Consider the following 57,671-nt stretch of genomic DNA (forward strand, 5'->3'; position numbering starts at 1 on the left):
GCGGTGGCTGCCGAAAGTTTAAGCAGCGCAGCTTCAATTTCTTCGACCTCCTTTTCGACTTCAGGATGACTTTTCAATATGGCAGAAACTTCTCTACTTTCAGTTTCAGTTAAAGCCCCGTAAACATAAAGCTCTAATATTCCAGATTCTATGTATTCTTTGATATCCATACTTATTCAGCTAAAATTTTCCGAAGGGAATTAATACACGCTCTGTTTCGGGTTTTTACCGTGCCCAGGGGCATGTCCAGCTCTTCAGCCGTTTCCTTCTGTGTAAATCCTTTAAAGAAAAGCAGGTCTATCAATTTCTTGCAAACAGGTTTCAGGACATCGATGTATTTCTGGATCCCAATGGCATCTGCCTGTACAGAAAAGTTGGACTTGCTTTCCAGAATATCTACGAAATTATCTGCCGCCAGGTTTTTCTGACTGTTTTTGTGTCGTTTAGAGCGAAGCTGATCTATAGAGGCGTTGCGGGCGATATTTAAGATCCAGGTAAAAAACCTGCCTTTGCTTGAATTGTATGATGAAGCATTATTCCAGATCTTTAAAAAGACATCCTGTAATATTTCCTCTGCAATATCCTGATCGTTCACTATACTGAATATAATACCGTAAACACTTTCAGAATATAGCTCGTAGATCCTTTCGAAAGCTCTTTGGTTACCATTCTGAAGTTCAAGGATTAAACCGTCCTGTTGCATAAATAATGTTTAGAAAAAATAAATATACTTTTTAAAACGGTATAAAAAAAGCGGCTAATTAGCCGCTTTCAAATTATATTTTATCTTTTTTACATTTCAATCACACCACAACCTACTCTGGTTCCGGCAGCTCCTGAAGGCTGAGAGGTATAATCATCTACGCCATCATGAACGATCACGGCTTTTCCAGCAAGATCCTTGTTCTTGTCACCGCAATCAAGACACCATTCATCTGTAGTTAAATTGACAGTTCCGTTTCCATTTGCATCAACTTCAAAGTTTCCTATATCTCCTTTGTGGAAACCTTCTGAATCACCCCACTTTCCATGGTCCTCTCCGGTTGGATTCCAATGTCCACCTGCAGATTTCCCATCTGCTGCAGAACAGTCTCCTTTTTCATGAATGTGAATGGCATGAGTTCCTTCAGCTAATCCGCTAATGATAGCAGTCATGGAAACTTCACCATTTTCCTGAGTGAATACCACATTCCCGCTCAGGTTGGAATTACTAACAGACTGTAATGTAACTTTTGCTTTTTTCTTTTCTTCGTTTTTCTGGCTGTCCATTTCAGAAGACATTTCAGTCTCATTCTGGTCATCCATTTCTTTCTCTTTCTTGTCGTTCTTACATCCTGTGAAAACTAGTCCGGCACAAAGAACTAGAGATAAACTAATACGTTTCATACTTTATCGATTGGTTAAAATTCAGTTTACAGGTCTAAATTAGTCCTAATGTAATGCGTTGCCAAAAGTTTAAGGAGAGCTTAACAATAGAACCATGGCACTTTAATCCCGCAATTTCGAATTAATCTTTCCGGTTGTGGATAAGGTTTTATGGACAGGGCATTTGTCTGCAATCTCCATGACCCGCTTAAGCTGTTTCTCATCCAGATCTCCCTTAATCGCAATTTCCCTTTCAAAAGTATCGATTTTGGTTCCTGGATCTTCGCAATTTTCGCAATCATCTGCATGTTTTTTGGAATAGCTCACATGAGTTTCAACATTTTGAATGCTCCAGTTTTTTCTGCGGGCATACATTTGAATGGTCATGGAAGTACATGCAGCAAGTCCTGCTGAAACCAGTTCATAAGGAGTAGGGCCCAGATCTGCACCTCCAACTTTCTTCGGCTCATCTGCTATAAAGCTATGGTTCCCGGTTCTTATCTGGGTTGTGTAACCATGTTCACCAAGGTTAGCTACTACCTCATGATCTGTGCTTAATTCTTCTTGTTCTTCGGAAGCTATATAACGTGCAGCCCAGGTGGCGATGAGATTTCCTGTATACTGGGAATCAGCTTTATCACTTAGCATATGATCTGCTCCATCTAGACTTACAAAGCTCTTCGGATGCCATGCAGAACGATAAAGGTCTTCAGCATGATTGATCGATACGATAGTATCCTGAGGAGAATGTAATATTAGCAAGGCTTTCCTGATCTCCTGAAGCGCGGTGGCATCCTCATTATCATTTAGATCTTTTACGAATTGCTGTTTAATCCTGAAATTTCTACCGCCAATATTCACTTCAGCATACCCCTGTTCTTCGATTTCTGCCATATTGGATTTAAAATGAGACTTGACATGGGTTAGATTTGAGGGTGCGTTTATGGTAACCATGCAACGAATGCTTTCCAGCTGTTTCGAGGCAAACAATGCGGCCGCCCCTCCTAAAGAATGACCAATCATGATGGTGGGTGCGTGGTAGTTTTCTTCCAGGTATTTCGCCGCCGAAATCAGGTCTTCTACATTCCCTGAAAAATTTGTGTCTTCAAAATCTCCTTCACTATCTCCCAGACCAGTAAAATCAAATCTTAGGACTCCGTAGCCATGTGAGGCCAGAGTACGGCTTATATTCGTGGGGGCATGAAAATTTTTGTTACAGGTGAAGCAATGTGCAAAAATCGCGAAGTTGGTAGGGGTTTCATTTAATGGTAATTCCAGAACCCCGCTTAATTCCTTTCCATCTGTATTTTTAAATTTTATATCCTTCTTATTCATGTATCGATTTTTATTTTTTAAGATACTTTTTTTGACCGAGTTTCGGGTATAAAAAAAGCTGCGTCAAGCAGCTTTAATCATAATTTAGCAGAATATTATAATTCCTTGATCTTTATGTTACGGTACCAAACCTTGTCATCGTGATCCTGCAAAGCGATATGGCCGCTGCGATGAGCTCCAAAACCTTCCCAATCACTAAACTTTGAGTTTTTTACCATTTCTTCCCATTTTTCTCCATGGACAGGAAACTCAGTAACACGAGTTCCATTTAGTTCCACCCAGCCTTTATTTTCTTCGTGGTTAATGTAGATCGTTTCTTTATTCCATTCTCCGGCTGGTTTGGTTGCGTCTTCACTAGGAGGAACCATATCATATAGAGCACCTGCAGTTCGGTTTAGACCATTTTTGGCATCTGGATGCTTTTGATTGTCCAGCACCTGGATTTCCGGCCCGGTTAAGTAAGGCTCGGCATATTTTTCATCTTCCTGTACCGCCCACATGACACCGCTATTTCCACCTTCGGAAATTTTCCATTCAAAACTCATCTCAAAGTTCTCAAATTCTTTCTCTGTAATAAGGTTTTCGGAAGACTCTCTATCTCCTGCTGAAGCAGCAAAAGCGATCGCGCCATCCTCTACCTTCCACTGGGAAGAAATGCTGTCCTTATTATAAGCTTTCCAACCCTGCAGATCTTCGCCATTGAATAATTCCTGCCACTCCTGTTCTTCCTCCTGCATGGCCACTGTTTCCTGAGTGTCCATATTTTCAGCTTCGGTTTCTTTATTTTCATTCTTGCACGCAGTAAGCGCTAAAATCGAACAGCTTATAATTGCTAATTTTTTCATTTTATAGTGTTTAAATTCCTAGAATATTTTTGAGTTTTTGTTCATCAATTTCTGAACCTGCGAAATCGTCAAAACGCTTTTGAGTTGCTTCAATAATGTGCTTCTCGATGAATGCTGCGCCTTCTCTGGCGCCCTGCTCAGGGCTTTTGATACAACATTCCCATTCCAGGACCGCCCACACGTCACAACCGTATTCGGTTAGTTTGGAAAAAGCATTCTTAAAATCTACCTGTCCGTCACCTGGGTGCCGGTATCTGCCCGCACGATCTTTCCAGTCTCCATAGCCACCAAACATTCCTTTTTTGCCAGTAGGCTTAAATTCAGCATCTTTTACATGGAACATCTTTATAAATTCATGATAATGATCTATATATTCCAGGTAATTCAGTTGCTGTAATACAAAATGACTCGGGTCATATAGAATATTCACCCGCTTGTGATTATTGGTAGCCTCCAGAAAGCGTTCAAAGGTAACACCATCATGCAGATCCTCTCCGGGATGTATCTCATAACACACATCGACTCCCTGTTCATCGAAAGTGTTCAGGATAGGCATCCATTTCTTTGCAAGTTCCTTAAATCCCATTTCTACAAGTCCATCGGGACGTTGGGGCCATGGATGAAACGTATGCCATAACAAAGCACCACTAAAGGTACCATGCACATCGATTCCTAAATTTCTACTGGCTTTCGCGGCATACTTTAGTTGATCTACCGCCCATTCGGTTCTTGCTTTAGGATTATTCTTGTAATCATCAGGAGCAAAATTATCGAACATCAGGTCATAGGCGGGATGTACAGCAACCAGCTGTCCCTGCAGGTGTGTGCTAAGTTCTGTGATCTCCAGTCCATAAGAGCCAACGGTTCCTGCCAGCTCCTCGCAATATGTTTTACTTTCCGCAGCCTTTTTGAGATCGATAAGCCTGGTTTCCCAGGTTGGGATCTGGATTCCCTTATATCCTAAGTCTGAAGCCCATTTGCACAAACCTTCCAGAGAATTAAAAGGTGCATGATCGTCCATGAACTGGGCCAGAAAAACTGCCGGTCCTTTTATCGTTTTCATCATATTATTCTTCTTCCATGCTTACCCAAACATTACCTTGTTTGTGGGAAGCTACTGTTTGTTCTATAAAATTCATACCTCTATAGCCATCATGTAATTTGGGATAAGCACCTTCAAATTTGCTACTGTCTTTTATGGCCTGCGCCACTCCATAATAGATATTCCCCATAGAGTCGAAAATGCCTTCCGGGTGTCCTGCTGGGAGCTTGGTGCCCTCAAGCGAGAAATCACTATTGTAAGCATGTCCTGGTTTAAGAACCTGTAATGGTTGGTCCTCCTTCAGCAAATAGAGATAATTCGGGTTTTCCTGTTCCCATTTTAAACCACCTTTATCTCCATATATTTTGACTGAAAAATTATTTTCTTCGCCTGTAGCGATCTGGCTCGCCCGTAATACTCCTTTAATCTTTTCAGAAAAACGCAATAGCACCGTTCCATCAATATCCATTGGATTGTCTTCATAAAGATAATTTAGATCTGCCAGAATATCTTTCACCTGTATTCCGGTAACATATTCGGCCATATTGAACGCATGAGTTCCAATATCCCCAATGCAACAGCTAATTCCCGACTTTTCAGGATCTAGTCTCCAGGTAGATGAACGCTTATCCTTATCGTGAATTAAAGGATTGATCCAACCCTGGTAGTATTGTACATCGACCTTTTGAATTTCACCTATTTCCCCGTTTGCGATCATCGTCTTCATTTGCCTGATCATAGGGTAACCGGTGTAGGTGTAAGTCACCGCAAAAACCTTATTGTTTTTCTTCTGAAGTTCATTTAGAATCTTTGCTTCTTCAAAAGTGGTAGTGAGTGGTTTTTCACAGATCACATGATACTTGTTTTCCAGCAACTGTTTCGCCATTGGAAAATGCAGGAAATTAGGAGTGAGGACCGAAACTACCTGCATTCTTTCTTCTTCTGAAAGCTTTGCTTCTTCTGCCACCAGGTGATCGAGGTCACGATAAACTCTATTTGGATCAAGCTGAAGTTTTCCACCAAAATCAAGACTTTTTTGATGATTGGTATCAAATACACCACCTACAATTTCAAACTGGTCGAACATATTTGCCGCGACTCTGTGCAGAATTCCTATCAGGGAATCTTCACCGCCACCTAATATTCCAAGTTTGATCTTACTCATAATTCATTATTTAAATTTCAATATCTTTTTTATCGATCTTTTCGTTCCTGAAAAATAAGGCAAAAAGCAGCAGGACTCCAAATGCAAAAGCTGCAGGATATACCCAAATCGTTTCCCATTCATGCATTTTATCACCGGTAACGTAGGCATTCGTAATTAAGCCTGCTACATAAAAACCTATCAGCATTCCCACACCATAAGTGGCGAGAGTGATCAATCCCTGTGCAGAACTCTTATATTTTGAACCGGCTTTAAAATCTGTATAGATCTGTCCTGAGACAAAGAAAAAATCATAGCAAATCCCATGTAGCGCTATTCCAGTAATAAGCATAAAGATAAGTTCGCCGGAATTGCCGTAGGCGAAAAGCAGATATCTCAAGGTCCAGGCCAGCATTCCCGCAATGATCGTTAACTTAAAGCCAAATCTTTTAAAGAAGAAGGGTAGAAGCAGCAGAAATAATACTTCAGAAGCCTGGCCGATGGTCATTAAACCGGTTGGGTTTTCCACGCCAACTTCAGAAAGGAATGGATTTGTATTCTGGTAATAAAAGGCAAGAGGGATGCATATAAGTACAGATGCCAGAAAGAACATCAGGAAATTTCTGTCCTTCAGTAATCCTAGTGCATCCAGTCCTAATGTTTCCACCACACTTACTTTTTTTGATTTGTCTGCAGATGGTGGGGTTTTAGGTAATGTAAAACTGAATACCCCGAGAAATGCTGAAGCTATACTTACCATTAAAAAGGTATTTTTCAGCATTCCTTCCTGTCTGGATTCGGGAGAATCCCAGAAAAATATATAGCTAATTACCAGGCCTGCGATGATCCATCCAATAGTTCCAAACACACGAATAAAGGAAAATTCTTTTGCCGGATCTTTCATCTGGGCAAAGCTTACTGAATTTACCAGCGCCAGCGTGGGCATGTAGGCGATCATATAAGCGAGTACAAGCGGATAAAATTCAGCAAAATCTGTGCTTTGATACATGAAGTACATCAACACCGCTCCGGTAAGATGAAGGATTCCAAGGATTTTTTCAGCATTAAAGAACCTGTCGGCAATCATTCCCACAATAAACGGGGCGATGATAGCTCCCCAGGATTGGGTCGAGAACGCGGTGGAGATCTGAACATCTGTTGCATCTAAATTATAACCGAGATAGGTTCCCAGTGTAACGAACCAGCCACCCCAAATGAAAAATTCTAAAAACATCATCAGGGATAATTGGAAGCGGACTAATTTGCTCATAAAAAGGATTTGTGGAGTTGGTTTAAATTTGCTTTCCTGCTTTGATTAGAAGATCTCGGGTGGCTTTGATCCCTTTTTCAGGATCCATGTCTGTACCTTCATATTCGATACCTATAAAACCAGAATAACCACCATCTTTTACGATCTGAAGCATTTTTTTATAATCAATGACTTCTTCATTTCCTTCGGTGTCGAAAGTATAAGACTTGGCGCTTACCGCCATTGCGTGTTTCATCATTTTCTCCACGCCTTCATATTTTGGAAATTCCTCGATACATGCGGCCTGCCATCTGGCTCCACCTTCACGTTTCAAACAGAAATTTCCGAAATCTGGCAGAGTTCCGCAGTTTTCCATATTTACAGCGTCCATTACACTAACCAGAAGATCTGCATCTGAGGATAAATAGCCGTGATTTTCAACCAAAACATTAATGTCTTTGGTAGCTGCGTATTTAGAAAGCTTTTTAAGAGCATCAATAGAATTGTTTTTCCAGTTCTCTCTGTCCTCGTCACCAAAAAGATTCACTCTTATGGAATGACATCCAAGGAACTGAGCGGCATCTACCCATTTTTTATGATTTTCTACTGCCTGGTTTCTGGCTATAGAATCGTTGGTGGCAAGATCTCCTTCACCATCGATCATAAGTAGTAAGTTTTGAACTCCAAATTCTTCACTTCTGTTTTTAAGCGTGTCCAGTACTTTTTGCAGGTCGTCTTCAGGAGTTTTGGAATCCTTTACTTTTTCAGCGTAAAAACTTGTAACATATTCTATTCCTTCAAAACCCATTTCACTGGATTTTTCAGCAAAATCCATCGGGTCCAGAGTGCCTTCAAAAATCGGGCGGTGCAGGGACCATTGTGCTAAAGAAATCTTGAAAAATAGGGAGTCATTTGTTTTTTCTGCGACTGTCTGTGTGTCATTCTCCTTACTGGTTTCAGCATGATCTTTACAGGAAATTATGGATAATGAAAGGCTAATGGCAAAAAAGAGACAGCAGGCTCTAAGTAATTTATAATTCATTTTTGGTGCGCTTAGGTTGTATGGTTAATACCATTGAATGATTGAAAATTAAATGTAGTCTTTTTTTTAAAGATGTAAAATTATAGGCATTAATTTATATATTTGGTAGACTTCGAACTATTTTTTCAACGATAAATCAATGAATTGTGAGTAACTATTATGAAAATGACAGCTATGACGCTATAGTTGTTGGAACAGGTATTAGTGGTGGCTGGGCAGCCAAAGAACTTACCGAAAAGGGCTTCAAAACCCTTGTGCTGGAACGTGGTCGCATGGTCGAACACGTAAAGGACTATCCTACGATGAACGATGATCCCTGGGACTATAAGTTTAAAGGCCAGGTTCCAAGAGAAGAGAAAAAGCGACAGTTAAAACAGGCAAGAACCGGTTATACGGTGGCTGAGCCTAGCAAGCATTGGTTTGTAGATGATATCAAACATCCTTATAACGAAACTAAAAGATTCGACTGGATGCGTGGTTACCATGTAGGAGGCAGGTCGATCATGTGGGGAAGGCATAGTTACAGATTAAGCGATCTTGATTTTGAGGCGAATAAGAAAGATGGAATGGGTGTGGACTGGCCTATTCGATATAAAGATATTGCTCCGTGGTATGATTATGTTGAATCATATATTGGTGTTTGCGGTGAAAAATTAGGATTGAGTCAATTGCCAGATGGACAGTTCCTTCCTCCAATGGATTTAAATTGCGTGGAAGATCATCTTAGACAAAGCATTTCTGAAAATTTTGACGGTCGTGTGATGACCTCCGGTCGTGTAGCTCATATTACCGGAGACAAGAAGTTCGAAGGCCGTTCAAAATGTCAGTTTAGAAACCGATGTATTCGCGGATGTCCTTACGGAGGCTACTTCAGCAGTAATTCATCTACATTACCGGCGGCGGAAAGAACCGGAAATATGACCCTTAGACCAAACTCCATTGTGAGCGAGGTTATCTATGATGCAGATACCAAACTTGCTACTGGTGTAAAAGTGGTGGATACCGAGAGCGGAGAAACCATGGAATTCAAAGCGAACGTAGTTTTCCTTTGTGCTTCAGCAGTTGCATCCACCAGTGTCCTGATGCAATCAAAATCTGATCGTTTTCCAGATGGAATGGGCAACGACTCTGGAGAACTGGGACATAATGTGATGGATCATCACTTTAAAGCCGGTGCTTCCGGAAATTTTGATGGTTTCCAGGATATGTATTATAAGGGAAGAAAACCAAACGGAATCTACCTTCCAAGGTTTAGAAACCTGGATGGAAGTAGTGAGGTTGATTTCCTAAGAGGTTATGGATACCAGGGTGGAGCCAGCCGTACGAACTGGACAGATGCCGTTGCAGAAGCTGGGTATGGTGAAGATCTTAAAAAAGCGGTGACCTCTCCAGGAGGCTGGAATATGGGACTAATGGGCTTTGGAGAAACACTTCCTTATCATGAAAACAAAATGAGTCTCGACTACAACAAACTGGATGAATGGGGGCTGCCTACGGTAACCTTTGATGCCGAGTTTAAAGAGAATGAACTGAAAATGCGTAAGGATATGGTGGACCAGGCCGTACAAATGCTGGAAAAAGCCGGATTCAAAGATGTTAGTGGTTATGATGATATTGGTGCTCCCGGTCTTGGTATCCACGAGATGGGAATGGCCAGAATGGGTAGAGATCCAAAAACATCTGTTCTTAATGGTAATAACCAGGTTCACGAAGCTAAGAATGTATATGTGACAGACGGTGCATTTATGACCTCTGCCGGATGCCAGAACCCGTCCTTAACTTATATGGCCATGACTGCTAGAGCGGCAGATCATGCTTCAAAAAACTTTAAAAAGTCTAATGCATAAAAGTTTTAAATTATGAATAGAAGACAATTAATAAAAAATCTGGGATTGGGTGCAGGAGTTTTTGTAGTAGGACCTTCAGCATTGAGTCTGTTACAAAGTTGCAAGAATGAGCCGGAATATGACTGGCAGCCAGTATACCTTAGCGCTTCAAACGGTAACGCGTTAAAGCAGGTACTAGATACTATCTTACCCGCGACAGATACGCCAGGGGCATCAGATCTCAATATCGCACAGTTTATAGATTCTTATATGGATACTGTAGCTGAGCCAGAGAGAGCGAAAGAATTTAACAGGTCTGCAGATGCATTTGCCAGGGCTTTTGAAAGAGATTTCGAAAAATCTCAGGATGACGGAGGGAAAGATGATTACAATGCTATCGTTAAAAAATACCTGAAAGCGACTCCGGCAGATAAGGAAAAATATATGAAACGTAATACAGAAACTCAGGATGCTCAAAATCAAGAACCTGAAGTGGAGATGGATTCTGATGCCGGAGCATATGCCTATCTAAATAATGTTAGAGATATGGCGATTTGGGCCTGGAAGAATAGTGAGGAAGTTGGAGAAAATGTAATGTGGTACGATCCGGTTCCAGGTGAGTATATTCCATGTGGACCCGTAAGTGAACTTGGAGGTGGCAAAGCCATGTCTTTATAGATTCTCAGTCTTATTCCTAAAAATTTGAGATTTATCAACAGTTGTTGGTAAAAAAAATCAAATTATGAATTTTTTAATATTGTGGCGATAATGCTCTTTTCTTTGCATTATCGCCATCTTTTTGTGGAATTCATAAAAATAGCTTTAATAATTTGAGGTTTAAAAATTTCAAACGTTTGCGAAATACCATGAATTAAGAATATCAATTGTTTTGTTAACTATAAATTATATAAATTTAACGGACTCAACCTGTGTTTGAGCGATTCCAACTAAAACTTTAACTTATGAGAAAATTGATTTTCAGGAGCCTTTTGTTTATCGGAGCACTTATTACCTTCGGTATGGCAAATGCGCAAACTGTAACCGGAACAGTGACAGATGAGAGTGGTCCGCTGCCCGGTGCAACTGTTTCTATCAAAGGAACATCGACGGGTACCACTACAGATTTTGATGGTAATTACACTATCAACAACGTTCCGGCAGATGCTACACTTATGTATAGCTTTGTTGGGTATGTTACACAGGAGATCAAGGTGAGTGGGCGTCAAACGATCGATGTCAACCTTGAAACCGATGCATCTGAACTGGAAGAAGTAGTTTTAATTGGTTATGGAACCACGACCGTTAGGGATGCAACGGGTGCTGTTGCGTCGGTAACTTCCGAAGAATTTAATAAAGGTAACATTTCTTCTCCTGAAGAATTAATACAGGGTAAAACTGCTGGTGTGCAGATCACTCAGGCCAGTGGGGAACCAGGAGCTGGAATAGCGCTTCGTATTCGAGGAACAACTTCTGTAAGATCCAACAACAACCCATTGTTCGTTGTAGATGGTGTGCCGCTGGCCGGTGACGCTACTGCAGCAGGTGGTGGTGACCTTGGGATTGGTTCCAGCTCTTCCAGAAACCCATTGAACTTCTTAAACCCGAGTGATATTGAGAGCATCAGTGTTCTGAAAGATGCTTCGGCAACCGCTATCTATGGTTCCAGGGGTGCGAATGGTGTTGTGATTATACAAACCAAGTCTGGTAGAGGAGTGCAGGGTGGTTCTTTTACTTATGATGGTTCTGTAAGTATTGCGAACGCTGCCAATGAATTTGACCTTCTAAACGCTGAGCAATTTCTTGACGCCGTAGAGCAATATGGTGGAGATAGAGAAGCTCAGGACTTCGGTGCAGATACAGACTGGCAGGATCAGATCCTTAGAACGGCGATCTCTCAAAATCATGCATTGTCTTATATGAATAGCTACAGTTCTGGTAACCTTCGTTTATCTTTAGGATATAATGACATTGAAGGGGTTGTGGAGAACTCGAATATGGAAAGACTTACGGGTCGTTTAAATGCGAATCAGAGATTTTTTGATGACAGATTAAACCTTGGACTACAGTTAACGCTTTCTAATGTAAAAGATGAAGCTGCACCTATTGGTAACGATGGTCCTTCTACAGGAGATTTACTTGGAGCAGCATACTACGCCAATCCAACCTGGCCAGCCGAGGTAAGTTTCGATCCGGTTGGAAATAGCAGAAATCCACTTGAGATTCTTGAGTACGTTAAGAATGAAACAGAAACCGACAGAATTCTTGTAAACCTTTCTGCAGATTATGATATCCTGGAAAACCTGAATGCTAAAATCACCTTAGGTTATGACCGTGCAGAATCTGAGCAGAACGCTTCAGTTTCAGGAAATGTTATAAACTTTGACAATGGATCACCAGGAAACGGTCGTGCTCAGTTAAACGATCTTGAAGCTACCAATAGATTAATGGAATTTGTAGTAAACTACGACAAGCAGTTTGACAATTCTACTTTTTCTGCCTTATTAGGTTATTCTTTCCAGGATTTCCAGAGAGAAGGACGCTATGCCAATGGTTTTGGATTTGTATCTACAGATAATGGTGCCATGTCTTCTGAATTAAGAGGAGATATCGACGCACTATACGGAGCAGTAAATGGTGGTTTTAACCAGTTGCGATACAATGCAGATGGTCTTTTGGTAGACAGACTGTTTACAGATAATGGACCTGTACTAGGGGAATCTGTAAATGCGCCGGGAGGAATCAATACCAGAGTACTTACAAGTGGTACTTATGACAATACAGATGAAATCCAGTCTTTCTTTACAAGATTGAACTATTCCCTGGCAGATAAATACTTATTCACTTTTACCATGAGAGCTGATGGTTCTTCAAGATTTGGTCCAGATAATCGATATGGTTACTTCCCTTCAGGAGCATTTGCCTGGAAGATCGACCAGGAAGATTTCTCTCCAGATGCCCTATCCACTTTAAAGCTTAGACTTGGATATGGTATTACAGGTAACCAGGAAGGTCTTGGATATGGAAACTTTACTATTCGTCGTGTGCTTAATGGCTATGGTATTGACAATGGTGGAAACATAAATGGTGGAGGACTTGGAACTGCAGGATTTGCTAACCCAGGATTGAAATGGGAAGAAACTGCTCAGGCTAACGTCGGGATCGATTATGGATTCATGAATGATAGATTATCTGGTAGTCTTGATTTTTACTATAAGGATACACAGGATCTTCTTCTTGTGGCAGAACAGGCTCAGCCTTCACCGGTACCATTTACATTCCAGAATCTAGATGCCAGCGTGATCAACAAAGGTGTTGAATTTGCGATTGATTATGATATCATTGATAATGAAAACTTCTTCTGGAACTTTGGATTCAACGTTGCTTACAATGACAACGAACTTCAGGATTTCGATGGTTTAATTCAAACCGCTCAGATTTCTGGACAGGGACTTACCGGAGCTTTTGCCCAGTTATTGGCAGAAGGCCGTCCATTGTTTTCTTACTACTTGAGAGAATTTGGTGGATTTGATGAAAATGGTCTTTCTATCTATCCTAATGGAGATGAGCAGCAGTTCGTTGATAAGAGTGCACTTCCAACTACAAACCTTGGTATTAATACCAGAGCTGAATTTGGAAACTTTGATGCCTCAATTTTCTTTGCAGGACAGTTTGGTCACTATATCTATAACAATACTGCCAATGCATTCTTTACTGCTGGTAGTATAAACAGTGGTAGAAACGTAACTACAGATGTACTTACAAACGGAGAACTTCCAGCGAATGCTCCAGATGTATCTACAAGATTTCTTGAAAAAGGTGATTTCTTAAGATTACAAAATGCAAGTCTTGGTTATACTATTCCTCTTGCTGAAGACTCTTTCGTAGAAAATCTAAGAGTTTATGTAAACGGTCAAAACCTTTTCGTGATCACAGACTATTCAGGTCTTGATCCGGAAGTTAGTGTAGATAAGTCACTAAATGGTTTACCAACAGCTGGTATCGATTATACAGCATTCCCTAGACCTAGAACGGTAACATTTGGATTAAATGCTAAATTTTAAAAAAAAATTAATGATGAAAAATAGAAAGTATTTTACTTTAATTCCAGCCTGCGCACTGTTCGTCTTTAGTGCATGTACAGACCTGGAAATTGAGGAAACAGATTCGATCATCGTCAACCAGACCGGAGAATTTACCGGAGTTGGTGACGTAGATGCGACCTTGAGCGGTATCTATGATGCTGTACGGGGACAATTAGAAAATCAGGCTAACCTTTACGCTCTTAACGAGGTAAGTACAGATGAATTCCTTGTGCCAACCAGAGGAACAGACTGGGGTGATAATGGTGTTTGGAGAACATTACATCAGCACAGCTGGTCTCCAATTCATCAGCACGTGAGAGATACCTGGAACGAACAGAACTCTATCATTTTCAGAACTACTGAAATCATTGACGAGAGGAGTAATGCTACTCCACAACAGGAAGCAGAAGCAAGGTTTTTAAGAGCTTTCGCTACATTCTGGGTGATGGATCTTTATGGCCAGGTGCCATTTAGAGGACCAGATGAAGGGATCGAAGTAGATCCATCGGTAATGTCCAGAGCTGAAGCTTTTGATTTCATCATGGAAGATCTTAACACAGCTGCAGCGAATATCGCTACTGCTGCTCCCGGAAGTGAAGCTACCAACCGTGCAACAAAAGCAGCTGTTCATTTCATGCTGGCAAAGATGTATTTGAATAAGCATATCTATACAGGAACTGGATCACCAGATGCAGGAGACATGCAACAGGTAATTAGTAATGTAGATGCTATTAGCAGTATGGGCTTTGGGCTGGAAGAAGGATATTTTGGTATCTTCTCTCCTAAGCTGGATAACGAAACTATCTGGTATACCAACTCCGGAGTAGGAAACGTGATGTGGCATACATTACACTACAACCAGAATACCCCTGCCAATGGTGGAGGTGGTTGGAATGGATTTACCACATTGGCTGAGTTCTACGATCTTTTTGAAGGTGATCCAAATTCAAACATGATAGGCGATGGCCAGGAAGAACGTAGAGGATTTGTACCAACTGAAGGTTCTCCTGTAGGAGTTGACTTTGATGGTGATGGCGAGTCAGATGATCTTGACGAGGATGGAGATGGAATGTTAGATGGTTCTCAAATAGGATTTGGGATGTTAATAGGACAGCAATACGGGATCGATGGTTCTAAACTACAGGCTGAAGCTGGTAAAGATCTTAGTTTTACAAAAGAACTTCCTGGACTTTTAGGTAATGGTCAGTCTACCGGGGTTCGTGTGATCAAGTACCACCCAACGAATGGTTCTTTCACCGGGCACAAGATCGTTTTCAGATATGCAGATGCTCATCTCATGAAAGCTGAAGCTGCACTTAACGGCGGTGGTGGAGACGCTACAGAATTGGTGAATGAACTTAGAACGATACGTAGGGCTTCTCCTCTTAGTTCAGTTACTTCTGAAGATATTATCGATGAACGTGGTAGAGAACTTTACTCTGAATTCTGGAGAAGAAATGACCTGATCCGTTTTGGTAAGTTTACTGAAGCATGGGGTTATAAAGATGCTTCTGAAGATTACAGAACATTATACCCAATCCCGGCATCGGCGATTATATCTAATCCGAATTTAACTCAGAACGAGGGTTACTAAACTTTTAAAAATTGAATGAAAAGAGGGCTATTTTAGCCCTCTTTTTTTGTTATACATGTGTTAAAATTATTTACCTTTCAACCTCCTCCTCAAAGCGATTTATTATGGCAAAAGCCATTCGGCTTACATATTTCATTTTTATCTTTATCCTGTTCTCAGCCTGTGAGAAAAAGCAAACTCTTTTTCTTAAAAAAAGCAGTGAATCAACCGGAATTGATTTCAGTAATCAGCTTGATCCGGACTCTAACCTAAACATCCTTAATTATTTATATTACTATAATGGCGCTGGAGTGGCTACTGCAGATTATAATAATGATGGACTTCCAGATCTATATTTCACCTCTAATGAAGCATCAGATAAATTATATGTAAATCTTGGGAATTTCAAATTCAAGGACGTCACCTCACAAAGCAATATTGAGAACTCTACCGGCTGGACCACGGGAGTTTCCAATATTGATATTAACAATGATGGACTCATGGACCTCTATATTTCGAAAGTTGCAGGAATCGAAGATCTGGAAGGTCATAATTTGTTATATATCAATAATGGTATTGATTCAGATGGAAATTTGAAATTCAAGGAAAGTTCCAGGGAATATGGTCTGGACTTCAGTGGCTATTCTACGCAATCGGTTTTTCTGGATTATGATCTGGATGGAGATCTGGACCTGTTCCTCCTAAATCACTCCATTCACCCAAATCGGAATTATGGTCGTGGGAGCAAACGTTCTTCTTTCGATGCGAAAGCAGGAGACCGAATCTTCAGGAATGACGGAAGCTCTTTTGTAGATGTTTCCGCAGAAACCGGAATATTCCAGGGTCCTACGGGCTACGGTCTGGGCGTCGCAGTGGGAGATCTTAATAACGACGGTTATTCCGACATATATGTGGGAAATGATTTTTTTGAAAATGACTATGTATACATTAATCAGCAGGATGGTACTTTTCAGGAACTCATGACCGGTAGTCCGCAAAACCTGGGACATACTTCGCATTATTCCATGGGGAACGATATTGCAGATATGAATAATGATGGTCTGGCTGATATTATTTCCCTGGATATGCTACCCGAAAATCTGGAAACCTATAAAACTTCGGGACTGGAATTTCCTTTTCAGACCTACGCGAATTACTTGAGAAATGGATTCGCGCCGCAGTATATGCAAAATACCCTGCATATCAATCTTGGGGATCTTAATTTTTCTGAGGTAGCCAATCTGAGTGGTGTCGCTGCGACCGAGTGGTCCTGGAGCGCATTATTTGCCGATTTTGATAATGATACGAACCAGGATTTGTTCATTACCAATGGAATCAAAGGTGCTACCAATGACATGGATTATATCAAATTCATTTCTACGGAAGAGATTCAGCAACAATTATCCAGTGGGGAGAAAATTGACCTCGAAAATCTTACAAAGCGATTACCTGAAAAAAAGCTTGAAAATTATATTTTCAGGAATGATGGTACGCACAGCTTTACAAATGCATCTGAAGCCTGGCTTCCTGCTCAGGAAAGCTTTAGCCACGGGAGTGTTTATGTGGATCTGGATGATGATGGCGATTTGGATTTGGTGACCAACAACACCGATGACGCGGCTTTTGTCTATGAAAATACCACAGCAAAAAATAAGTTTTTAAAGGTTCAGCTGCAGGGGCCAGAAAACAATCGATTCGGCATTGGAGCCAAGGTAAGTGTTTATACAAAGTATGGAATGCAAATGAAAGAGCAATACCTAAGTCGCGGCTATCTTTCTTCGCTCGCACCGGGATTGCATTTTGGTTTGGGTTCCAGCAAAATGGTAGATTCTGTCATCGTAAAATGGTTTGATGGCAGCCAGACAATTTTAAAAGATTTGAAGGCAGATCAAAAAGTTGTTGCCAAATATTCTGCTTCTGAAAAATTTGTAACTCAAACGAAAGACGATCAGAAAGCTTATGATGCGACCGATTCTATCCTAAATTACCGACATACTGAACAGCCAAGTCTTGACTTTAACCGGCAACCGCTAGCGCTGTTTGCATATTCAAACCCTGGACCTACCATGGCGAATGGTGATCTAAATGGAGATGGATTGGAGGATCTTGTTCTTGGAGGAGGAAAGTCGCAGCCATTACAGATCTTTTTTCAGGATAATGCTGCTTTTAGCAAATTTGAAACTACAGCTTTTGAGGCTGATGCCATTTCAGAAAATACCGGAATCGCTTTGCTGGACTACGATAGGGATAGCGATCTGGACATACTGGTGGTAAGCGGTGGCAATGAATTTAAATCTGGAAAAGCGATCCAGCCCAAGCTTTATCGGAATGAAAACGGGCAGTTTATAAAAGATGAACGCGGTTTTAAAGGGGTGTCCCTAAATGCTTCAGGTGTAAGTGTGAAAGATTTCAATAAGGATGGCTATCCCGATGTTTTCATTTCGTCCAATCTTAAACCCCACGAGTTTGGTTCTAGCACACAGCAATTTCTGTTTATTAATCAAAAAGGCAGGTTTGCGAATGTAACTCCCAAATATTTCAAGGAGCTGCCCGGTAGCGTACAAACTTCAGAATGGATTGATTTCAACAGGGACGGCTTTCCAGACCTGGTGCTGGCGGGACATTGGAATGCGCCAGAGATCTACCTCAATAATGGCGGCAAGTCCTTCTCGAAAATGAATAGTAATTTGTCAGATTTCAAAGGCTGGTGGAATGATCTAAAGATTGCCGACTTTGATAATGACGGTGACCATGATCTTGTAGTGGCGAACTGGGGTCTTAATTCCAGACTTACGGCCTCTCGGGATGAGCCTGTAAATCTTTACCTGAACGATTTTGATGAGAATGGAACTTCAGATCCTGTGCTTACTTATTTTCATAAGGGTGAAGAAACCGTATTTGCTTCTAAAGATGAACTGGACCAGCAATTGCCATATTTAAAGAAAAAATTCACCACTTATAAAGATTTTGCTCATGCAGAGCTTTCAGAAATTTTTCCGAAGGAAAAATTAGCAGAAGCGCAACAGCAAAACGTTACAGAACTAGCATCCTGTTATTTCGAAAATCTTGGAAATGGAAAATTTAAAAAACATCTATTGCCTTTTGAAGCTCAGGTTTCACCAATGATGTCTATAGAAGTTTCAGACTATAATGCTGATGGTTTTCAGGATATTCTTTTGGCAGGAAATCACTATGAAATAAGCACTCAATTAGGTAGATTAGATGCTTCACATGCTGTTTTGCTATTAAATGATGGAAGTGCAAATTTTAAAGTTTCGAAACAGTTTCCAGCGATTTCCGGGGCAGCACGTGACATCGGGAAAATATGTGTGGGAAACCAGGAATATGTGATCATCACCAGGAATGACGACACTCCTGTAATATTAAAATCAACGATCAAAAATGAATAGAACCAGTTACATTCAGGTTTTAGCTATTTGCTTTGTAATATTACTTAGCGCTTGCGATTCAGATAAAAAAAGGGAAGAGGATAATCCTGCAGAAAATAATCGCTCTCAGAATACTCTTTTTACTGAAATGCTTCCGGAAGAAACAGGGATCGATTTTATAAACGAAGTTAAGAATCAGCCAGACTTCAATATTTTCAAATACCGGAACTTTTATAATGGTGGTGGTGTTGCCATTGGAGATATCAATAATGATGGACTCCCAGACATTTACCTAACCGCTAATATGAAACCGAATAAATTGTATCTCAACAAGGGGAACTTCGAGTTTGAAGATATTAGCGAATCTGCTGGCGTGGAAGGAAACAAACCCTGGTCTACCGGGGTCAATATGGTTGATATCAATAATGATGGTCTTCTGGATATTTACGTGAGCAATGCCGGCAATATGGAAGGTGACAATCATGACAATGATTTATATATCAACAATGGTGATCTAACTTTTACTCAAAGAGCTAAGGAGTTTAACCTGGCAGAAACCGGATTTAGTACGCATGCGTCCTTCTTTGATTACGACAAGGATGGTGACCTTGATGCCTATATCCTGAATAATTCCAATATTCCAGTGAGTACACTTGGTTTTGCCGAGCAACGTAACATTCGCGCGCAGGATTGGGAAGGGGTCCCTAAGATCTTTAGGGGAGTGGGAGATATGCTGCTAAGAAATGATGATGGCGTATTTACCGATGTAAGTGAGGACGCTGGTATCTTCGGAAGTTTGATTGGTTTTGGACTAGGAGTAATGGTGAGTGATTTTAATAATGACCTGTATCCAGATATTTATGTGTCTAATGATTTCTACGAGCGTGATTATTTATACATCAATAACCAGGATGGCACTTTTACTGAAGAGATTGAAAACTGGACTCAGCACTTATGTCTTTCGGCAATGGGAGTGGATATGGCAGATATCAACAATGATGGTTTCGCTGATATTTTTATCACCGATATGCTTCCCGATTCTGAAGAAAGGGTCAAATCTGTCATGGAATTTGAAGGTTATAACGTCTTTAAACTGAAGCAAAGCAAAGATTTTTTCCAGCAATACATTCATAATACGCTGCAGTTGAACAACGGCAACGAGTCATTTTCAGAGATCGCTCATTTTAGCGGAGTTGAAAGTACCGACTGGAGCTGGGCAGGCTTGATCTTTGACATGGACAATGACGGGAACCGCGATATCTATGTGACCAATGGAATTAATCATGACCTAACCGATCTTGATTTTGTTGAATTTTTTGCCAATGAGATCATTCAGAAAATGGCCCTGACCGGAAAAAAAGAAGCGATTGATTCTATTATCAATAAAATGCCGGTTACAAAACTGCCTAATTATGCGTTTCAGAATCAGGGTAATCTGAAGTTCAAGAACAAAGCTGAAGAATGGGGATTAGGTTTGCCCAGTCTCAGCAATGGTTGTGCTTACGGGGATCTTGATAATGATGGAGACCTTGACCTGGTCGTAAACAATGTAAATATGAACTCCTTTATTTACAGAAACAATTCTGAGAAAATGGTTGACCATAATTACCTTAGAATTAAACTGGAAGGTGCAGATAAGAACAGGTTTGCTATTGGAGCAGTGGTAAGGATGTATGCAGGTGAAGATATCATTTTGCAGGATGAAAATCCATCTCGCGGTTTTCAGTCCTCCATGGATTATGTGCTGAATATAGGCTTAGGTAAGAAGAAGAATTTAGATTCCTTAAGAGTGATATGGCCAGACAATGCGACCCAGTTGCTTCAAAATGTGAAAGCAAATCAAACGCTGGTATTGAATCATTCCGAAGCTAAAGATCAATTCAAGATCGGGAAGCAGGCAACATCAAAAACACTGCTTACCGAAGTTTCCAACGATAACCTGGAAAGTCATACTGAAAATCAGTACACCGATTTCGATTTTGAAGGGATGATCTATAAGAAATTAAGTCAGGAAGGACCAGCGATGGCAGTGGGTGATATCAACAATGATGGTAATGAAGATGTATTTATAGGCGGTGCTAAAAAACAAACCGGAGCAATCTACCTTAACCGTGGAAACGGAAATTTGCAGAAGATGAATCAGCCTGCTTTGACCGCAGATGCCATGTTCGAGGATACCGCCGCTTCGTTCTTTGATGCAAATGGAGACGGAAAACTAGATCTTATGATTGGTTCCGGCGGAAACGAGATTGGCGAATCCAGGAATTACCGTCCAAGACTTTATATCAACGATGGTCGTGGAAATTTTAAACCAACCGAAGCTAAGATCCCTTCCGTAGAACAGAATGTAGCGACGATCGCGCCATATGACTTTGACGATGATGGAGACGTGGATATTTTTATAGGATCCAGAAGTGTGGCAGTAAACTATGGAATTGACCCACAGCATTTGTTTCTTGAAAACCAGGGAAATGGTGAATTTGTAAACGCTACAGAAAGGGTTGCCTACGATGTAAAATATGCTGGGATGATTACAGACGCTACCTGGGAAGATATGGATGGTGATGGAAAGAAAGATCTCATCACTGTTTCAGACTGGGGTGCACCTCATGTTTATACCAATTCAGGGAAAAGACTGAACCTGCTTAAAAATGAACTGGAAAAGTATTCTGGATGGTGGAATACGGTGGAAACTGCAGATCTGGACAATGATGGTGACATGGATCTGGTTTTAGGAAATAAGGGAGCTAATCTGGCCTATGAGACAAGTTTTGAAAATCCTATGAAGTTATGGGTAAACGATTACGATGATAATGGAACTATCGAGCAGATCGTCACCCTGCATAGTGATGGTAAGGACTATCCACTGCACATGAAGAAAGAGATGATTTCCCAGCTGGTTTTTCTGAAAAAGGAAAATTTAAAAGCTTCAGAATATGCGAAGAAAACCGTACAGGAGTTGATCCCGGATCAAAAAATCCAGAATTCTATAGTTAAGGAAGCGAATATTTCAGAAACCATTATTGCTATCAATGATGGGAAAGGTCAGTTTAAAATCAAAAAACTTCCGGGAAGAGTCCAGTTTTCTTGTGTTTGCGGAATTTCCTGTGTTGATGTTAATAACGACGGTAATCTTGACCTGGTAATGGCAGGTAATGATTTTGAATTTAAACCACAGTTTAGCCGACTCGATGCAGGCTATGGAAATGTACTGCTAGGCGATGGTAAGATGAATTTTGAATGGAAAGATTTTAAAGAAAGCGGTTTCCATATTCGGGATGAAGTGAAATTTCTGAAACGCATTCAGGATAAAGACGGTAAGACTTTTATAATCGCTGCTATTAACGACCAAAAACCTCGAATTTTTGAAATCAGCAATCTGTAGATATTTACTTTTCTTACTGGTAATCTTACTTTCCTCGTGTACCAAAGACTATAAAAAGGAAGAGGAGTGCCTCTTTTTTAGTAACCCAAAAGAGAAAGTAACCGGGATCGATTTTGTCAATGAACTTAAGGAAACCCGGGACCAGAACATTCTGGATTATCTCTATTTCTACAATGGAGGAGGCGTAAGTATTGGAGATATCAATAACGACGGACTCCCGGATATCTATTTCACCGGAAACCAGGTTAAAAACAGGCTCTACCTCAATAAGGGTTCATTGCAATTTGAAGACATTACGCTAAAGGCGGGTGTTGGCGGCCAAAGCACCTGGAATACAGGGACGACCATGGCAGATGTTAACGGCGATGGATTGTTGGATATTTATGTTTCTGCGGTCGTTGGCGTAAATGGTTTTCAAGGTCACAACGAATTATTTATTAATAATGGAGATCTAAGCTTTACTGAAAGCGCTGCTGAATATGGTCTTGACCTGGATACTTACAGTTCGCAGGCTGCATTTTTCGATCTCGAAAATGATGGGGATCTTGATGTATTTATTCTGAATCATGCGGTGCATACCAGCGAATCATTTGGCCCTGCAGAGATCCGGAATAACCGGGTGTACGAGAGTGGTGATAAATTGATGCTGAATGAGAATGGAAAATTTAGAGATATAAGTGAACAGGCAGGAATCTATGCCGGAGCGAATTCTTACGGTTTAGGCATCACCACTGCCGATTTCAATAATGATGGCTTTACAGATGTATATATTGGGAATGATTTTCACGAAGATGATTACTATTACGTGAACAACGGCGACGGTACCTTCAGCGAGCAGTTGAAGAGCAGGTTTGGGCATACGTCCAGGTTTTCCATGGGAAATGACGCCGCAGATATTAATAATGATGGATTTGTGGACCTGATCACGCTGGATATGCTGCCCGAAGATGAAACTGTTTTAAAATCTTCCGCAGGAGATGATAATGTGAATCTGGACCGTTTTCGTATCGAAAAATTGGGGTATCATCCACAGTACACCCGCAACATGCTTCAGATCAATAAAGGTGGGGAATACTTTGCTGAAACGGCACTCATGAGCGGCGTAGCGGCTACAGACTGGAGCTGGGGACCGGTATTTGCAGATTTTGATCAGGATGGCTCTCAGGATCTGTTTATTAGCAACGGCATTCCCAGACGCCCAAATGATCTGGATTATGTGAAATATACTTCTAATGAGCAAATTCAGAAAAAACTGGATAAAACCACCATCGTGGATAATGAAGTGCTCGATAAAATGCCTTCTGGCGCTGTCACTAATTATATCTTTCGGGGTTCTGGAAATGGGCAGTTCGAAAATGTGACGAAGCGATGGATCTCGAATGATAGCATTATTTCAACCGGAGTGGCCTATGGCGACCTGGATAATGATGGTGACCTGGATATCGTTACCAACAACATCAACCAGCCGGTAAGTGTTTATATCAATGATTTCGCGGAAGGAAATTATTTAAAAATCAAGCTTGAAGGGCCAGATAAGAATACCTTCGGAATAGGAGCAAATGCGATACTTTATACCTCTGAAGGCATACAATCCCGACAACTTTACAGTACAAAAGCTTTTCAGTCTTCCTCGGATCCGTTAATGCATTTCGGTTTAAAACAAGATGAAATTGCAGATAGTCTAAGGGTTATATGGCCAGGTGATCGTTCACAGCTTATACGCTCACCCAAACTAAACTCTAATTTTTTGCTGAAGTTTTCCAATGCAAAGGATAGTTTTAAAACTTCTGAAATACTTAAATCCCGAAGCAAACTTCCATTTAAAAGAACTGAAGACTTTGGGATTGATTATAAGCATGAAGAGAATATTTATAATGATTTTGATATACAGAAATTGATACCACATCAAACTTCAGATCTTGGACCTGCGGTTCAGGTTGCAGATCTCAATAATGATGGGCTGGATGATATTATTTTTGGAGCTTCCAGGTTTAAACCAGCAGCGATATTTTATCAGAAAAATGGTGAATTTGTAAAACAGGAAATAGGCGCAATCACCAAGGATTCTCTGGCTGAAGATGCCGCGATCACTATTGCAGACCTTGATAATGACGGATTACAAGACATTCTTATCGCCTCCGGTGGCGGAGAATCTGTCGGGAAAAATAAGCATCTGCTGGATAGGCTCTATTACAACTCAAAATCAGGTGAGTTCAGGAAGTCAGTTGATTTTCCAGAGTTGTACCTCAATTCCTCGGTCATTAAAACTGCCGACTATGATAATGACGGTGATTTGGATATTTTTATAGGCAGTAATGCACAGAATTACCAGTATGGTGCGATCCCGGAATCGGTATTATTACATAATGACGATGGAAAATTTCAGAAAGTACAATCGAAGACCTTTCAGAATATTGGTATGATCACCGATATGATCTGGACAGACATTGATGCAGATAATGATTTGGATATGATCATGGTAGGGGAGTGGATGCCTCCTGTGATCCTTGAAAATAACCAGGGAACTTTTGAAAAATCCACGAAGCTAGATAACAGGTCGTTAAACGGACTATGGCAAACTTTGATCGCTGCAGATATCGATCACGATGGTGATATGGATTATCTTCTGGGCAATTGGGGTCTGAACACAAAATTGAAAGCTTCAGCTGAACATCCTCTTAAATTATATTACAAAGATTTTGACCAAAACGGTTTAACCGAAACCATTCTTGCCATGGAAAAAGATGGCAAATATTATATGCCTTATGGCCTGGATGAGTTAAGTTCCCAGTTAAACCAGATGCGCAAGAAGTTCACTCAGTATAAGGATTTTGCTGGTAAAAGCATCGATGAAATATTTTCTAAAGACGAATTGAATAGCGCAGATTTGCTGGAAGTACATACACTTTCATCTGGTTATCTGGATAATGATAAAGGTACTTTTAAGTTTAAAGCTTTTAAGAATGAGTTACAAACAGCCCCAATTAAAGCAATATTTAGTTACGATTTTAACGAGGATGGTAAAGAGGAGGTTCTGGTAGGAGGCAATTATTTTGGAGTGACCCCATACCATGGAAGATTTGATGCTATGGGTGGCGTGCTGATGTTAAATCAGGATAAAATTCTTGATTCTTATGAAATTGGTTTAAATTTATCACAAAAATCTGTTAAAGATTTCTCGATAATTAAAATTGCCAATAGGCCCTATCTTATAGTGACCATCAATAATTCAGAAATTGAAATCTATGAATTCAGTTTTTAAAACTTACATACTCCTTGCATGCAGTCTGGTTCTATTCGTTTCCTGTGATCAGGAAGAGAAAGAAATCGTAGTTACACCAGATGATTTTCATGCAGCGAACGAGCACATTAGTAAAACAATGGTGCACGATATATTTTCTCCTCCTGTGGCAAGCAGAGTATATGCTTACTCAAATATTGCCGCTTACGAAGTAATGGCTCAGTTTGATGAAAATTATCAGAGCCTGGCAGGTCAACTAACCAACCTGGAAGAAGTACCAGCTCCAGAGTCTGATCTTACCAATCCTGAAGTTGCAGCCATCGTCGCTTTTTATGATATCGCAACCAGCCTGGTATTTTCAGAAGAAAGAGTGAAGATGAAAAGTGACAGCCTTTATAACAAGTGGAAAAATACCAATGAGAGGTCCTTCAAAGTTTCTGAAACGTACGGGAAAAGAGTAGCCGCTCATATAAAGGACTGGTTAAAGCAGGACAATTATTCTGAGACTCGAACCATGCCTAAATTTTCAATTCTTACAGATGATGAGAGTAGATGGCAGCCAACACCTCCTTCCTATATGGATGGTATCGAACCACACTGGATGAAAATCAGGCCATTTGTGATCAATAATGCAAACCAGTTCAAACCGGTACCGCCACCAGAATTTTCTATGGAAGAAGGCTCAAGATTTCATACTGAGCTTATGGAGGTCTATAACATCAGGGAAAAGATCGCTCAGGATGAAGAGAACAGTGAAGAAATGGCTATCGCCAAATTCTGGGATTGTAATCCTTATGTTTCCATACTTAGAGGCCATTTGATGTTTGCCACTAAAAAGATCACTCCGGGTGGTCACTGGATGGGTATTGTGAAAATTGCCTGCCAGAAGGACGAAGCGAACTTCAGCAAATCTGTTTACGCCTATTCTAAGACCGCTATTGCTATTGCAGATGGTTTTATTAGTTGCTGGGATGAAAAATACCGTAGCAACCTTGTAAGACCTGAAACGGTGATCAATAAATATATTGATGAGAACTGGACATCTGTTTTGCAAACACCACCATTTCCGGAATATACAAGTGGTCATTCTGTAATTTCTGCAGCTGCTGCCACAGCATTGACAGATATTTTTGGTGATAACTTCGCCTTTGATGATGATACTGAAGTAGATTATGGACTACCGGTTAGAAGTTTTGAATCATTTAATAAGGCTTCAGAAGAGGCAGCAAACAGCAGATTATATGGTGGTATTCATTACCGCGCGGCAATCGAAGTGGGATTAAGCCAGGGCCAGGATCTTGGGAAATATGTGATCGATAATCTTCACATGACAAAATCTTCTAATAAAACCGAATTAGCTTCCAACTAACATGATCAAGAAGTTCGTAACAATCCTGCTGGGTGTTCTACACCTCAGCCTGGGTTGGTTTTTATTTGTGAAAAAGTACGATTACCAGTTCAGGTTTCAGGCAAAGCATTCTCCTGCTCTGGTTCAGCAGGAAATCAAAGACATCGAAGCTTACAGTATTTTTAAGAGTCAGCCGAAAGTTGTATTTCAGCAAAACGAAGGTTACCAGGAAATTCTACAAACCCTGCAGTTTGGAGACGAAGAACTTCAGCTATTGTGGGAATTGGAAAATCATGCAGACAGCCTTACTAACATTTCCGTGAATGTTGCATCCAATAAATCAATTGGTAATAGACTTGCTCTGCTGAATGTATTTGCTTATAGTGACTATATTGACAGTCTTGAAAACTCTTTTCTGAAATTTGGTAAGGAGTTGCTGAAAAGACAGTCGGCTTATAGGGTGCAGGTGATCGATAGTATCGTGTATTCTCCCGCGCTCGATTGCATTTGCAAACCTGCTGAAGGTATTAAGGTTGAAAACAAAGCCATGCAAATGGTTAGAGATATTGGTTACCTGGAAGACTTCCAGATCGCCCATAAACTAAAACTGACGGCTTATCCATTCGTAAAGATCAAGGCCTGGGATGAACAGAACGGTACTATAGACTATGACTTTTGCTTCCCGGTAAATCTTGCCCAGGATATAAGGCCCAATACGTTTATTGAATTTCAGCAATTTCCGGCAACGACTTCTTTGAAAGCGATTTACAATGGAAATTACAGGAGTTCAGATCTTGCCTGGCATCAATTGCTTTCTGAAGCAAGTGAACGTAGTCTGAAAACCAGTAAATTGCCTCTTGAAATCTTCTGGAATAACCCTAAAACCGGAGGAGATGCTTTGAGTTGGAAAGCCGAAATCTTTATGCCGGTAGAGCCTCGGAAGTAAAATCTGCAGGCACGAGAATCTTTAGTTTTTCATCCATGATACTAATTTTCACTTCAGAATTTTCACCTTTAAATTCTCCATCTATCTGAAATGCCACAGGTTTTTTACAGGTGATCCTGGCCTCTTTAACCTGAAAAGTTTCAACAACATCTGAATGAATATCGGTTTCATTGCGAATAGTCTTGATGATCTCTTTTATATCCAGTTTCTTATAGATAATAATCTCGAACAACCCATCATTCATTTTTCCTGCAGGGTTGATGTTAGCACCGGTACCATACTTGTTTGCATTGGCTATGGCGAGTAAAGCGCCGCTGGTTTCGCGCTTCTTGAAATTGGTTTCCACTTCAAATTCAAAAGGGTATTCACTTTTAAGCAAAGTTGGAAGTGATTGTAGCAAATAACCAATTTTTCCTCGAAACCTGGATTCTTCATAATTCTGAATCAATTCAGCATTTAAACCAAGATCGCTTAGATGCAAACAAATATCATCATTGATCTTGAGGAGGTCCATTTCAAAGATTGTACTGCCAAAGGCTATTTCCACCTGTTGATCCAGCGATTCCGGGATATTGAAATTTGTAGCTAGTCCATTGGCAGATCCAGCCGGGATAATTCCTAATGGGATATCATAGTTTTTGATCGCATTGGCTACCAGGTTGATCGTACCGTCACCACCAATCGCCACAATCCTTTCAATTTTATGTGATTCTATACGCTGCTGAATTTTTTCGGTATCTTTCTTACCCGTTGTGGCAAACAAATGGAGAGTCAGGTCGTAAGTTTTAGCGTAGTTTCTAACCCTTTGTATTAGTTGCTTTTTATCCAGATCACCAGATATTGGATTCACTATCAATAAAACTTGGTTAAAATTCATATAGATTTAGTTGAATTACCTCTAAAATTAACTATTTTGGAACGGAGTGATTTTAAAAAAAGGCCAAATTTTGAAGCTGGATCTAAAACTTTATCGAGGATATGTAAATGAAGAGGAACTGGTGGTTTTTGGACATCTTTTCCAGTCCTGGGCACCAGATAAGTATAGCATTGACAGGAAGGGAGTAAAGCATGCATATAGCCTGCTCCACAAATTTCGTATCGAACCCTTGCCAAATTATGAAGTTAAATTAAAGTTTCAGGACCTAGAGGTTACAACCAAAACACAGGATGATGGTTATTTTAGATTTACGGTTCCCTATAATTCTAAACTAGAACCAGGATGGCACGAATATGAGGTGATTTGTAATACTGGTGAAATTGGAATGGTAGAAAAGGGAGAGCTACTTAAACCACACCCAGGGAAGCTCGCTATCATCTCAGATATTGATGATACGTTTCTGGTATCTCATAGCAGTAAGTTCTTTAAAAAGATTTACGTGATGCTTTCAAAGAACATCAACAACCGTAAAATTTTTGAGGAAGTTAAAGAACATTATCAAAGACTTAGTAAAGCGGGTAGAGATGAGGATGAATCTTTTAATTCTTTCTTTTATGTTTCTTCCAGCGAATGGAATCTGTACGATTTTATTGATGAATTCGCTCGCTTGCACGATCTTCCAAAAGCTGTTATCAAATTAAAGCAGATCAAGACAGGCTTAATGGACTTTATCAAAACCGGAAGGGGAGATCATGATCATAAATTTGTAAAGATCAAGGATATAATTTCGTTTTATCCACATTTGCAATATGTTCTTTTAGGTGATGATTCTCAGCACGACCCTTACCTATATGAACGAATCTGTAAAACATTTCCCAGGAATATCCGGGCGATCTATATACGCCAGACTTCCAGTTCACCTAAAACCAAGATACAGGAGGTTCTGGATAATATCGAGAGTATGGAGGTGAAAACCTGCTATTTCAAGGATAGTAAGCGGGCTATTGAACATTCAGAAGCCATCGGAATCCTGTAGAATTAAGATTGAAAAAATTGAGATAGAAAAAGCCCTTCTTTAGAAGGGCTTCTTTCATTCTAATCTAATTCGAATAATTCTGTTTCTCTAAAAGGTGACATCTCAATTTGTTTGATTTCGGTCATAAATGCCGGCCATTCATTTTTGTAAAAATCATTCGTTTTTTTCAAGGCATTCTCCAGTTCCTCACGAGCCTGCTCCATTAGCATTTCTTCAGTTCTGGTAATTCCATTTTGCCTGGAGCTCACGTAGCTCGATGCTGTTCCCAGCCTGGTCATTACCGTATTTTCTCTGTTCCTGGTAATTCCCTGCCTGTCATCCAGCTTACCTAAAAATAGTGCAATGTGTTCCTCCAGTTTCTTAGTAATAGAATCTACACTTTTCAAAGCCGACTTTCTCTCTTCAGTATCTTCCAGATTTTTCTTTAGATCATCCGCAATTTGTTCTGCAGTATTTTTGCTCTTTACAAGTTGCTCTGTAGCATCGGCAGCGGTTTGTTGCCATTTCTCTAATTTTTTGCTCGCATTGTAGATTGCTGAAATACTTTCTTCTGAAATTTCAAGACGAGGATCTGTTTTGACTTCGATCATTTCTTCTGAAGTCTCTCCATCAAAACTGAGTTCAAGTTTGTAAGTTCCTGGCTTTACGGCTACACCGCCTGGTTCTCTTTTGGACTCCCTGATAGATCTTGAAGGCCTGTCAGCGCCTTTTTCATCCAGATTCCATCTAATTTTGTACAATCCAGTGCTGTCTGGAGCTTTTTCCTTCAAAGTCCTGATCAAACGCTCTGCATCATAGATTTTAAGGCTAATACTGTCCTTATCAGTTTTTTTATCCTTGTCCTCACTACCAGATGGTTCTTCTGTATCATTTGCTGGTTCCGCCTTGTCTGGCGAAGAGTCTATTTTAATAAAGTACGAAATGTGTGCTCCCTGGTCTCGATTTTCCCCCTGGTAGACCGCATCTCCACCAAATCTGCTACCCGTAGGCTGCTGTGTAGCGTTATGATAAGCAACCGGAGGTTCGAATAAGGTTAATTTATTCTCTGTAATATTAGGCGATCCGGCAAGTTTTCTAAAAGGTCTTATATCATCCAGTACCCAGGCTGCTCTACCAAATGTACCAATAACCAGATCATGTTCTCGTGGGTGGATTACCAGATCCTTTACAGATACTGTAGGGAACCCATGCGTGTATTTCTCCCAGTTGTTTCCGGCATCCAGCGAAATATATAAACCGTCATCTGTCCCCAGGAACATCAGGTTTTCTTCTTCAGGATCTTCTATGATGCTTAGGGCATAACTTTCTGTATCCTCCTCATCAACGATACGCTCCCAACTTTTACCATAATTGCTGGTTCTGTAAGCATAAGGCTTATAATTAAATCGTCTGTAATCATTGGCAACCAGCAGGGCTTCGCCTTTTCGCTTATTACTGGCTTTGATCTGTACGATCCAGCTGCCTTCCGGTAATTTTGGTAAGTTACTGGAGACATCGGTCCAGTTTTTTCCTCCATCTCGGGTGTATTGGACTTTACCATCATCTGTTCCTACCCAAAGCATATTCTCTTCTAAAGGTGAAGGCTCGATGACTAGGATCGTTGTAAAATTTTCTGCTCCGGTGGCATCCATGGTAAGTCCGCCACTTTCAGTTTGTTTCTGTTTTTCAGGATCATTGGTGGTTAGATCTGGTGATATGATCTCCCAGGTTAAACCCTTATCTGTGCTTTTATGTACAAACTGACTTCCGAAGTAAATCGTACTGGTACTGAATGGGTCAATATTGATTGCTGAATTCCAGTTGAACCTTAGTTCTACATCTGGATCTGGATGCGTAGGTCTAACTGAATAATTATTTCCAGTGATATGATCATATCTGCTCACATAGCCTTGCTGACTCATACTCCAGCCGAATCTGCTGTCGTCCTGATCTGGAACGACGTCGAAGCCATCTCCAAAACTTATTTCCTGCCAGTAGGAATTGCGGATTCCCTGGGCCTTCCAGACGTAAGCAGGACCTCTCCAGCTACCATTATCCTGCATTCCACCATAAACATTATATGGGAATTCATTATCCACCGCGATATGATAAAATTGTGCAACTGGAAGATTGGCTACGAATCTCCAGCTTTTCCCACGATCCTTAGAAATATTGAGTCCGCCATCGTTACCATCCATCAAAAAACTTCCATCTTCAGGGTGGATCCAGAATGCATGATGATCTGGATGTATGCCATTATCCACCCCATAGGCTGGCATGAGCTCATTAAAACTCTTTCCTCCATCTTCAGAAACATTCACATAGGTAAAAACAGAATATAGGCGATTCTCATTTTGAGGATCTACAAAAAGATCTGAATAATAAAATGGTCGGTTTCCAATTTCATCTTTATCATTCACCATGTTCCAGCTAAACCCGCCATCAAAAGATTTATACAGGGCGTTCTTTTTGGATTCCACCAGCGCATATATAATATCAGGATCTGATGGGGCAATGGCCAATCCAATTCTTCCCAGATCTCCTTTGGGCAGGCCATCTTTTTCGGTTTTTTTCTTCCAGGTCTTTCCTCCATCAAAAGTAATATATAGACCAGAACCTTCACCACCAGATTTGAAAAACCAGGGATCTCTTTTATGTTCCCACATGGCAGCGACAAGCTTGTTAGGATTTTTTGGATCCATCACCAGATCTGCGGCACCCGAAAGTTCGTTGGTAAAAAGAATTTTATTCCAGGTCTCTCCGCCATCAGTCGTTTTATAAACGCCTCTTTCTTGGTGTGCACCCCAGGGTGAACCTATTGCTGCTGCATATACAATATCAGGATTATCAGGGTGTATGATTACACGGTGAATATGCCTGGTCTTCTCCAGGCCCATACTGTTCCAGGTCCTTCCACCATCCAGGCTTTTGTAAATTCCATAACCGCCATTCAGGCTATTTCTGGGATTACCTTCCCCGGTTCCTACCCAGATCACAGAAGGGTTGGATTGCTGTACTGCAACCGCTCCAATAGAAGCAGTGACTTCGTTATCAAATATTGGTTCCCACTTGATACCGGCACTTGAAGATTTCCATAAACCACCGGAAGCAGTACCGGCATACATAATATTAGGATCACTCTCCACGACATCGATTGAAGTAACTCGACCGCTCATCCCGGCGGGACCTATATTTCGTGGCGTTTTATTTTTAAAAAGTTCAAGATCGAAGTTCTGTGCAGTAAGATTGGTGGTAATTATTAAAGCAAAAAGCCTTAACAGATAAGAATATCTCATGAAAATGTTGAAATTTAAAATATGATTTCAAGTTAGTAATTTTCTCTGAATCAAATTTTATCCCCAAAATAAAGCAAGGGACCGTTTAAAGTCCCTTTTGTCTATTTCCTTCTATTGAATTCTCTGCGATTATAGAAATCATCGTTGTCGTCAAAATTACGATCATCATGTTGCCAGTGTCGATCTTCGTCTATCGACTTTTCTGGTTTAAATCCAGTATTGCGGTCATGGAAATCCTGAGATCTATGGTGATCATCTACGGGACGTCTGGAGTCTTTGTGAGAGGACCCAATTCGATCGGGATCGCTAAAAGTTCCTTGTCCCGAAGAATCATATTTTTCACTCGCCCTACGATCTAAGTTTTCAGTATCGAAATGGCTGGTAGTACGACGCTCATCTATCGCAGCTTTACGGTCATTGGACGAATATTTTAAATTCTGCCTTTCCTGTTCCAGTCTTCTTTCTTCTGCTGAAAGTCTTTCGTAACCATAGTCCCGTTCCTCATCTAAGCTGGTTTCATCTCTATAGGCACTTTCAGTTCTATGCAATTTTTCCTGGTTATTGTAATTCTTGTCTCTGTTATAAGAACCCAGAACATGATGTTCATAGTTTCTGCTAATGTCTGTACCGGAGCGATAGCGTTTGGTTTCAGCAAAAGTTTGATAATTTATGCCATCTGTATATACATATTTTTCAGAAGCATTAATGTCTATAAGTCCAATGGGGATAATGATATGATTCTCTCCTTCCTTATTGATAAATTCTTTGAATTTACTTTGATGCTCAATGGAATATGGATCATGGTTTTTGTCAATGATGTCCTGTTCTACCTGAACATCCACATATACAACCTTTCCCAGCTCTTTGTTCACCAGAAGATTGTCTACTTTTCCTATTGTTTTTTTATCTCGATCCAATAGCTTCCAGCCGCGAATATCATGATCATGGCTATCTACTTTATATCCTTTTAGCTGGCTTAAATGCACCAGGTGTTTATCTTTCGTACTCATAATCGGTTCTTTAAATATGGAGTTTATTTTCTTCATTAGAGTGTGGATGTATCCATGTGATATCATCGGTCTCATCAATTTCATCGTTCTCATCCATGCTTCCATAGAAGTATAAGAACGCAACGATCGCAAGGATTATCACTAAGAGAATCCATGGCCATACAGGTTTTTTCTTTCTGATTTTGATTTCTGCCATATTGTTGATTTTTTGGTTATTCTAAAGTACTATAGAGGAGTGCCAAAAAGATTTAAGTATTGTGTAAAGTATTGTTAATTAGAAACAAAGCATAAAAAAAGCCAGGACTAATGCCTGGCTGTTCAAATATGAAGCGATAAACTAGTAATTATCTAAAGGTACCACTTGGAAAAACCACAAGACTTTCATGTCCATTCTTACCTACTGCAGCAACTCCAAACAGGTAATTATCTATAACTATACCATCGAGGGTAAACTCGGTGACGTCTCCAACAAATCTTGAGTATTGCCATTGGGGAGAAGTAGTATCTCTCCAATAGATCTTGTAGCCAGCGATCTCACCATCCACCGCTTCCCATCTCAACCTGGTATTTGGTTCAACGATTCCACCAATTTCAACCTTTGCAGGAGATGGTGGTGCCCAGGCCAGGGCGGCGAGATTAATAGCGTTTACTGCGGTCAACTTTTCAGCATAGTCAAAATTTACTCCATCAACAACATCACCGTACTCAATTCCATTTTCAGTTCTAATATCCTGGTGCTGCCTGTTATAATTTTCATGAGCCTCCATGATACGCACTCCGGCAAAGCCCAGGTCATTAAATGGTCTATGATGACCTCCACGTCCAAATCTATCCAGCCTGTAGATCATCATTGGATTCATTTCCGGCATATAGCTTTTTACATTAGAATGAATGTACCGGGCGAGTTGTCTGGAGATGCCATCAACTTCTCCGCCATAAAATCTTCTCATTCTTCTTTCGTTTTCAGTTTCGGTAGGGGGAACGGGTTCAGAAAAAATTCTGAAACTGCGGTTATCGATTACCCCATCCACTCCTTCAATGTTTCCAATCATATCATTGTTCAGAATTCCAATGATATCCCAGCCTTCCTTTTTGGCATATTCAGCCAGACCTTTACCGCCAAATAAGCCCTGTTCCTCTCCAGAAAGTCCTATATAAATGATACTGCTTTCAAAGTCATATTTGGATAATACCCTGGCAGCTTCTATGGTTCCAGCCATTCCGCTGGCATTGTCATTTGCTCCGGGAGCATCGGTCGTAAAATCCATAGTGTCACTGTTCCTTGAATCTATATCACCACTCATGATGACATAGCGATTTGGATACTTGCTGCCTTTCTGAATGGCAACTACATTAACTATCCATGCTTCTTTTGGAATTCTCTGGCCGTCCTCCGGGGTCACATAATCCTTTTGATAAAACACATCGAGGCATTTATTGCAATTTGCGGATATGCTATCGAATTCAGATTTGATCCAGCGCCTGGCAGCACCAATTCCGCGTGTATTCGATACAGTGTCGCTAAAAGTATTTCTTGTACCAAATCCTGCAAGTTTTCTAATATCACTTTCTATTCGATCTGCACTTACGTCGTCAATAATCTCATAGATCTTTTGATCTGTATCTTGAGCTTCAGAAGTCATAGAGAGTGTACTTAGACCAAAGCAGAGAATAGCGGTTTTTAGAGTAGTTTTTATCATAAATGAGAATTTCTTTTAAAAATAGGGAAGTTATTTAATTCTATAAAATAAGAAAGCTCCGGGAGTACCGGAGCTTCAATTTTTTGATCTTTAAGACCTCACTAAATTAAGCCTGCATTTCGTGCATTTCTGCTTTAGCCTGGTTGATCTTTTCTTCAGATTTGTTGCTAGCGAAACCAGCTTTAGTCTTAGATTTAAGCGCTTCCATTTTGTGGTTCAAAGAATCTGTAAAATCGTTGATTCCTCTGTTCGCGTCTTTGATATAACTGTTGCTGGTATCAGCAATAGTTTTTCTTGTTTCTGTTCCTTTTTTCGGTGCGTATAGTAAGCCAAGTACTGCTCCAGCAGCTGCTCCTGATACTAGTCCTAACAATAATTTACCTGATTTCATAGAATTTGGTTTTAAATTGGTTCGATTTAAATTCAGCTGCTAAATTACAGAGATTTTGAACCTACGGCGACTTCTGCTAGTTAATGTATATTTAAACTTTAAATATTATTCACAAATTATTTAACACCTAAATCTAATCAGCTGTTAGACCTGAATTTTTCAAGTAAAGTTCTAACTTTTGGAGTGCCTTCCACATAGTATCTAGCACTCGTTTTCTTGATACCCACTTTTACGGTTACACTATCTTCCGGAAGATCTTCGAACATATATTCATCTGTCCAGTCATCACCGATGGCAAATATGAAATCGTAGTCATTTCCAACCAGTTTCTTTGTCGATGCCTTTCCTTTATTCACGCCACTACTTTTTATCTCAAGAACCTTATTACCTTCCAGAACACTTAGACCACGATTGGAAATAAGCTCTTTCAAAGTTGTACTTAACTCATTGGCACGAATCTCTCCTAGTTCAGGATCTGCTTTTCGATAGTGCCAGGCCAGCGAATAATTTTTCTCTTCAATGAAAGTTCCTGGAGTTCTGTCAACAAAATTTTCTATCACCGGTCTTACGGCATCCATCCATTCACTTTTCACGTTTTCAGATAATTCCCATTCACCGTCAATCTGTCTCATCCACACACCATGCTCAGAAATCAATTCAACAGGTACGTCTTTCCACCAGGTTCCTAAAGTATCCTTATCCCGGCCGCTTATGAGAATAACATCTGTTCTCTCATCTGCATTTAGCTCACGGATAAGTTCCTTAAGATCAGCATCAGGACGGGCATTTTCCGGCTTGTCTGTAAAGTTTACCAGCGTACCATCATAATCGATAAACAGGATTCTTCTCTTAGCATTGCTGAACCTTTTCATGATATCTTCTGAAATTTCAGAATTGATCTTGATGGACTGAAAAGAATCTCTGTTCTCCTGTGTAGAAGTCAAGGATTTCATAAAATCACCAGCCCATTTTTCTACACTATATCGTCTTAAACGCTTCTGAAGCATTTTGTTTCTCTCGATCTGCTCTTCTTTAGGCATCTCAAAAGCGGTTTTCAGAGCTTCTGCAACCTGTTCAAAATTGTTAGGATTAATGATCAGCGCTTCGTTCATCTCATGTGCTGCACCCGCCATTTCACTCAAAATCAAGACGCCTGTATGATCTGTTCGTGTTGCAATATACTCCTTGGCTACCAGGTTCATACCGTCACGTATTGGTGTTAGCAGCGCTATTTCACAGGTAGTATATAGGTCGATCAAATTTTCAAAAGGCATGGAACGATAAAAATACCAGATAGGCGTCCAGCTCACCGTAGAGAATTTACCGTTAATACGGCCAACCAGTTCATCGATCTCCCTTTTCAGTCTTCGGTATTGAGGTACATTGGATCTTGATGGCACGGCGAGCATCACCAGCCGTACTTTCTCGATATATTCAGGGTTCTTATCCAGAAAATATTCGTAAGCTCTTATACGGTGTGCAATTCCTTTCGTATAATCAAGCCGGTCTATGCTAAGGATCAACTTGGCATCTGGAGTGGATTCCAAATGATGATCCAGTCTTTTCTGTAATTCAGACTGGTCTGCGGAAGTGCTCTCGAAATGGTCCATCGCAGCCTGCTCGAACTTCCTGTAATCGATACCCATGGGGAACGAATCTACTTTTACGATCCTGTCTGGAAGAGTGATCTGGTTAAAATCTACCTGGTGTCGTAAAATACGGCTTACAGAACTTAAGAAATGTCTTTCATAATCATAGGTGTGGAATCCTATAAGATCTGCTCCCAGCATGCCTTTTAAAACTTCATCTCTCCAGGGTAATGTTCTAAAGACTTCATAAGACGGGAAAGGAATATGATTGAAGAATCCAATGATAGCATCTGGTGCCTGTTCCCTTACCATATTTGGAACCAGTAACAGCTGGTAATCGTGCACCCAAATGACGTCACCTTCTTTATAATGTCTTAAAATCTCGTCTGCGTACTTTTGATTTACTTCCTTATAAGTATGCCAGTAGTTATCGTCAGATTCGGTGTATTCCATAAAGTAATGGAAGAGTGGCCAGATCGTACGATTGCTAAAGCCATAATAAAAGCCGTCGATCTCTTTGGCATTTAGATGGACGGCTACACAATTTTCTTCCCTGGCCTTTTGTTGCACTTTATCCTTCAGATTTTCGGGGATTTCTTCTTCGGTCATCCCGGGCCATCCTATCCATATACTGTCGCCATCCTTGTGAAATGATTTGAGGCCTGTGGCCAGTCCTCCTACGCTGGGCGTCACTTCGAGATGATCTTCAGAAATGGAAATTTGCAATGGTAAGCGGTTGGAAATAATGATTGTTTTGCTCATAATTAATTATAAATGCCGTGGTCGCGAAATTGATTTTTATTAAATTTCCGAAAATCATTTAAGACAGCCATTGATTTATAAGATTTTTAAGATATATGGATAATCTCGACTACGGAATAATAAGCAATTGTAAAAGCGCGGCATTGATCTCAAAAACAGGTTCTCTGGATTGGTGTTGTATGCCCAATTTTAACTCCTCAGCAGTTTTCGCGAAATTACTTGACGATGAAATTGGAGGAAGTTTTGAAATACAGATAGGTGATGACTATAAGATTACACAGGAATACCTTTGGGAAACCAATATTTTAAGTACGGTATTTGACAATGGCACCGATGCCTTTCAGCTCATAGACTTTATGCCAAGGTATCCCCGTGAAGATGGTTCTTACTATGCTCCGCCGGATGTTATCAGGTTTTTCAGATTGATAAAAGGCACGCCAAAATTCAGCATTAAATATGATCCAAAACTGGACTTTGCCAGGGAAAAGACTTATAATGAAAACAAAGGTGATTATATAAAGAGTTTTACAAAAGAAGGTAAATATGACTCTGCCTATTTGTATTCAAGCTTCAGCCTAAATGATATTTTGGAGCAGAGGGAGATTACATTGACCGGAAACGCATATTGCCTGGTAGGTTATCATGAAAAACTGGTAGAACAAACGCTGGACAGGTCCTATCTTAAATTCCAGAGAACAAAGGTTTATTGGATGAACTGGGCAGACAACACCACCAGGTATACACATTACGGTAATGAGATCATGAGAAGTGCCCTGGTCCTTAAAGCATTGAGTTATAAAAAATCTGGAGCGGTGCTCGCCGCAGCCACTACTAGTTTACCGGAGACTATAGGAGAAGAGCGAAACTGGGATTATCGCTTCTGCTGGATTCGTGATGCTTCTATGGTAATCAAAGTGATGGCCGGTCTTGGACATATTAAATCTGCAAAGGATTTCCTTCAGTTCATCATTGACATCATTCCACATAAGGATGAAAAGATCCAGATCATGTACGGCATCAATGGTGAAAAAGAACTAACAGAACATATTCTAAGCCATTTAAAAGGCTATTCGGGATCCAGTCCTGTACGTACAGGAAATGCTGCATATATTCAGAAGCAGAACGATATCTACGGAATATTAATGGAAGTGATCTACCAGCAATTCCTAATGTTTGAGACTTCGCTTGAAAATTCTGAAGCGCTTTGGACCGTAGTTCGGGGTATTGTCATGATCGTTGAAGAGAACTGGAAAAAACCAGATAAAGGGATCTGGGAACTTAGAACAGAAGACCGACATTTCGTATTTTCGAAATTACTTTGCTGGGTAGCAGTAGACAGGGCTATAAAGATTGGTGAGGTCTTAAGAATGGGAATTAACGATACCAAATGGATCGCCCTTAGAGAAGAGATTTACCAGGACATTTACGAGAATGGCTGGAATGAAGAAAAGCAGGCCTATACCCAATCTTATGGTTCAGCAGACCTGGACGCATCTACTTTGTTAATGCAACCTTATGGTTTTATTGAAGCAGATGATCCAAGATTTGTGAGTACAGTTCAGGCTACTGAAAGAGAATTGTGTGAAGATGGTCTTATGTACAGATACAAAAATAACGATGACTTTGGAAAACCAACCTCTTCATTTACAATCTGTACCTTCTGGTTGATCGATAGCCTTTATAAAATAGGGGAGAAGAAGAAGGCTAAGGATATGTTTGATCAATTATTGTCTTATAGTAATCACCTGGGATTATTTAGTGAGGATATTGATTTTAAAACAAAACGTTTGCTGGGAAATTTCCCGCAGGCCTATTCACATCTTGCCCTCATAGAAACTGCAGCTAATTTCTCCAAGGGAATTTCAGCTGAAAATGCTTTATTTCATGATTAAGTTAGTTCCTGATCTTTTTCTATACTTACCCGGGCCTTCGGAAGATGTCCCGGGTAATTTTTTTGAATGAAATCCAGTAATTTTTCTCTTAAATATACCCGAAGGTCCCAGGCTGTTGGAGAGTTTCTGGCACTTACCAGTATTCTTAGCTCCACGGTTTTTTCCGAAGCATTTGTTACCTGGAGAACATTCACGTTCCCATCCCAGAGCGGGGTTCCGTTCAATAATCTGGTGAGTTCCTCCCGGAGAGGTTCTAAAGGCAATCCATAATCAGCATAAATAAATACAGTTCCCAAGATATCTGCAGAACTTCTCGTCCAGTTCTGAAAGGTTTTCTCGATAAAATAGGTGGTAGGCACTACCAGTCTTCTTTTGTCCCAAACCCGAACCACCACGTAGGTAAGATTGATCTCTTCAATCCAGCCCCATTCACCCTCGACGATCACCACGTCATCCAGGCGTATGGGTTGTGTAATAGCGATCTGTATCCCTGCCAGCAGGGTAGCAATGGCTTTCTGGGCAGCAAGCCCTATGATAATCCCCGCAATACCGGCTGAGGTTAGTACACTTATTCCCACAGAACGTATACTTTCAAAACTCATCAGGGCAATTCCAACGGCAAGGATGATGATGATAAAGATGACAATGTTCTCCAGGATCATATACTGCGTATAGACTTTCCTGGCCTTGAGATTATCGTCACTAGCCATATCATACTTCTTGAGCATTCTCTTCTTAACTACTCTGAACAGAAGTATAAGAAACCAGGCAACACTCAGGATGATGCCCACCGTACTCAAATGACCTACGATTTCATAAGTAGCTTCAAACCTAAAGATCTTGCTGATAATCGCAATTCTGGCGATGATCGAGGAGAGGAAGATCAATAATGGCAACCTTATCCTATAGGCAAAATCAACCGGCAGAATATTCCTGGGATTTTTACCGAGCTTCCTGATTATATAAAACGCCAGACCAAAACTCAGCATTAATATGATAAGTCCAGACACGAGATATAGGAGTCCGCTTTTTTCCAGTTCGAGCATATTCCACAGTTTAAGATATTCTAAATTAAAATTTTAAGAAAGGAGTCTCCTTGGGTTCACAGAAGATTAACCTACAACGTTTTAGCTCTTTTCGTCCTCTTTTGCTTCTTCTGAATGCTTATGATCCATTGCGATACGTTCCTTTTTAAGGTAGATTCCGTCTTCCAGTTCACTAATGTAACGCATGATATTTTCCCTAAGCTCGCAGTGAAGTGTCCAGGCGGTTGGAAAGTCTTTTGCACTTACCAGGCATCTTAATTTAAGGTAATTATGATCCATTCCAGATGCTTCTACCAGCGGCGACCTGTCTTCATCTCCATCCCAGTTGTCTGACGCTTTTAATAATTCGGAAAATTTCTCACGCACCTTCTGAACATCCACCCGGTGATCTACAAACAATTCAATCTCCATGATGTTCTGTGGATTAGACATGGACAGGTTTTCAAAACTTTCAGTAATCACATCAGATAAAGGAATCACCAGTCTTCTCAATTTAAAGGTATTAACAACCATATAGGTAAAGGTAATATCTTCCACAAATCCATATTCCCCTTCCATAATAACAGCATCACCAATCTTGGCAGGACGGGTTAAAGCAATTTGGATACCAGCTATAATATTACCCAAAGTACTTTGCGCAGCAATACCCACTACCACGGTGGCGATTCCTGCGGAAGCCATCAAAGAAATTCCCAACTTCTCAAGAGAAGGAAACTGGGAAAAGATGACCGACGCTCCAATGATCACTACAATGAAAATAAATATTCTTCTACCCACAGAAATGTAGGTCATCAAACTTTTCGCCTGATTATCCTCTTCCGTTCTTACATCTCCCACTTTATGGACGGCAAAGAAATCCATCACATAATCAATTACCCGCATAATCAACCAGGTAAATATTGATATGAGAACGATCAGGATGAAAGTATAAATGCCTTTAGCCAGCGATCCAGTAAAAGATATAAGATTATTAAGCAATAAATAGAATGCCAGGATTCCAACTGCTGCTCCGGCCGGAGAGGCGAGTCTGTAAGCGATATTTCTTATCCAGTAACGATCTACACCAGCAAAAGCTTTTCTTATTAATGCACTGATGACTTTCGCTATTAGATAGCAGATCAGGATTAGTAACAAAGTACCAATAACCTTCCAGATTGGAATTCCCAGAAACTCGAAGCTTATCCAGTCTGGGATCATTCTATCCAGTCTTCTTGGACCATAAGCGGTATAAAGAGGTTCTGTGTTCTCCACCGTTTGAGATGAAATTAACCATATTGGATGTTCATCTTTATATTTTACTCGTTGTACCCTGAAAGCGATATCCCTGTTGTCCAGGGTAGTGGTTCCAAACAGAATACTTCGCCTGGGTTTTCCTGCCACAGCTTTGTTTGTTGAGGTACTAACATCAATCTGCCCATCTGGACGATCTGGCAATCCATCCCAGCCAATTGAAATTCGTTGCTCGAGAACGAAATGTAGTTTTTCAGCAAGAATTGCTGCGTCTGCTTTAGAGATATTATCAGGCAATAAATTGAAGTTCATGGCATATAAAGCCTCTTCGTAATTGCCATTTCTGGACTGCACTATAAATTGCTCAAGGGCTGCCTGTGGAGATTGAAGATTGATCGTATTAGGAGGAAATCCAATTCCATCATTCCATTGCTGCGTTTTGTAATAGGCGTCTGCATATTTACCAATATCATTCGTAGCGACAGCTGCAGAGTCGCTAAGAACCGTTTCCTTGCTAGGTAGTTCCTGATCTTCGGATTTACGAATCTCTTGATTCTGCTGTAAAGCAAAAGCCGATTGGTTTAAAAAAAATAAAATAGAAAGACACAGCCATAGCCGTGTGAAGGAGCGGTTCATGAGTTCTTTTTTGGTCGGTCCACTAAGATACAGAATTTTAAATTTCAAATACAATCCTGATATCTCCAAACGAAAAAAGCCACCTTTATGGTGGCTTTCATTGTGGTTATAATTATAGCTAATTAGTTCACGAAACCAGTTCTTGGTCCGCCACTGGCAAAAACTGTTCTCATTCGAGCTTTCTGACCTTCAGAGAACATGTACATACATGCATCATTCGTGTAATCCATGTAGTTCATTGTCATATCTGTAGATCTACAGTTAACAGTTGGGTAAGAAGGACAGCTGTAGTTTGGTCCATCAGAAGATGGAGTGTCGGCTACAAAGTCATCTTGTCTACATCTTCCATCACCCCAGATATGACGCAGGTTTAAGTAGTGTCCCACTTCGTGAGTCGCTGTTCTACCTTTATTGAATGGAGCCGCTACATAACCAGTTGTTCCAAAATACTGTGGAGAAATTACAACACCATCAGTTGATGCCGGTCCACCAGGGAATTGAGCATATCCAAGGATTCCACCACCAATATTACAAACCCAGATATTTAATGTATTAGATGGAGATGTTGGAGGATACGCATATTTCATATCGTCTCTTGTTCCCCATTCTGCTCTTGAATTGCTGTATCTATTCACTCCAGCCAAAGAGAAGGAAATTTCAGAATCTGCTACAAGACCTGCGAATTCGCTAGGGACGTTGCTTACATCACCATTAGAAGCTCTGAAATCGTCATTTAATACAGCGATTTGAGAGTTGATCTGAGCATCTGAAATGTTTTGTTGCGAATTGCTGTAAATTACATGAACCACAACTGGAATATTTACTACTCCAAGATTATCACCAGCTGGCGGCTCGGTAGTTCCGCCACCACCAGATCCTGGTTTGCCCTTGCCATTAGTACTTTTCGCCAGGATAGATCGTGTGTTTTGTTCCACGTCATACATTTTCTTGTGCAATCCAGGGTTCTCGTTTAGTAAGCGATTAAGGTTCCTCATAGAGTAACACTTCGTTTTGTCATCTTCCGTCTTTTTGCCGTCTGCCTCGGCATCTGTGTAAAGATAAAAATCACTCATGTCCACCTGAGCTACTTCCTGGTCAACATTGTTTTCTGTAGGGTCTTGCTCACAAGAAGCAAATAGGAAGGCCATAGCTGCCATTCCAAGAAAAACTTTTTTCATAATGTTAAGTTATTGTTTGATTTATGGCCAATATATCTAAATATTTAGAAACAATTAACTATAAAGACATCAAATTATAACATTATTGAAACAAATATTGTAAAAATAAAAAAGCCACCCGATCAGGTGGCTTTTTCTCAGTTTAAAAGAATGTTTCTAAAAACAGTATTTGTTCTCAGAAGTTAATTTCTCAGCAATCGTATTACGAAGTGCTACAATATTTGGCAAATTCGTATACTTTGTATATCTCTTAAGACCCATAAGCATCATACGCTGTTCATCCCCTTCAGCAAAAGAAGCGATTCCTTCCTTCGCCTTTGTGTTCACAGTATCTACTGCATGGTAAAGATAAAGTTTCGCCATGGCGATCTGCTCTTTTTGAGAATCTGCACCAAATCTTTTAGCATTCTTTTCAGCTCTAAGAATTCCAGATTCAGCCATATAAACTTCAATTAGAATATCTGCTGCAGCCAATAATAATTGTTGGTGTTCTTCTAATTGCGGACCGAATTTCTGTACGGCACTACCGGCAACCATCAAGAAAACCTTCTTCAGTTTACCGATCATTTCTTTCTCTTCAGCGAACAATTCAGAATAATCTGGTTTGTCCATGGAAGGAATTCCAGTAAGCTCATCTGCTACGGCCGTTGCCGGACCAAGAAGGTCTACATGACCTTTCATAGCTTTCTTTACCAGCATACCTACAGACAACATTCTGTTGATCTCGTTGGTACCCTCATAGATACGAGCAATTCTGGCATCTCTCCAGGCAGATTCCATTGGAGTGTCTGCAGAGAATCCCATTCCACCAAACACCTGGATACCTTCATCTGCACAATTCTGTACATCTTCTGAACAGGCTACCTTCAGAATAGAACATTCGATCGCATATTCCTCAACACCTTTTAATTCAGCTTCAGCATGAGAACTACCTTCAGAAAGCCTGATATTGATACGATCCTCGATATTCTTAGCCGCACGATAGGAAGCAGCTTCCCCTACGTAGGCTGAAGTTGCCATTTCAGCAAGCTTAGATTTTATCGCTCCAAATTTTGCAATAGGAGTATTAAACTGTACTCTGTCATTCGCATATTTAACAGAAAGATCTGTTACACGACGCTGTGCATCTAAAGAAGCTGCGGCAAGTTTTATACGTCCTACGTTCAAAGCGTTCATTGCGATCTTGAAGCCGTTTCCACGATCTGAAAGCATGTTTTCAACCGGAACCTTGGTTTCATTAAAGAATACCTGGCGGGTCGAGGAGGAGTGAATCCCCAGTTTCTTTTCTTCTTCTCCAAAGCTAATACCGTTGCCTTCCTCGTTCTCTACGATAAAACCGGTAATATTCTTATCATCTTCAATTCTGGTAAAAACGATAAACACATCTGCAAAACCAGCATTGGAAATCCACATTTTCTGTCCGCTAATGCTATAATATTTTCCATCTTCTGAAAGTACCGCCTTTGTTTTTCCAGAGTTGGCATCAGATCCAGCACCTGGTTCTGTAAGACAGTAAGCCCCGAACCATTCGCCTGTCGCTAATTTTGGTACATATTTTTTCTTCTGCTCTTCGTTACCGTATAGAGTAATAGGCATGGTTCCAATTCCCGTATGCGCACCAAAAGCGGTTGCCACAGATCCCGTTGCTCCAGAAATATAATCACAAACAAGCATGGTGGAAACAAAGCCCATTCCTAAGCCATCGTACTCCTCAGGTACAGCAACACCCAGGAAACCTAATTCTCCGGCTTTGCGCATTACCTCTTCAGTTAGAGCATAATTTTTCTTTTCAAATTCTTCTTTATGAGGCCAGATCTCGCGCTCTACAAATTCCTGAACGGAATCACGCATCATTTTCTGCTCCTCGTTGAAATCTTCCGGCGTGAAAACGTCTTCACTTTTAGTTTCCTTTACAAGAAACTGACCACCGCGAAGAAGATCTTTTTTTGTTGTATCTGTACTCATTATAATTTTAATATTGACAGTTAACCTGCCTGTTAGTTAATTTACTAGTTTAAAAATTCGAAAACTCCGGCAGCGCCCTGTCCAGTTCCAACACACATGGTCACCATACAATGTTTGTTTTTCAGGTCACGCTTACGCATTTCATCGAAAATCTGCACTGAAAGTTTTGCTCCGGTACAACCAAGAGGGTGTCCCATGGAGATTGCACCACCATTTACATTCAATTTGTCCTTGTCCAGTCCAAGTTCGCGAATAACTGCCAGTGATTGCGAAGCGAAAGCTTCGTTCAATTCGATAAGCTCGAGGTCATCCTGTTTCAGGCCTGCCTGTTTTAAGGCCTTCGGAATTGCATGAACCGGTCCAATACCCATAATTCTAGGTTCAACACCCACGGCTGAATAACTAACCATTCTCGCAATTGGCTCAAGATTTAATTCCTTAACCATGTCTTCACTCATAACCATTACAAAAGCAGCACCATCACTCATTTGTGATGAGTTACCTGCAGTGACACTTCCGCCTTCTGCAAAAACAGGTCTCAATTTATTCAGAACTTCTACTGAAGTATCTTTTCTTGGACCTTCATCTTTATTTACGGTATAAGATCTTGTTTTCTTCTTACCATCTTCCACATAAGTCTCATCGATGGTTATGGGAACGATCTGGTCTTGAAAACGATCTTCCTGCTGAGCTCTGATCGCTTTCTGGTGAGAATCATAAGCGAACTGATCCTGATCTTCTCTGGATACATTGTACTTATTCGCTACCGCTTCCGCAGTAAGACCCATTCCCCAGTAATAATCTTCATTGCCATTTTTGGCAACTTCATAATTAGGAACTGGCTTATAGCCTCCCATAGGAATATAACTCATACTTTCTGCACCACCTGCGATCACACAGTCTGCCATGCCCATCTGGATTTTAGCGGTTGCGATGGAAATTGTCTCGAGACCTGAAGCACAATACCTGTTTACGGTCATACCTGGAACATCTTCGATCTTCAATCCCATTAATGAGATCAATCTACCTACGTTCAATCCCTGTTCTGCTTCTGGCATCGCATTACCTACCATGACATCGTCAATACGAGTCTTATCAAAATCTGGTAGTTTGTCCATCATGTACTGGATGGTTTCTGCAGCAAGTTCATCAGGTCTTTTGAATCTAAAAACACCTCGGGGAGCTTTCCCAACTGCTGTTCTATATGCTTTAACTATATATGCTGTTTTCATTTTTTACTTTTTAATTGTTAGAACTTGACTTTCTGCTTAGTTTCTTAAAGGTTTTCCTTTTTTCAACATATGCTGAAGACGTTCCAGCGTTTTTCTCTCTCCGGTTAAGGACAGGAATGCTTCTCTTTCAAGATCAAGTAAATATTGCTCACTTACCAGCTGGCTGGATGATAAATCCCCACCGGCCATCACATATGCCAGTTTATTAGCGATCTTGTGATCATGTTCACTTATGTATTTACCTGCAGCCATCTGGTCTGTTCCTACCATAAATGCTCCAAGAGCCTGTTTTCCTAATACCTTGATATCTGAACGTTTGATTGGCATGGTATACCCATTTTCTGCCATTAGCAAGGCGTGTTTTTTGGCAATGGCCAATTGCCTGTCTGGATTGATCACTACGATGTCTTTTCCCTTCTGAAGAATATTAAGGTCGAATGCTTCATAAGCTGAAGTAGATACCTTTGCCATTCCAATTGCCAGGAAATGTTCTCTTAATCGGTTCAATTCCACATCGTCCTTCTCAAATGTATTGGAAGCTCGAAGTGTCATCTCCTTGGTTCCACCACCGCCAGGTATGACTCCAACACCAAATTCAACAAGTCCGGTATAAGTTTCTGCAGCGGCGACAACCTTGTCTGCATGCAGAGAAAGTTCACAACCTCCTCCTAAAGTCATTCCGTGTGGAGCGGCTACCGTTGGAATAGAGGAGTAGCGCATTCTCATCATGGTATCCTGGAAGTATTTGATAGCCATGTTCAATTCTTCATATTCCTGCTCTACCGCCATCATAAAGATCATCCCAATATTCGCTCCTACAGAAAAGTTCTTCCCATTATTTGCCACTACCAGACCCTGATAATCTTTTTCAGCCATATCAATGGCTTTGTTGAGCCCGTCAAGAACGTCACCACCAATAGAATTCATTTTACTTCTGAATTCTACGTTAAGGATCCCGTCGCCAAGATCTTCTACCACGACTCCGCTATTCTTGAATACCTGCTTGGATTCCCTGATATTGTCCAGGATGATAAAACTGTCCTGACCAGGAATTTTCACCTGATTCTTGTCTCCTATATTGTAGTAGTACGTATTGCCTTCTTTTACACTATAAAAACTTTTACTACCATTCTCCAGCATTTCATTGACCCAGGCCGCAGGTTCATAACCTTCAGCTTTCATCATTTCAATACCCTTTTCCACACCAATGGCGTCCCAGATCTGGAATGGTCCATGTTCCCATCCAAAACCAGCTTTCATCGCATCATCGATCTTATATAGTTCGTCTGATATTTCAGGAATACGATTGGATACATATGCGAACAAAGCAGAGAAATTCTTTCTATAAAATTCGCCGGCTTTGTCTTTACCTTTTATAAGTACCTTAAAACGATCTGCAACATTATCTATCGTTTTGGTCATTTCCAGAGTAGCGAAAGATGCACTCTTTCGGTCGCGATACTCCATGGTATCAAGATCGAGAGATTTGATCTCACTGGAACCGTCTTTATTCTTTACTTTTTTATAGAATCCCTGACCAGTTTTACTTCCAAGCCATTTGTTCTCCATCATAGTGTCGATAAAGTTAGGCAGGGCAAATAGGTCATGCTGCTCATCGTTTGGAACATTTTCGTGAAGTCCGTTAGCAACATGAACTAAAGTATCCAAACCAACAACATCTACAGTTCTAAAGGTTGCCGACTTCTGGCGTCCTATCACAGGACCGGTTAATTTATCAACTTCCTCGATGGTCATTCCCATATCCTTAACGGTATGGAACAAACTCATAATCGAGAAGATACCAATTCTATTACCAATAAAAGCAGGGGTGTCCTTTGCTAAAACAGCATTTTTTCCAAGGAATTTCTCTCCATACATCTTCAGAAACTCCAAAACTTCAGAAGAAGTTTCTTTACCTGGGATGATCTCAAATAACCTTAAATATCTTGGTGGATTAAAGAAGTGAGTTCCGCAGAAATGCTTTTTAAAATCATCAGATCTTCCCTCGGTCATAAAGTTGATAGGAATACCAGATGTATTGGTAGTAATCAGCGTTCCAGGCTTTCTGTGTTTTTCAAGATTTTCGAACACTTGCTTTTTGATGTCAAGACGTTCAACAACCACCTCAATGATCCAGTCTACTTCTGAAACTTTTGAAATATCATCTTCCAAATTACCTGTAGTAATGCGGTTTACAAAGTCTTTGTGATAGATTGGAGATGGTTTGGATTTTACTGAAGCTGTTAAGGCATCATTTACGATCCTGTTTCTAACAACCTTGTCATCCAGGCTTAGCCCTTTTTTCTGTTCTTTTTCATTGAGCTCACGGGGAACGATATCAAGTAGAAGTACTTCCACTCCAATATTGGCAAAGTGACAAGCAATACCACTTCCCATAATACCGGACCCAATAACTGCAACTTTATTAATCCTTCTTTTCATTATTTGATTTTTATGGTTCAAAAAAACCAAACCTTTAAGGCCTGGCTTATGATTGTTTTACACTAATTTCTTCTGTATAAATTTTTTTCTCACTAATTAGACCGGTGATCGTATTCGCAACCTGAATGAAAGTTCTTAAGTCTTTATCTGAAACATTTTCTTTTACACATTCATCAAATCTTAAAACCACTCTCTTGGAATAATCGCGCATTTCTTTTCCAAAATCTGTTAGATAGATGAGTACGCTACGTCCATCGTGCGGGTTACGTTTTCTTTCTATTAAACCTTTTTCTTCCATTGTTTTCAATATGCGAGAAAGACTTGTAGCCTCCATGCCCATCTTGGGACCTAACGAAGTGGAGGGAGTTCCTTCTTCCGGATCTATACTTAATAAGGCAAAACCAGTTGCCATCGTACTCCCGGCTTTGCCTGCTTCCTCATTATACATTTTAGAAACAGCCATCCAGGTGGCACGCAACACATAGTCTATGGTTTTCTCCTTCATGAGGGAATTTTGGATTGATCCCAAAGTTAGGAAAAAATATTATGCATGCATAATAAAATGTGTTTAAAAATATTAATATGTTGTTTTAATGCTATTTAAATTCCTAAAACAAAAAAACTCCCCGGTAAATGGGGAGTTTTTATTAGCATATTCTTAATGGCAGTTTAGAATCTACCATATAATTTTTCATATAGATCCTGGTAACGATCTCGAATATTTCGACGCTTTAGCTTCATCGTAGGAGTGAGGTGTTCATCTTCGATCGTCCAGGGTTCAGGGGTGAGCTCAAAAGTTTTTACTCTTTCCCATTTTCCAAATTTCTGATTATAAAAATCCACTTCTTCCTGGATACGTTCACGCACCATTTTATTCCTGGAAATATCTTCAGGTTTTCCATTCCCTATATCAATGTTCTTTCGCTGAGCCCAGTCTGTAATGAACTCGTAGTTTGGCTGAATCAAAGCTGCCGGCATTTTCTCACCATCTCCAACAACCATGATTTGCTCAATAAACCTGGATTGTTTCATGGTATTTTCGATTAGCTGTGGAGCCACATATTTTCCACCAGAAGTTTTGAACATTTCCTTTTTACGGTCGGTAATTCTTAAGAATCCATCTTTATCGATCTCGCCAATATCACCTGTATGAAAATATCCTTCAGCATTGATCACTTCCCTGGTCTTTTCTTCGTCCTTATAGTATCCCTTCATAACGTTAGGACCTTTCGTAAGGATTTCTCCATCTTCAGCAATTTTCACTTCCACGTTGTCCAGCACTTTTCCAACGGTCCCAATTCTAAAGCCACCGTTGCGTTCGTCATTCACGGCGATTACGGGAGATGTCTCTGTAAGGCCATAACCTTCCATCACTGGAATTTCAGCAGCAGCGAACACTCTTGCAAGTCTTGGTTGCAATGCAGCACTCCCGGAAACAATAAGTTCAATATTACCACCCAGACCTTCTTTCCATTTTGAAAAGATCAGCTTGCGGGCAAGTTTTAATTTGGTTTCATACCACCAGCCGTTCTGGCCGTATGGCTCATATTCCAGACCCAGCTCTACCGCCCAGTAGAATAATTTCTGTTTTACTCCACCAAGTGCAGTTCCTTTGGCGATGATCTTATCATATACTTTTTCCAGCAATCTTGGAACGGCAGTGATTACATGTGGTTTTACCTCTTTCAGGTTGTCGCTTATCTTTTCGATAGACTCGGCAAAGTATACCGAAACAGAATAGTACTGGTACAGGTAAAGAATCATTCGCTCGAATATATGACATACAGGTAGAAAGCTCAGGCCTACATAAGTTCCTATATCAAAGGGTACTCGTGGTGCACTTCCTAATACATCACTTACAATATTCTTATGCGTTAGCATAACACCTTTAGGTCTGCCGGTTGTACCAGAGGTATATATTAAGGTAGCAAGATCATCTTCTGTAACCGCTTTCTTAAGTTTTTCTACTTCGTCCTGGTTGGCTTTGTCTTCTCCAGAGCTTAATATTTCCTTCCAGTTCTTGCATCCTGGGATCTCATCAAAACTATATACTTCCAGCAGGCTGGTTGTCGCTTTGATACTGTTTAGTTTTTCAAGAATCTCTTTATCTGAAACGAAGCAATAAGTTGCTCCGCTGTGATTTAGAACATATTCGTAATCTTCTTCTGAAATGGTTGGATAAATTGGAACATTTTGAGCTCCAATCTGAAGTATTCCAATATCCATTATATTCCACTCGGTTCTATTGTTCGTGGAGATCACCGCAATTTTATCGTTTGGTTTTACGCCCAGTCGAAGAAGACCCCGACTAATTGCATTTGCCTTATCAATATATTGCTGAGTAGATACAGTTTCCCATTTTCCATCATATTTTGTTGCAAAAGCAACATCCAGTGGATGATTCGCTAATTGATAGTAAGGAAAGTCAAATAGACGTTTAATGTCGTTCATGAAAAGGAAAGATTTTAGATATACCTTGCAAAATAGCAATTTTACAAGCTCATTCAAATCAAATTTGATAAAAAAAATTCTGATTGATTGAGTATTACCTAAATGGAGCTACAACAAGGGTTGCTTTCAAAAACTGTTAATAATTCCTTAAACTATTCAGTATCAGCTAAAATTCCTCATCACTTTTCCATCAAATCTGGTATTCTTACCCTTAATCTATGAGATGATTTTTTCTGATTAAACCTCAAAACTTTTCGTTTTTAGACAGCAGTTCTGGATTGAGCTAGCTGTATAATGAAAATACACTAATTAGAATATACATTTTCACACTCAAAAAACGAATTATAAACGTTCACATTCCTAAGCGGAACAAAAAAAGGAACCAGTCGGTTCCTTTTATCTTTTTTATTTCTCCAGCCATTTCCTGGCATTTACAAATCCTTCCAGCCATGGTGACACTTCATCCTTGCGTCCATCCGGATAATGAGCCCAGTTCCACTGGAAAGTAGATCGCTCCATGTGAGGCATCATAACCAGGTGCCTGCCGCTGGCATCTGTAAGTGCTGCTGCGTTATAATGTGAACCGTTTGGATTCGCCGGGTAGCCTTCGTAAGCATACTTTCCTACAATATGATACCTGTCTTCTTCGTAAGGGAAACTGAATTTTCCCTCACCGTGCGCAGCCCAGATTCCAAGCTTACTACCTGCGAGAGTTGATAACATCACAGAGTTGTTTTCTGGAATTTCTACGGAAGTAAAATTGCACTCGAACTTATGCGACTCATTATGCAACATTTTGGGTTTTTGCTCGTGCTCAGCATTGATAAGACCAAGTTCGATGAATAACTGGCATCCATTGCAAACCCCAAGACTGAGAGTATCTTCTCTTTTAAAGAAATTTTCCAGGGCCGCCTTTGCTTTTTCATTATACAGGAATGCTCCTGCCCAACCTTTTGCACTTCCAAGAACGTCTGAATTGGAGAATCCTCCAACTGCCGCAATAAATTGAATATCTTCCAGGTTTTCTCTTCCAGAGATCAGGTCGGTCATATGCACGTCTTTCACATCAAAACCTGCGAGGTACATAGCCCTTGCCATTTCTCTTTCAGAATTGGAACCTTTCTCACGAATGATCGCTGCCTTTACACGCGATACACCGGCGTCCAGCACAGGTAATTTTCCAGTAAAATGTTCCGGAAACTTAAATTCCAGCGGTTGATTTTTATAATTATTGAATCGTTCAGTGGCTTTGTCGATCCCGCTTTGACGTTCATCCAGCAGGAAGCTGGTTTTGTACCAGGAATCCCTTAATTTAGCAATATGAAAATGGAACTCATCTGCACCTACCTTTATATTGAGTGCGGACCCTTCAGTCACAGTTCCAATTCGATGGTATTCAATTCCAAGCTCCTTCATAAAAGCTTCCGCAGTATCATCTTTCGCCTGGAATACAATTCCGCAGTTTTCATTAAAGAACAGTTTGATAATATCCTGTTCGCCCAGATGGCTCAGGTCAAGATTTGCACCTAAATTGACATCTGCAAAACACATTTCCAGCAACGTAGTGATCAATCCGCCAGATGCCACATCATGACCAGCTGCAATCATATCGCTCTTGATCATGGACTGCACGGCGTTAAAGATCTTACTGAAGCGTTCCTCATCCTTAACCGTAGGAGCCTCATCACCAATTCTGTTCAAAATCTGGGCAAAAGTAGAGCCTCCCAGTTTATAATCATCTCCGGAAAGGTTGATATAATAGATACTTCCGGCATTCTTCTTAAGTACCGGTTCCACGACAGATTTGATATCATCACAGTGTCCAGCCGCTGATATGATAACTGTTCCCGGAGATAGAACATCACCATCTTTATACTTCTGTTTCATGGAAAGCGAATCTTTTCCAGTAGGTACATTAATTCCCAGTGAGATTGCGAAATCTGAAATACCTTTTACCGCTTCGTAGAGCCTAGCGTCTTCACCTTCATTGTTGCAAGGCCACATCCAGTTCGCTGAAAGTGATATGGATTTAAGCCCTTTCTCTAAAGGAGCCCAGATGATATTAGACAATGCCTCTGCAATAGAATTACGCGAGCCAGCTACAGGATCTATTAGTGCAGAAACAGGGGAGTGCCCAATAGAGGTGGCAACCCCTTCCTTACCGTTGTAATCAAGCGCCATAACCCCGCAATTATTCAAAGGCAATTGCAATGGTCCTACCGTTTGCTGTTTCGCGACACGTCCTGAAACGCAACGATCTACTTTGTTGGTAAGCCAGTCTTTGCAGGCAACCGCTTCCAGTTGAAGGACCTGTTGTAAATATTCATGAACTTTCTCCTGCTGGTAATCCAGCTTCATATATTGGCGATTCACGGTGCTGTCTTCCATGATCGTTTTGGGGGAGCTCCCGAACATGTCTGCCAGTGCAAGATCCATTGGCTTGTCACCAGACTTCATACCCTCGAACGTGAACCTGTAATCACCGGTTACCTTTCCAACCTCAAAGATAGGAGAACGCTCGCGGTCTGCCACCCTCTTTAAAGTATCCAGGTCTTTCTGCCCAATAACCAGCCCCATTCTTTCCTGGGATTCATTTCCTATGATCTCCTTGGCTGAAAGAGTAGGATCACCAACAGGTAAACTATCGAGATCAATCTTTCCTCCTTTTTCTTCGACCAGTTCACTCAAACAGTTCAAGTGACCGCCTGCACCATGATCGTGAATGGAAACTATAGGGTTATGCTCGCTTTCAACCATACCTCGAACAGCATTTGCTGCTCTTTTCTGCATTTCGGGATTGGAGCGCTGTATGGCATTTAGTTCTATACCGCTGCTAAATGCTCCAGTATCTGCGGAAGAAACGGCTGCACCGCCCATTCCAATTCTATAATTTTCTCCTCCAAGAACAACGATACTGTCATTTTCTTCGGGAATGTCTTTTAAAGCCTGGTCTTTTTTTCCGTAGCCAATACCACCAGCAAGCATGATCACCTTGTCATAACCCAATGAGCGGTCATGTTCGGTGTGTTCGAAAGTAAGTACAGACCCAGAAATTAATGGCTGACCAAATTTATTTCCGAAATCTGAAGCTCCGTTCGATGCCTTGATCAATATATCCATGGGTGTCTGGTATAACCACTCACGTTCCTTCATCGCTTTTTCCCACGGCCTGTCATTTTCAAGCCTTGAATAAGAAGTCATGTATACAGAAGTTCCTGCCAGAGGAAGTGAGCCCTTACCACCAGCCAGCCTGTCTCTAATTTCTCCACCACTACCAGTGGCAGCTCCATTAAAAGGTTCTACCGTGGTTGGGAAGTTATGAGTTTCAGCTTTGAGGGAAATAACAGATTCAAAATCCTTAATTTCATAGTATTCCGGTACGTCGGGCGCTTTTGGGGCAAACTGTTCAACGACAGGTCCGTTTATAAAAGCGACATTATCCTTGTATGCTGAAACGATCTCGTTAGGATGCTCTTCAGAAGTTTTCCTGATTAGTTTAAAAAGGGATACCGGTTTTTCTTCGCCATCGATAACGAAAGTCCCGTTAAAGATCTTGTGCCTGCAATGTTCTGAATTCACCTGGGAAAAACCAAAAACTTCAGAATCTGTAAGTTTTCGACCTAATTTTTCTGAAAGTAGCTCCAGATATTGAACTTCTTCAGTATTTAATGCTAAACCTTCCTGTTTATTATAGGCTGCGATATCATCGATTTCCAGGATAGGTTTTGGCTCCACATGAATGTCAAAAATTTCCTGATCCAGTTGCTTGTATTTTTGTGAAAGCATTGGATCAAAATCTGAGAAATTTTCGTCTACTCTAAGAAATTCCTCAATTCTTACGATCCCGGTAATGCCCATATTCTGGGTGATCTCTACCGCATTCGTACTCCACGGAGTGATCATTGCGGCACGTGGGCCAACAAAAAAATCTGCAAAAGCAGATTTATTTATTTGAAGGGTGTTTCCAAAAAGCCAGTTTAATTTCGAAATAGACTGGGCAGAAAGGTTAGAATGCGTTTCAACCGCAAAAACCTTGGTAGTTTGATTTCCGAAGAAAAGGATCATGTAAGTTGTGTTAGTGTTGTTTTGAACAGGACACAAATTTACTTTTTTGCCTTCAATCCATGAAATTAAAATCTGTCAATATCGAATCTGTACATTGACAAATTTTATGTACTAATTGAATGCTGGATTTTTAGGCCTGTTTTTCCAATAGCGCCATATAGAATCCATCATAGCCGCTTTCGCTGGACAGTATTTTCTTTTCCCTTAGTAGACGGAATTCTTTCCCTTCTTCCGTTTTAAGAAACTTCTGAACCTGTCTGTCATTTTCTGAAGGTAGAATGGAACAGGTGGCATACACCATTTTTCCACCTTTTTTCAGGATTCTGGAGTATTGCTGAAGGATCTCTGCCTGAGTATCATTGATTCTGGCAAGAAATTCTGGCTGAAGTTTCCATTTCGCATCTGGATTTCTGCTAAGAACTCCAAGTCCGCTACAAGGTGCGTCAATAAGAACCCTGTCTGCTGAATTGTAAAGTTTCTTAATCACTTTCGTAGTGTCGATACTCCTGGTCTCTACATTATGAGCTCCAGCTCGCTTTGCGCGTCTCTTTAGTTCCTTTAATTTATTTCCGTAGATATCAAGGGCAATGATCTGACCTTTATTTTCCATGAGTGCTGCCAAATGAAGGGTCTTTCCACCTGCGCCTGCGCAAGTATCTACAACTCTCATTCCTGGTTGTACATCGAGAAATTCTGCCACTCTTTGAGAACTGGCGTCCTGAACTTCAAAAAGACCATCCTGGAAAGCTTTAGTTCTAAAAATATTAGAACGCACCTTGAGCTCCAGCGCTTCGGGGTAATTTCTAACTTTGTTGGTTTCGATACCTTCTTCCAGTAAAATAGCCGCAAGCTTATCTGGAGTTGTTTTTAAACTATTTGCCCGTAAGACTACCGGTGCCTGTGAATTCAGGGCGCTTAATTCCTGAGTCCATATTTTTTCACCTAACTCTTTTACACCAAGTTCGTCCAGCCAGTCTGGTACAGATTCCCTGAACTTGCGGGTTCTGCTAAGCTCATCAAATTTTCCTTTGATCCTTCTTACCGGGGTACCTTCCAGCTGTGGCCAGTCTGGAATTTTGACG

At 40.6% G+C, this 57,671-nt stretch carries 37 protein-coding genes (2 of these 37 running past the window's edge); 11 read left to right on the plus strand and 26 right to left on the minus strand.

The features are described from left to right. The 9 genes from G529_RS0113235 to G529_RS0113275 all read right to left on the minus strand — a co-directional run. Positions 1 to 170: the 5' portion of an anti-sigma factor gene (locus tag G529_RS0113235; protein ID WP_026915980.1), read on the minus strand. 634 nt of this gene lie to the left of the window's left edge; the window shows 170 of its 804 coding nt (coding positions 1-170); its start codon is at positions 168 to 170; its stop codon lies beyond the left edge, outside the window. Between the two features lie 2 nt (positions 171 to 172). After that, positions 173 to 703: an RNA polymerase sigma factor gene (locus G529_RS0113240; RefSeq protein WP_026915981.1), complete on the minus strand. Its 531-nt coding sequence runs from the start codon at positions 701 to 703 to the stop codon at positions 173 to 175. Positions 704 to 792: 89 nt separating this feature from the next. After that, positions 793 to 1,386 carry a superoxide dismutase family protein gene (locus G529_RS0113245; protein ID WP_026915982.1) on the minus strand — a complete coding sequence of 198 codons (594 nt, stop codon included), beginning with the start codon at positions 1,384 to 1,386 and terminating at the stop codon, positions 793 to 795. Between the two features lie 102 nt (positions 1,387 to 1,488). Next, positions 1,489 to 2,700 (minus strand): bifunctional alpha/beta hydrolase/OsmC family protein, encoded by a 1,212-nt coding sequence (locus tag G529_RS0113250; protein WP_026915983.1) that lies wholly within the window; start codon positions 2,698 to 2,700, stop codon positions 1,489 to 1,491. A gap of 95 nt (positions 2,701 to 2,795) precedes the next feature. After that, positions 2,796 to 3,545 carry a 3-keto-disaccharide hydrolase gene (locus G529_RS0113255; RefSeq protein WP_026915984.1) on the minus strand — a complete coding sequence of 250 codons (750 nt, stop codon included), beginning with the start codon at positions 3,543 to 3,545 and terminating at the stop codon, positions 2,796 to 2,798. A 10-nt stretch (positions 3,546 to 3,555) separates the two neighbouring features. After that, entirely contained in the window at positions 3,556 to 4,608 is a 1,053-nt protein-coding gene (locus G529_RS0113260; protein ID WP_026915985.1) for a sugar phosphate isomerase/epimerase family protein, read from the minus strand. A 4-nt stretch (positions 4,609 to 4,612) separates the two neighbouring features. Beyond that, positions 4,613 to 5,755, minus strand: a complete 1,143-nt coding sequence (locus G529_RS0113265) for a Gfo/Idh/MocA family protein (RefSeq protein ID WP_026915986.1) — start codon at positions 5,753 to 5,755, stop codon at positions 4,613 to 4,615. Between the two features lie 7 nt (positions 5,756 to 5,762). Next, a complete protein-coding gene (locus G529_RS0113270; protein ID WP_026915987.1) occupies positions 5,763 to 7,001 on the minus strand; it encodes a nucleoside permease in 1,239 nt (412 codons plus the stop codon). Positions 7,002 to 7,023: 22 nt separating this feature from the next. Continuing rightward, a complete protein-coding gene (locus G529_RS0113275; RefSeq protein WP_026915988.1) occupies positions 7,024 to 8,022 on the minus strand; it encodes a sugar phosphate isomerase/epimerase family protein in 999 nt (332 codons plus the stop codon). 146 nt (positions 8,023 to 8,168) lie between these two features. Between G529_RS0113275 and G529_RS0113280 the strand changes: the two genes are divergently transcribed. The 9 genes from G529_RS0113280 to G529_RS0113320 all read left to right on the plus strand — a co-directional run bounded on the left by G529_RS0113280 (position 8,169) and on the right by G529_RS0113320 (position 27,812). After that, positions 8,169 to 9,869: a GMC oxidoreductase gene (locus tag G529_RS0113280; protein WP_026915989.1), complete on the plus strand. Its 1,701-nt coding sequence runs from the start codon at positions 8,169 to 8,171 to the stop codon at positions 9,867 to 9,869. Positions 9,870 to 9,881: 12 nt separating this feature from the next. Beyond that, positions 9,882 to 10,526 (plus strand): gluconate 2-dehydrogenase subunit 3 family protein, encoded by a 645-nt coding sequence (locus tag G529_RS0113285; protein ID WP_026915990.1) that lies wholly within the window; start codon positions 9,882 to 9,884, stop codon positions 10,524 to 10,526. Positions 10,527 to 10,810: 284 nt separating this feature from the next. Beyond that, positions 10,811 to 13,909, plus strand: coding sequence for a SusC/RagA family TonB-linked outer membrane protein (locus tag G529_RS0113290; RefSeq protein ID WP_026915991.1), 3,099 nt, complete (start codon positions 10,811 to 10,813; stop codon positions 13,907 to 13,909). A 13-nt stretch (positions 13,910 to 13,922) separates the two neighbouring features. Next, positions 13,923 to 15,524: a RagB/SusD family nutrient uptake outer membrane protein gene (locus G529_RS0113295; RefSeq protein WP_026915992.1), complete on the plus strand. Its 1,602-nt coding sequence runs from the start codon at positions 13,923 to 13,925 to the stop codon at positions 15,522 to 15,524. A 104-nt stretch (positions 15,525 to 15,628) separates the two neighbouring features. After that, entirely contained in the window at positions 15,629 to 18,913 is a 3,285-nt protein-coding gene (locus G529_RS0113300; RefSeq protein WP_026915993.1) for a VCBS repeat-containing protein, read from the plus strand. Continuing rightward, positions 18,906 to 22,277, plus strand: a complete 3,372-nt coding sequence (locus tag G529_RS0113305; protein ID WP_026915994.1) for a VCBS repeat-containing protein — start codon at positions 18,906 to 18,908, stop codon at positions 22,275 to 22,277. The genes G529_RS0113300 and G529_RS0113305 overlap by 8 nt, the downstream gene beginning before the upstream one ends. Beyond that, the gene (locus tag G529_RS0113310) at positions 22,258 to 25,539 is read left to right on the plus strand and encodes a VCBS repeat-containing protein (protein ID WP_245566932.1); all 3,282 of its coding nucleotides are present in this window, start codon (positions 22,258 to 22,260) and stop codon (positions 25,537 to 25,539) included. Before G529_RS0113305 ends, G529_RS0113310 begins: the two co-directional genes overlap by 20 nt. Next, on the plus strand, positions 25,523 to 26,887 hold the full coding sequence (locus tag G529_RS0113315; protein WP_035696133.1) for a vanadium-dependent haloperoxidase: 1,365 nt from the start codon (positions 25,523 to 25,525) through the stop codon (positions 26,885 to 26,887). Before G529_RS0113310 ends, G529_RS0113315 begins: the two co-directional genes overlap by 17 nt. Position 26,888: 1 nt before the next feature. Further along, positions 26,889 to 27,812, plus strand: coding sequence for a GyrI-like domain-containing protein (locus tag G529_RS0113320; RefSeq protein WP_026915997.1), 924 nt, complete (start codon positions 26,889 to 26,891; stop codon positions 27,810 to 27,812). Here G529_RS0113320 and G529_RS0113325 read toward each other — a convergent pair. Continuing rightward, positions 27,787 to 28,689 carry a diacylglycerol/lipid kinase family protein gene (locus G529_RS0113325; RefSeq protein ID WP_026915998.1) on the minus strand — a complete coding sequence of 301 codons (903 nt, stop codon included), beginning with the start codon at positions 28,687 to 28,689 and terminating at the stop codon, positions 27,787 to 27,789. The genes G529_RS0113320 and G529_RS0113325 overlap by 26 nt on opposite strands. A 70-nt stretch (positions 28,690 to 28,759) precedes the next feature. On the opposite strand from G529_RS0113325, the gene G529_RS0113330 reads away from it, so the two are divergent. Continuing rightward, positions 28,760 to 29,725 (plus strand): App1 family protein, encoded by a 966-nt coding sequence (locus G529_RS0113330; RefSeq protein WP_026915999.1) that lies wholly within the window; start codon positions 28,760 to 28,762, stop codon positions 29,723 to 29,725. A gap of 59 nt (positions 29,726 to 29,784) precedes the next feature. Here G529_RS0113330 and G529_RS0113335 read toward each other — a convergent pair whose 3' ends face one another. From G529_RS0113335 to G529_RS0113360, 6 genes are all read right to left on the minus strand, one after another. Next, entirely contained in the window at positions 29,785 to 33,000 is a 3,216-nt protein-coding gene (locus G529_RS0113335) for a VPS10 domain-containing protein (protein ID WP_035696135.1), read from the minus strand. A gap of 101 nt (positions 33,001 to 33,101) precedes the next feature. Then, a complete protein-coding gene (locus G529_RS16290) occupies positions 33,102 to 34,010 on the minus strand; it encodes a PRC-barrel domain-containing protein (protein ID WP_051201459.1) in 909 nt (302 codons plus the stop codon). A 10-nt stretch (positions 34,011 to 34,020) separates the two neighbouring features. After that, the gene (locus G529_RS0113345) at positions 34,021 to 34,206 is read right to left on the minus strand and encodes a hypothetical protein (protein ID WP_026916001.1); all 186 of its coding nucleotides are present in this window, start codon (positions 34,204 to 34,206) and stop codon (positions 34,021 to 34,023) included. A 148-nt stretch (positions 34,207 to 34,354) separates the two neighbouring features. Continuing rightward, positions 34,355 to 35,653, minus strand: a complete 1,299-nt coding sequence (locus G529_RS0113350; RefSeq protein WP_051201460.1) for a M28 family metallopeptidase — start codon at positions 35,651 to 35,653, stop codon at positions 34,355 to 34,357. A 163-nt stretch (positions 35,654 to 35,816) separates the two neighbouring features. Next, on the minus strand, positions 35,817 to 36,101 hold the full coding sequence (locus G529_RS0113355) for a YtxH domain-containing protein (RefSeq protein ID WP_026916003.1): 285 nt from the start codon (positions 36,099 to 36,101) through the stop codon (positions 35,817 to 35,819). Between the two features lie 137 nt (positions 36,102 to 36,238). Then, positions 36,239 to 38,452 (minus strand): bifunctional alpha,alpha-trehalose-phosphate synthase (UDP-forming)/trehalose-phosphatase, encoded by a 2,214-nt coding sequence (locus tag G529_RS0113360; protein ID WP_026916004.1) that lies wholly within the window; start codon positions 38,450 to 38,452, stop codon positions 36,239 to 36,241. A 95-nt stretch (positions 38,453 to 38,547) separates the two neighbouring features. Between G529_RS0113360 and G529_RS0113365 the strand changes: the two genes are divergently transcribed. Next, positions 38,548 to 40,344 carry a glycoside hydrolase family 15 protein gene (locus G529_RS0113365; protein WP_026916005.1) on the plus strand — a complete coding sequence of 599 codons (1,797 nt, stop codon included), beginning with the start codon at positions 38,548 to 38,550 and terminating at the stop codon, positions 40,342 to 40,344. Here the strand turns inward: G529_RS0113365 and G529_RS0113370 are convergent. From G529_RS0113370 to G529_RS0113415, 10 genes are all read right to left on the minus strand, one after another. Then, complete coding sequence (locus G529_RS0113370; protein ID WP_026916006.1) at positions 40,341 to 41,390, minus strand: mechanosensitive ion channel family protein; 1,050 nt, start codon at positions 41,388 to 41,390, stop codon at positions 40,341 to 40,343. The two genes, G529_RS0113365 and G529_RS0113370, sit on opposite strands and share 4 nt — an antisense overlap. An 81-nt stretch (positions 41,391 to 41,471) precedes the next feature. Further along, positions 41,472 to 43,256, minus strand: a complete 1,785-nt coding sequence (locus G529_RS15965) for a mechanosensitive ion channel family protein (protein WP_051201483.1) — start codon at positions 43,254 to 43,256, stop codon at positions 41,472 to 41,474. A 122-nt stretch (positions 43,257 to 43,378) separates the two neighbouring features. Then, positions 43,379 to 44,434, minus strand: coding sequence for a zinc metalloprotease (locus tag G529_RS0113380; RefSeq protein WP_026916007.1), 1,056 nt, complete (start codon positions 44,432 to 44,434; stop codon positions 43,379 to 43,381). 156 nt (positions 44,435 to 44,590) lie between these two features. Beyond that, positions 44,591 to 46,399 carry an acyl-CoA dehydrogenase family protein gene (locus G529_RS0113385; protein WP_026916008.1) on the minus strand — a complete coding sequence of 603 codons (1,809 nt, stop codon included), beginning with the start codon at positions 46,397 to 46,399 and terminating at the stop codon, positions 44,591 to 44,593. 44 nt (positions 46,400 to 46,443) lie between these two features. Next, complete coding sequence (locus G529_RS0113390; protein ID WP_026916009.1) at positions 46,444 to 47,631, minus strand: acetyl-CoA C-acyltransferase; 1,188 nt, start codon at positions 47,629 to 47,631, stop codon at positions 46,444 to 46,446. Between the two features lie 36 nt (positions 47,632 to 47,667). After that, positions 47,668 to 50,073 (minus strand): 3-hydroxyacyl-CoA dehydrogenase/enoyl-CoA hydratase family protein, encoded by a 2,406-nt coding sequence (locus G529_RS0113395; RefSeq protein WP_026916010.1) that lies wholly within the window; start codon positions 50,071 to 50,073, stop codon positions 47,668 to 47,670. 46 nt (positions 50,074 to 50,119) lie between these two features. Continuing rightward, positions 50,120 to 50,578, minus strand: coding sequence for a MarR family winged helix-turn-helix transcriptional regulator (locus tag G529_RS0113400; protein ID WP_026916011.1), 459 nt, complete (start codon positions 50,576 to 50,578; stop codon positions 50,120 to 50,122). A gap of 164 nt (positions 50,579 to 50,742) precedes the next feature. Further along, entirely contained in the window at positions 50,743 to 52,524 is a 1,782-nt protein-coding gene (locus tag G529_RS0113405) for an AMP-dependent synthetase/ligase (RefSeq protein ID WP_026916012.1), read from the minus strand. A gap of 405 nt (positions 52,525 to 52,929) precedes the next feature. Further along, positions 52,930 to 56,589: a phosphoribosylformylglycinamidine synthase gene (gene purL / locus G529_RS0113410; protein ID WP_026916013.1), complete on the minus strand. Its 3,660-nt coding sequence runs from the start codon at positions 56,587 to 56,589 to the stop codon at positions 52,930 to 52,932. A gap of 130 nt (positions 56,590 to 56,719) precedes the next feature. Then, positions 56,720 to 57,671, minus strand: the 3' portion of a protein-coding gene (locus G529_RS0113415) for an RsmB/NOP family class I SAM-dependent RNA methyltransferase (protein ID WP_026916014.1). 263 nt of this gene lie beyond the right edge of the window; 952 of the gene's 1,215 nt are visible here — the last part of the coding sequence; the start codon falls outside the window, past its right edge; its stop codon occupies positions 56,720 to 56,722.

This window comes from Christiangramia portivictoriae DSM 23547, assembly GCF_000423045.1.
In the GTDB taxonomy this organism is placed as follows: Bacteria; Bacteroidota; Bacteroidia; order Flavobacteriales; family Flavobacteriaceae; genus Christiangramia; species Christiangramia portivictoriae.

Coding starts and splice junctions, on each gene's coding strand:
- G529_RS0113240 (WP_026915981.1), bottom strand. CDS start 703: ATGCAACAGGACGGTTTAATCCTTGAACTTCAGAATGGTAACCAAAGA.
- G529_RS0113245 (WP_026915982.1), bottom strand. CDS start 1,386: ATGAAACGTATTAGTTTATCTCTAGTTCTTTGTGCCGGACTAGTTTTC.
- G529_RS0113250 (WP_026915983.1), bottom strand. CDS start 2,700: ATGAATAAGAAGGATATAAAATTTAAAAATACAGATGGAAAGGAATTA.
- G529_RS0113255 (WP_026915984.1), bottom strand. CDS start 3,545: ATGAAAAAATTAGCAATTATAAGCTGTTCGATTTTAGCGCTTACTGCG.
- G529_RS0113260 (WP_026915985.1), bottom strand. CDS start 4,608: ATGAAAACGATAAAAGGACCGGCAGTTTTTCTGGCCCAGTTCATGGAC.
- G529_RS0113270 (WP_026915987.1), bottom strand. CDS start 7,001: ATGAGCAAATTAGTCCGCTTCCAATTATCCCTGATGATGTTTTTAGAA.
- G529_RS0113275 (WP_026915988.1), bottom strand. CDS start 8,022: ATGAATTATAAATTACTTAGAGCCTGCTGTCTCTTTTTTGCCATTAGC.
- G529_RS0113285 (WP_026915990.1), top strand. CDS start 9,882: ATGAATAGAAGACAATTAATAAAAAATCTGGGATTGGGTGCAGGAGTT.
- G529_RS0113290 (WP_026915991.1), top strand. CDS start 10,811: ATGAGAAAATTGATTTTCAGGAGCCTTTTGTTTATCGGAGCACTTATT.
- G529_RS0113295 (WP_026915992.1), top strand. CDS start 13,923: ATGAAAAATAGAAAGTATTTTACTTTAATTCCAGCCTGCGCACTGTTC.
- G529_RS0113300 (WP_026915993.1), top strand. CDS start 15,629: ATGGCAAAAGCCATTCGGCTTACATATTTCATTTTTATCTTTATCCTG.
- G529_RS0113305 (WP_026915994.1), top strand. CDS start 18,906: ATGAATAGAACCAGTTACATTCAGGTTTTAGCTATTTGCTTTGTAATA.
- G529_RS0113315 (WP_035696133.1), top strand. CDS start 25,523: ATGAATTCAGTTTTTAAAACTTACATACTCCTTGCATGCAGTCTGGTT.
- G529_RS0113320 (WP_026915997.1), top strand. CDS start 26,889: ATGATCAAGAAGTTCGTAACAATCCTGCTGGGTGTTCTACACCTCAGC.
- G529_RS0113325 (WP_026915998.1), bottom strand. CDS start 28,689: ATGAATTTTAACCAAGTTTTATTGATAGTGAATCCAATATCTGGTGAT.
- G529_RS0113335 (WP_035696135.1), bottom strand. CDS start 33,000: ATGAGATATTCTTATCTGTTAAGGCTTTTTGCTTTAATAATTACCACC.
- G529_RS16290 (WP_051201459.1), bottom strand. CDS start 34,010: ATGAGTACGAAAGATAAACACCTGGTGCATTTAAGCCAGCTAAAAGGA.
- G529_RS0113345 (WP_026916001.1), bottom strand. CDS start 34,206: ATGGCAGAAATCAAAATCAGAAAGAAAAAACCTGTATGGCCATGGATT.
- G529_RS0113350 (WP_051201460.1), bottom strand. CDS start 35,653: ATGACTTCTGAAGCTCAAGATACAGATCAAAAGATCTATGAGATTATT.
- G529_RS0113355 (WP_026916003.1), bottom strand. CDS start 36,101: ATGAAATCAGGTAAATTATTGTTAGGACTAGTATCAGGAGCAGCTGCT.
- G529_RS0113360 (WP_026916004.1), bottom strand. CDS start 38,452: ATGAGCAAAACAATCATTATTTCCAACCGCTTACCATTGCAAATTTCC.
- G529_RS0113365 (WP_026916005.1), top strand. CDS start 38,548: ATGGATAATCTCGACTACGGAATAATAAGCAATTGTAAAAGCGCGGCA.
- G529_RS0113370 (WP_026916006.1), bottom strand. CDS start 41,390: ATGCTCGAACTGGAAAAAAGCGGACTCCTATATCTCGTGTCTGGACTT.
- G529_RS15965 (WP_051201483.1), bottom strand. CDS start 43,256: ATGAACCGCTCCTTCACACGGCTATGGCTGTGTCTTTCTATTTTATTT.
- G529_RS0113380 (WP_026916007.1), bottom strand. CDS start 44,434: ATGAAAAAAGTTTTTCTTGGAATGGCAGCTATGGCCTTCCTATTTGCT.
- G529_RS0113385 (WP_026916008.1), bottom strand. CDS start 46,399: ATGAGTACAGATACAACAAAAAAAGATCTTCTTCGCGGTGGTCAGTTT.
- G529_RS0113390 (WP_026916009.1), bottom strand. CDS start 47,631: ATGAAAACAGCATATATAGTTAAAGCATATAGAACAGCAGTTGGGAAA.
- G529_RS0113395 (WP_026916010.1), bottom strand. CDS start 50,073: ATGAAAAGAAGGATTAATAAAGTTGCAGTTATTGGGTCCGGTATTATG.
- G529_RS0113400 (WP_026916011.1), bottom strand. CDS start 50,578: ATGAAGGAGAAAACCATAGACTATGTGTTGCGTGCCACCTGGATGGCT.
- G529_RS0113405 (WP_026916012.1), bottom strand. CDS start 52,524: ATGAACGACATTAAACGTCTATTTGACTTTCCTTACTATCAATTAGCG.
- purL (WP_026916013.1), bottom strand. CDS start 56,589: ATGATCCTTTTCTTCGGAAATCAAACTACCAAGGTTTTTGCGGTTGAA.